General features: G+C 39.0%; 55 protein-coding genes and 1 pseudogene (1 of these 56 running past the window's edge). 36 read left to right on the top strand and 20 right to left on the bottom strand.

Annotation, left to right across the window (positions count from 1 at the left end; genetic code table 11):
- Window positions 1-1,039 precede the first annotated feature (1,039 nt).
- Window positions 1,040-1,348, top strand: a pseudogene (locus C9J38_RS22055) (reverse transcriptase N-terminal domain-containing protein); the annotation flags it as partial.
- A gap of 163 nt (window positions 1,349-1,511) precedes the next feature.
- Here C9J38_RS22055 and C9J38_RS15295 read toward each other — a convergent pair.
- Window positions 1,512-1,970 (bottom strand): Lrp/AsnC family transcriptional regulator, encoded by a 459-nt coding sequence (locus C9J38_RS15295; protein WP_107207834.1) that lies wholly within the window; start codon window positions 1,968-1,970, stop codon window positions 1,512-1,514.
- Between the two features lie 141 nt (window positions 1,971-2,111).
- On the opposite strand from C9J38_RS15295, the gene C9J38_RS15300 reads away from it, so the two are divergent.
- Window positions 2,112-3,923 carry a PLP-dependent transferase gene (locus tag C9J38_RS15300; protein WP_107207835.1) on the top strand — a complete coding sequence of 604 codons (1,812 nt, stop codon included), beginning with the start codon at window positions 2,112-2,114 and terminating at the stop codon, window positions 3,921-3,923.
- Window positions 3,924-4,093: 170 nt separating this feature from the next.
- Here the strand turns inward: C9J38_RS15300 and C9J38_RS15305 are convergent, their stop codons facing one another.
- Window positions 4,094-6,202 carry an FUSC family membrane protein gene (locus C9J38_RS15305; RefSeq protein ID WP_233218514.1) on the bottom strand — a complete coding sequence of 703 codons (2,109 nt, stop codon included), beginning with the start codon at window positions 6,200-6,202 and terminating at the stop codon, window positions 4,094-4,096.
- Between the two features lie 487 nt (window positions 6,203-6,689).
- Here C9J38_RS15305 and C9J38_RS15310 point away from each other — a divergent pair, with 487 nt between their 5' ends.
- The gene (locus tag C9J38_RS15310) at window positions 6,690-8,318 is read left to right on the top strand and encodes a methyl-accepting chemotaxis protein (protein ID WP_107207837.1); all 1,629 of its coding nucleotides are present in this window, start codon (window positions 6,690-6,692) and stop codon (window positions 8,316-8,318) included.
- A gap of 98 nt (window positions 8,319-8,416) precedes the next feature.
- Here C9J38_RS15310 and C9J38_RS15315 read toward each other — a convergent pair whose 3' ends face one another.
- Window positions 8,417-9,343 carry a LysR family transcriptional regulator gene (locus tag C9J38_RS15315; RefSeq protein ID WP_107207838.1) on the bottom strand — a complete coding sequence of 309 codons (927 nt, stop codon included), beginning with the start codon at window positions 9,341-9,343 and terminating at the stop codon, window positions 8,417-8,419.
- A 274-nt stretch (window positions 9,344-9,617) separates the two neighbouring features.
- Between C9J38_RS15315 and C9J38_RS15320 the strand changes: the two genes are divergently transcribed.
- Window positions 9,618-10,352, top strand: a complete 735-nt coding sequence (locus tag C9J38_RS15320; protein ID WP_107207839.1) for a beta-ketoacyl-ACP reductase — start codon at window positions 9,618-9,620, stop codon at window positions 10,350-10,352.
- 539 nt (window positions 10,353-10,891) lie between these two features.
- On the opposite strand, the gene C9J38_RS15330 is transcribed toward C9J38_RS15320, so the two are convergent.
- The 7 genes from C9J38_RS15330 to C9J38_RS15360 all read right to left on the bottom strand — a co-directional run bounded on the left by C9J38_RS15330 (window position 10,892) and on the right by C9J38_RS15360 (window position 18,327).
- Window positions 10,892-11,692, bottom strand: coding sequence for a TOBE domain-containing protein (locus C9J38_RS15330; protein WP_107207841.1), 801 nt, complete (start codon window positions 11,690-11,692; stop codon window positions 10,892-10,894).
- A 204-nt stretch (window positions 11,693-11,896) separates the two neighbouring features.
- Entirely contained in the window at window positions 11,897-13,066 is a 1,170-nt protein-coding gene (locus C9J38_RS15335) for an alpha-hydroxy acid oxidase (RefSeq protein WP_107207842.1), read from the bottom strand.
- Window positions 13,067-13,211: 145 nt separating this feature from the next.
- Window positions 13,212-13,598: a hypothetical protein gene (locus tag C9J38_RS15340; protein ID WP_107207843.1), complete on the bottom strand. Its 387-nt coding sequence runs from the start codon at window positions 13,596-13,598 to the stop codon at window positions 13,212-13,214.
- A 161-nt stretch (window positions 13,599-13,759) separates the two neighbouring features.
- Window positions 13,760-15,103, bottom strand: coding sequence for a TldD/PmbA family protein (locus C9J38_RS15345; RefSeq protein ID WP_107207844.1), 1,344 nt, complete (start codon window positions 15,101-15,103; stop codon window positions 13,760-13,762).
- Window positions 15,103-16,488 carry a TldD/PmbA family protein gene (locus C9J38_RS15350; RefSeq protein ID WP_107207845.1) on the bottom strand — a complete coding sequence of 462 codons (1,386 nt, stop codon included), beginning with the start codon at window positions 16,486-16,488 and terminating at the stop codon, window positions 15,103-15,105. Before C9J38_RS15350 ends, C9J38_RS15345 begins: the two co-directional genes overlap by 1 nt.
- Window positions 16,489-16,621: 133 nt before the next feature.
- The gene (locus C9J38_RS15355) at window positions 16,622-17,608 is read right to left on the bottom strand and encodes a GTP-binding protein (protein WP_107207846.1); all 987 of its coding nucleotides are present in this window, start codon (window positions 17,606-17,608) and stop codon (window positions 16,622-16,624) included.
- 182 nt (window positions 17,609-17,790) lie between these two features.
- On the bottom strand, window positions 17,791-18,327 hold the full coding sequence (locus tag C9J38_RS15360) for a DUF4157 domain-containing protein (protein WP_233217750.1): 537 nt from the start codon (window positions 18,325-18,327) through the stop codon (window positions 17,791-17,793).
- Between the two features lie 359 nt (window positions 18,328-18,686).
- On the opposite strand from C9J38_RS15360, the gene C9J38_RS15365 reads away from it, so the two are divergent.
- Window positions 18,687-19,154, top strand: coding sequence for a 2TM domain-containing protein (locus C9J38_RS15365; RefSeq protein ID WP_045148828.1), 468 nt, complete (start codon window positions 18,687-18,689; stop codon window positions 19,152-19,154).
- Window positions 19,155-19,372: 218 nt separating this feature from the next.
- Window positions 19,373-21,424: an FUSC family protein gene (locus C9J38_RS15370; RefSeq protein WP_370444646.1), complete on the top strand. Its 2,052-nt coding sequence runs from the start codon at window positions 19,373-19,375 to the stop codon at window positions 21,422-21,424.
- Window positions 21,425-21,497: 73 nt separating this feature from the next.
- Here C9J38_RS15370 and C9J38_RS15375 read toward each other — a convergent pair whose 3' ends face one another.
- Entirely contained in the window at window positions 21,498-22,046 is a 549-nt protein-coding gene (locus tag C9J38_RS15375; RefSeq protein ID WP_107207849.1) for a helix-turn-helix domain-containing protein, read from the bottom strand.
- A gap of 126 nt (window positions 22,047-22,172) precedes the next feature.
- Here C9J38_RS15375 and C9J38_RS15380 point away from each other — a divergent pair, with 126 nt between their 5' ends.
- The 6 genes from C9J38_RS15380 (at window position 22,173) to C9J38_RS15405 (ending at window position 27,963) form a co-directional block, all read left to right on the top strand.
- On the top strand, window positions 22,173-23,354 hold the full coding sequence (locus C9J38_RS15380; RefSeq protein ID WP_107207850.1) for a benzoate/H(+) symporter BenE family transporter: 1,182 nt from the start codon (window positions 22,173-22,175) through the stop codon (window positions 23,352-23,354).
- 295 nt (window positions 23,355-23,649) lie between these two features.
- Window positions 23,650-25,242 (top strand): BCCT family transporter, encoded by a 1,593-nt coding sequence (locus C9J38_RS15385; protein ID WP_107207851.1) that lies wholly within the window; start codon window positions 23,650-23,652, stop codon window positions 25,240-25,242.
- Window positions 25,243-25,449: 207 nt separating this feature from the next.
- Complete coding sequence (locus C9J38_RS15390; protein WP_107207852.1) at window positions 25,450-25,662, top strand: KTSC domain-containing protein; 213 nt, start codon at window positions 25,450-25,452, stop codon at window positions 25,660-25,662.
- A gap of 167 nt (window positions 25,663-25,829) precedes the next feature.
- Entirely contained in the window at window positions 25,830-26,822 is a 993-nt protein-coding gene (locus C9J38_RS15395; RefSeq protein ID WP_107207854.1) for a RelA/SpoT domain-containing protein, read from the top strand.
- A 122-nt stretch (window positions 26,823-26,944) separates the two neighbouring features.
- Window positions 26,945-27,364: a PACE efflux transporter gene (locus C9J38_RS15400; RefSeq protein ID WP_107207935.1), complete on the top strand. Its 420-nt coding sequence runs from the start codon at window positions 26,945-26,947 to the stop codon at window positions 27,362-27,364.
- 239 nt (window positions 27,365-27,603) lie between these two features.
- Complete coding sequence (locus tag C9J38_RS15405) at window positions 27,604-27,963, top strand: DUF6559 family protein (RefSeq protein ID WP_107207855.1); 360 nt, start codon at window positions 27,604-27,606, stop codon at window positions 27,961-27,963.
- Window positions 27,964-28,147: 184 nt separating this feature from the next.
- Here C9J38_RS15405 and C9J38_RS15410 read toward each other — a convergent pair whose 3' ends face one another.
- On the bottom strand, window positions 28,148-28,423 hold the full coding sequence (locus C9J38_RS15410; protein WP_107207857.1) for a hypothetical protein: 276 nt from the start codon (window positions 28,421-28,423) through the stop codon (window positions 28,148-28,150).
- Between the two features lie 413 nt (window positions 28,424-28,836).
- Here C9J38_RS15410 and C9J38_RS15415 point away from each other — a divergent pair, with 413 nt between their 5' ends.
- A complete protein-coding gene (locus C9J38_RS15415) occupies window positions 28,837-29,085 on the top strand; it encodes a DUF3297 family protein (RefSeq protein ID WP_045082022.1) in 249 nt (82 codons plus the stop codon).
- A gap of 96 nt (window positions 29,086-29,181) precedes the next feature.
- Here C9J38_RS15415 and C9J38_RS15420 read toward each other — a convergent pair whose 3' ends face one another.
- Together C9J38_RS15420 and C9J38_RS15425 are read right to left on the bottom strand one after the other, a co-directional pair.
- Window positions 29,182-29,793 carry a flavin reductase family protein gene (locus tag C9J38_RS15420; RefSeq protein ID WP_107207858.1) on the bottom strand — a complete coding sequence of 204 codons (612 nt, stop codon included), beginning with the start codon at window positions 29,791-29,793 and terminating at the stop codon, window positions 29,182-29,184.
- A 124-nt stretch (window positions 29,794-29,917) separates the two neighbouring features.
- A complete protein-coding gene (locus C9J38_RS15425) occupies window positions 29,918-30,349 on the bottom strand; it encodes a hypothetical protein (protein WP_105062138.1) in 432 nt (143 codons plus the stop codon).
- A 394-nt stretch (window positions 30,350-30,743) separates the two neighbouring features.
- On the opposite strand from C9J38_RS15425, the gene C9J38_RS15430 reads away from it, so the two are divergent.
- The 7 genes from C9J38_RS15430 (at window position 30,744) to C9J38_RS15460 (ending at window position 37,904) form a co-directional block, all read left to right on the top strand.
- Window positions 30,744-32,834 carry a TonB-dependent siderophore receptor gene (locus C9J38_RS15430; RefSeq protein WP_107207860.1) on the top strand — a complete coding sequence of 697 codons (2,091 nt, stop codon included), beginning with the start codon at window positions 30,744-30,746 and terminating at the stop codon, window positions 32,832-32,834.
- A 155-nt stretch (window positions 32,835-32,989) separates the two neighbouring features.
- Window positions 32,990-33,763, top strand: coding sequence for a DUF3450 domain-containing protein (locus C9J38_RS15435; RefSeq protein ID WP_199195424.1), 774 nt, complete (start codon window positions 32,990-32,992; stop codon window positions 33,761-33,763).
- Window positions 33,763-35,130, top strand: coding sequence for a MotA/TolQ/ExbB proton channel family protein (locus C9J38_RS15440; protein ID WP_107207862.1), 1,368 nt, complete (start codon window positions 33,763-33,765; stop codon window positions 35,128-35,130). Before C9J38_RS15435 ends, C9J38_RS15440 begins: the two co-directional genes overlap by 1 nt.
- Entirely contained in the window at window positions 35,130-35,663 is a 534-nt protein-coding gene (locus tag C9J38_RS15445; protein ID WP_045082027.1) for a MotA/TolQ/ExbB proton channel family protein, read from the top strand. Before C9J38_RS15440 ends, C9J38_RS15445 begins: the two co-directional genes overlap by 1 nt.
- Window positions 35,660-36,064: a biopolymer transporter ExbD gene (locus tag C9J38_RS15450; protein WP_005365390.1), complete on the top strand. Its 405-nt coding sequence runs from the start codon at window positions 35,660-35,662 to the stop codon at window positions 36,062-36,064. The genes C9J38_RS15445 and C9J38_RS15450 overlap by 4 nt, the downstream gene beginning before the upstream one ends.
- Window positions 36,064-36,720: an energy transducer TonB gene (locus C9J38_RS15455; protein WP_107207864.1), complete on the top strand. Its 657-nt coding sequence runs from the start codon at window positions 36,064-36,066 to the stop codon at window positions 36,718-36,720. The genes C9J38_RS15450 and C9J38_RS15455 overlap by 1 nt, the downstream gene beginning before the upstream one ends.
- Window positions 36,720-37,904 carry a CDC27 family protein gene (locus C9J38_RS15460; protein WP_107207937.1) on the top strand — a complete coding sequence of 395 codons (1,185 nt, stop codon included), beginning with the start codon at window positions 36,720-36,722 and terminating at the stop codon, window positions 37,902-37,904. The genes C9J38_RS15455 and C9J38_RS15460 overlap by 1 nt, the downstream gene beginning before the upstream one ends.
- Before the next feature lie 105 nt (window positions 37,905-38,009).
- On the opposite strand, the gene C9J38_RS15465 is transcribed toward C9J38_RS15460, so the two are convergent.
- The gene (locus C9J38_RS15465) at window positions 38,010-38,819 is read right to left on the bottom strand and encodes a sulfite exporter TauE/SafE family protein (protein WP_107207865.1); all 810 of its coding nucleotides are present in this window, start codon (window positions 38,817-38,819) and stop codon (window positions 38,010-38,012) included.
- A 235-nt stretch (window positions 38,820-39,054) separates the two neighbouring features.
- Between C9J38_RS15465 and C9J38_RS15470 the strand changes: the two genes are divergently transcribed.
- The 14 genes from C9J38_RS15470 (at window position 39,055) to C9J38_RS15535 (ending at window position 51,149) form a co-directional block, all read left to right on the top strand.
- Window positions 39,055-40,035, top strand: coding sequence for a DUF1852 domain-containing protein (locus C9J38_RS15470; RefSeq protein ID WP_107207867.1), 981 nt, complete (start codon window positions 39,055-39,057; stop codon window positions 40,033-40,035).
- 48 nt (window positions 40,036-40,083) lie between these two features.
- Window positions 40,084-41,112, top strand: a complete 1,029-nt coding sequence (locus C9J38_RS15475; RefSeq protein ID WP_107207869.1) for a methionine synthase — start codon at window positions 40,084-40,086, stop codon at window positions 41,110-41,112.
- 221 nt (window positions 41,113-41,333) lie between these two features.
- On the top strand, window positions 41,334-42,125 hold the full coding sequence (locus C9J38_RS15480) for a phytanoyl-CoA dioxygenase family protein (RefSeq protein WP_107207871.1): 792 nt from the start codon (window positions 41,334-41,336) through the stop codon (window positions 42,123-42,125).
- A gap of 331 nt (window positions 42,126-42,456) precedes the next feature.
- Window positions 42,457-43,635, top strand: coding sequence for a hypothetical protein (locus C9J38_RS15485; protein WP_107207872.1), 1,179 nt, complete (start codon window positions 42,457-42,459; stop codon window positions 43,633-43,635).
- A gap of 145 nt (window positions 43,636-43,780) precedes the next feature.
- Complete coding sequence (locus C9J38_RS15490; RefSeq protein WP_107207873.1) at window positions 43,781-44,356, top strand: RNA polymerase sigma factor; 576 nt, start codon at window positions 43,781-43,783, stop codon at window positions 44,354-44,356.
- A 262-nt stretch (window positions 44,357-44,618) separates the two neighbouring features.
- Complete coding sequence (locus C9J38_RS15495) at window positions 44,619-45,248, top strand: PepSY-associated TM helix domain-containing protein (protein ID WP_107207875.1); 630 nt, start codon at window positions 44,619-44,621, stop codon at window positions 45,246-45,248.
- Between the two features lie 17 nt (window positions 45,249-45,265).
- Entirely contained in the window at window positions 45,266-45,790 is a 525-nt protein-coding gene (locus tag C9J38_RS15500) for a DUF2271 domain-containing protein (protein WP_005365370.1), read from the top strand.
- A gap of 13 nt (window positions 45,791-45,803) precedes the next feature.
- Window positions 45,804-46,634, top strand: a complete 831-nt coding sequence (locus tag C9J38_RS15505) for a DUF4198 domain-containing protein (protein WP_107207876.1) — start codon at window positions 45,804-45,806, stop codon at window positions 46,632-46,634.
- A 90-nt stretch (window positions 46,635-46,724) separates the two neighbouring features.
- Complete coding sequence (locus C9J38_RS15510; protein ID WP_199195425.1) at window positions 46,725-47,042, top strand: hypothetical protein; 318 nt, start codon at window positions 46,725-46,727, stop codon at window positions 47,040-47,042.
- Window positions 47,039-47,626, top strand: coding sequence for a hypothetical protein (locus C9J38_RS15515; RefSeq protein ID WP_107207879.1), 588 nt, complete (start codon window positions 47,039-47,041; stop codon window positions 47,624-47,626). The genes C9J38_RS15510 and C9J38_RS15515 overlap by 4 nt, the downstream gene beginning before the upstream one ends.
- A 57-nt stretch (window positions 47,627-47,683) precedes the next feature.
- Window positions 47,684-48,592 (top strand): metal ABC transporter solute-binding protein, Zn/Mn family, encoded by a 909-nt coding sequence (locus C9J38_RS15520; protein WP_107207881.1) that lies wholly within the window; start codon window positions 47,684-47,686, stop codon window positions 48,590-48,592.
- The gene (locus C9J38_RS15525) at window positions 48,589-49,347 is read left to right on the top strand and encodes a metal ABC transporter ATP-binding protein (RefSeq protein WP_107207883.1); all 759 of its coding nucleotides are present in this window, start codon (window positions 48,589-48,591) and stop codon (window positions 49,345-49,347) included. Before C9J38_RS15520 ends, C9J38_RS15525 begins: the two co-directional genes overlap by 4 nt.
- A complete protein-coding gene (locus tag C9J38_RS15530; protein WP_045082039.1) occupies window positions 49,347-50,222 on the top strand; it encodes a metal ABC transporter permease in 876 nt (291 codons plus the stop codon). Before C9J38_RS15525 ends, C9J38_RS15530 begins: the two co-directional genes overlap by 1 nt.
- A gap of 12 nt (window positions 50,223-50,234) precedes the next feature.
- Window positions 50,235-51,149: a metal ABC transporter solute-binding protein, Zn/Mn family gene (locus tag C9J38_RS15535; protein ID WP_199195426.1), complete on the top strand. Its 915-nt coding sequence runs from the start codon at window positions 50,235-50,237 to the stop codon at window positions 51,147-51,149.
- 179 nt (window positions 51,150-51,328) lie between these two features.
- On the opposite strand, the gene C9J38_RS15540 is transcribed toward C9J38_RS15535, so the two are convergent.
- The 4 genes from C9J38_RS15540 to C9J38_RS15555 form a co-directional block, all read right to left on the bottom strand.
- Window positions 51,329-51,883, bottom strand: coding sequence for a manganese efflux pump (locus C9J38_RS15540; RefSeq protein ID WP_107207884.1), 555 nt, complete (start codon window positions 51,881-51,883; stop codon window positions 51,329-51,331).
- Window positions 51,884-52,003: 120 nt separating this feature from the next.
- Window positions 52,004-52,519: an NUDIX hydrolase gene (locus C9J38_RS15545; protein ID WP_107207885.1), complete on the bottom strand. Its 516-nt coding sequence runs from the start codon at window positions 52,517-52,519 to the stop codon at window positions 52,004-52,006.
- A gap of 12 nt (window positions 52,520-52,531) precedes the next feature.
- Window positions 52,532-53,584, bottom strand: a complete 1,053-nt coding sequence (locus tag C9J38_RS15550) for a GGDEF domain-containing protein (RefSeq protein ID WP_107207887.1) — start codon at window positions 53,582-53,584, stop codon at window positions 52,532-52,534.
- 235 nt (window positions 53,585-53,819) lie between these two features.
- Entirely contained in the window at window positions 53,820-54,743 is a 924-nt protein-coding gene (locus C9J38_RS15555; RefSeq protein WP_107207889.1) for an alpha/beta fold hydrolase, read from the bottom strand.
- A gap of 271 nt (window positions 54,744-55,014) precedes the next feature.
- Here C9J38_RS15555 and galE point away from each other — a divergent pair, with 271 nt between their 5' ends.
- A complete protein-coding gene (gene galE, locus C9J38_RS15560) occupies window positions 55,015-56,034 on the top strand; it encodes a UDP-glucose 4-epimerase GalE (protein ID WP_107207892.1) in 1,020 nt (339 codons plus the stop codon).
- Window positions 56,035-56,127: 93 nt separating this feature from the next.
- Here galE and C9J38_RS15565 read toward each other — a convergent pair whose 3' ends face one another.
- A complete protein-coding gene (locus tag C9J38_RS15565; protein WP_107207893.1) occupies window positions 56,128-56,727 on the bottom strand; it encodes a DUF2238 domain-containing protein in 600 nt (199 codons plus the stop codon).
- Window positions 56,728-56,950: 223 nt separating this feature from the next.
- On the opposite strand from C9J38_RS15565, the gene C9J38_RS15570 reads away from it, so the two are divergent.
- Window positions 56,951-57,671: the 5' portion of a DEAD/DEAH box helicase gene (locus C9J38_RS15570; protein ID WP_105062160.1), read on the top strand. 620 nt of this gene lie beyond the right edge of the window; only the first 721 of its 1,341 coding nucleotides appear in the window; it begins with the start codon at window positions 56,951-56,953; the stop codon falls past the right edge of the window.

Here is a 57,671-nt window from a genome sequence, read left to right on the forward strand (position 1 = left end):
ATTACCCTGAGTTTGGCCTTGGATCGCGATATAACAAGGAGTTGGCATCTTAGTATCCTATTTTATGATGGAGTAAATGACACAGCCTATGCTGTGATGACGTGCTGTTAGAGCAGGAAGTGTGCCAGTTTTTAAGTTACTGATAAGTATAGATTTTGCGTTTTTACGCTATTAAATATCGAGCAATAAGTTGCCCGGCTGGGCAACTTATTGCTCGATTTGGGCAAGTTCTTGCTCGGTAAGCTAAATGTAAAATGCTCGAAATATGAAGTTAGAGAGGGGGTGGTAGTTATTAATATGAGTTTGGCAGCGTGAGGTGTAGACCTTCTGGTCGAGTATGACTTATTGAAATCAGTGACGACGATTTTTTACGATAAACCAAGAGTTAAAATAGATTTTCCATATATTTTCTAATACGAATCTCCCCAAATAGAGCTAAGAATCTAACTCATTTATGTCCGTGCGACCTGAAGTCGTATGAAGCGTTGTTCATCGCTTTATGAATGAACTATCTGTATCACCAGATGAACCTACGAGCCTGAATAAAGCAGCGGCTCGGACAATGTAACGAAGAGAAATTTCAAATTGCTCGGGATCGAAATCGTGAGAGGCAGATCCTCCTGATAACCACATGAATCGGGTAAGTGCTAGGTAGTCAGTATGATGAACGTAAGTGAATCCATGAAAGGTGCGTTATGTGATGAAACAGCGGAAGTGGTTAATACGCTGTGGCCAAAATGGCAATGAGAGTTGGAAAGAGGTTGGACAATACTCTTTCGTGATCACAGTACTCTCCGCACTATAGTGGGCATCTAAGCTGACATTTTACGTGACATACGGAACACGGTAAGCCTGTATCACTCCCTCTGGGAAAGCCTTTGTGGCCGATAGTGATGCAAGTATAGGAGGTCGGAAAAAGCGAAAGCTACATTGTAATGATGTAGATACAGACTCATGTCTGATCACGAAAGTGAGCCCACTTCCAACTGGTCTCCCATTGCGAGAGAATTTGAAGAACTTTATTCAAGGAGAAAAGTAAATGATGGTCTCGAAAGAGATTAGTGCATCTTCTGACGGTGCTCAGTGGCAGTCTATCGACTGGAAATCCGCTGAAGCGCACGTATTAAAGCTTCAAATGCGTATCGCAAAAGCAACGAGAGAAAAGAAATACGGTAAGGTGAACTCCTTACAGTGGCTCTTAACTCATTCTCGCTCAGCTAAGCTTCTTGCGGTTAAGCGTGTATCTCAAAACAAAGGCAGTAAAACGCCTGGAATAGATGGTGTCATCTGGAACACAGATGCACGCCGTATGAAAGCAGTCAATCAGCTTAGTCGCAAGACTTATAAAGATCTCATGCTTATAACAACGCCATAATTCAGTACTCGAAGCGATTAACGTGATTAACAAAATCACAATGTATATTTTGTTGTTTTTGCTATGCCTTTATTTCTTATTATTTTAATCTCTTAATGAGTATGAAAATCAACATGTTTAGGTTTGTTTGCTTTATTCATTTCCTTACAGGCAACTTTGTCTTTGTTTTGACTTGCCCAAATGCAAAGCTAGATTCAATCGAAGCAATATTGGGTAGGCGAGTCAACTGCTTGCGGATAAACTGCTCGTAGCTTTTTAGGGACTCACTTACCACATGCAGAAGGTAGTCGTGATTACCCGTCATCAGAAAGCACTCTAACACTTCATCAATCGCTTCAATGTGCTGCTCAAAGTCTTTCATGTTCTCTTCTGTCGGCTTTTCAAGCTTTACCAACACGAATACATTTATGGGAAAGCCACATGCCTCTTGATTGACACTGGCGTGATAACCCCGAATGATACCTTGTTTTTCCAGTGTTCGAACTCGTCGTAGACAAGGGGAAGGGGAAAGTGATACGCGATCGGCTAATTCTTGGTTTGTGAGACGCGCGTTGCCTTGCAGCTCATCAAGTATTTTTTTATCGATCTCATCCATTGGTATATTCCATCAATATTGGGTTTTATTTAGCAACATTATTGCTAAAAGTGTATGCCTTACTACGCAAATAGCAATCTTTAGCATCTGTCCGACACTAGAATTAAAGAAATACAACAAGGATGGAATGATTTAGCAACTATGAATACTTCAACTCAACTTAGCCCATTGCGTAAAACAACCAAACACGAACAAGCAGAAGCCCTTGCTATTGAGCAAGCAAAACATTTTGGTATCGACCCAAATAGCGATTATGGATCTACGTTGGTGGAACTGGCGACGACGTTGTACCAAGCCAATACCAAGACTCATGATCTCTGGGCGATAACGGTTGATGGCCTTTCGGAGCTGGATAAGAGTGACCGTATCGCTTGGTTTAACGCAAAACGTTTCCTATCATTCCAGATCGCGAAGATTCTCGATAACCTTCAAAATCCAATGCGCGCAACATACCAATCTATTGCGACTAACAATGGTAACTTTGCCTCAAAAGGCGCGTATCCTATCTTCGATAATGTGGCGGCTATTTTTTCTGCAAGCCCGGTAATCACGCGGACTGCAACCTATTTATTTGCGTGTACCGAGTGGATTGAAGACGCGTTCAACGGTAAAGAGCCATTGCACGATATTTATTCTCGATTGCTTAACCCAACCTCAATCTCTCTGGCGAATCACATGGTTGATCTGGAGGCAGGAACGAGAGCCAACGAATACTTGGCATGGAACTTTAACTCGGGTATGGCGGCTATCGATGGCTTACTTAGTCATTTGCTTGGGCATGAAGACATTGTGTTGGCTTCACGTAATATCTACGGCGGTTCGTACCAACTTTTGGAAGACTGGTTTGGTAAGCCCTCGAACTTGAATGTCGCGGTAGAGTGGGTGGATGGTTTCTCTGGTGATGAATTTGCAGCTCGCCTTGATGAGGTTGAACTCAAGTATGCAGATCGCCTCGCTGGTGGTAAAAAGATATACGTTTACCTTGAGTCACCGTGTAATCCACATGGCTATGTATTAGATGTCGCCAACATCAGTAAAGCTGCTCACTCTCGCGGGTGGGATATCATCGTCGACTCAACAGTCGGCACGCCATTACTACATCCTGTACTAAAACGCGATGATGTGATGGAAAGACCGGATTACGTGATTCACTCTTATACCAAGGAACTCGCAGGCTCAGGTACCACAACCGCCGGTGTCGTGATTGGCCGCAACGAGACCATGTTTGTACCTAAAGGAGAAGAGGTGATATTCACCAAACCTAATGGCGATGAGACGACAATTCCATGGTGTGAAACCCTATTTTGGAATGTGTATTACATCAAAGGTGCCTTCTTAGATGCAGACAAAGCGTTTGAAGTGCTCAATGGCATGAAAACTTATGAGATGCGAGTGGTACAGAAAACCATTAATACACTGACTCTGGCGAAGATCTTTGATGCTCATCCAGACATCAATGTTTCATGTCCTGCCTTAACTAATAGTGATAACTATGAGCATTGCCAGAACAATATGTATCTGGGACTGCCGGCAGCGCTGTTTACTATTGATATGGAGGGTTGCGGCGATCGTGCGCCAATTAATCGTGACGGGTTTAAGCAGTTCTTCGACATGCTTGAACCCGCCATTGGTATGCAAGTGAGCTTGGGGCAAACCAACACAGTTGCCTTATGTCCGGCATTGACCACCCACTCAGAGTTGAGTGACGACGCGCTCAATGAAGCAGGTATTAAGCCAACAACTATGCGTATATCTATTGGATTGGAAGATCCTCGCATGTTTATTGCACATATTATCGAAGCCGCTAAGTTGTCGATTGACTGCAAACATGTTGATTTCTCATCGAGTTTTCCAAGTAATGAGCGTATTGATGAGATCTATATGCACACCTACATGGACGTACACCAAAGGTTTGTGAAGAGTTTGCCCAAGTTTGGACAACTTAGTCAGTAAAGAAGCTAAAAAATTAAGGTAGTAAGCAAGATTACCCTCAAAGAGTATTATTCGGTAGAGGGTTTCAAAGAAATCTTTATTATCCGGTTAGCTCCCCTTTAATGGAAAGGCAAACCTGGGACTACTTGACATGATTAAAAGCCCGATAATATTTATCGGGCTCTCTAGAGTTAAATATTATTAACTTTGATTGCGGATGTAAATAAGTCCACTTCTTTTGCTAATAACTGCAGTAAAGTATGGTTATCAAGTTTATATATTTCATTTTCAATATAGATGAAAGATTGATAAATCAATTTCTCTTGTTTTGATATGTGCTTAAATAGTTCTGTGTGGTTTTGCGATTTCTTAAGTGTTTTATCTAGCTCTGTTAGAGATGCAATTACACTATCTAGATCACTATCAATGGTAGAATCCAGTGACAAAGACTGCTTGTTTTCATTCAGTTGGGTCAATATACGCAAGATAATATTAGAGCTGCGACTGCATAATAAAATATGCTCGCCTGTTTGTGACTTTCTATGCGGTTCACCTAAATAGCCCATCCAATGATCAAACAGATTGGTATCGTTAACCACGCAATCTTGGTAGTGACGTTGTAACTGAGTGGCCGTACTATCTGATTTATCTGCTACGTACATTTTTAAAGAGACCAGATAATCAATATAGCCTGTTGTTGTTGCCGTTAATTGAGTTGGGAATAATTTCTTATTCCAACCAGGTGATAAGATAAATACAAATAATAAAGGTAAGAAAACACCCAGAACAGTGCTGTCTAGGCGAGGTAAAAGAATATTATCGCCTTGTCCGTTAAGAGAGAAGCCTGCGAATACAAACAAAGTCACGCAGAATACCGCAAAGCCGTAATGACGTGCTGAGGTGTGGAAAAAAAGTATTACAGCGATACAAAAGATGAACGGTAGGATGCTTGTGGATACTTGGAAGTGCAGTAAGGCAACAACAACTAATAAACCACAAATTGTACCGGTTAATCGTTGAAGTAGTCGTGTCCATGTCATTGATAAATTCGGACGTAATACCAACAAACTAGTCATAAGAGTCCAAAAACCAAAGTCTAAGTTTAATGTTCGAACAATAATTAACCCTGTCGCTAAACTTAATGTACCACGAAGTGCATGTCGAAAATAACTCGATTTTAACGTCATTTGACTGGTTAACTTAGAGGCTAACTCGCGCCATTTCCACGACACAACAATTGGCTTACTAATATTAGAACTTAATGTCTGGCTTGTTTGTTGGCTCAACTGCTGAAGTGTTAAGTAGATAATATCGAGTTTATTTATATATGAAAGCGCAGCCAGGGCTTCCTCTTTTATATTTTCTTGTATTGTATATCGACGTAACTCTTCAAAGTCGATATTTGGAACGTTTATACGATGTACATTATCGACAGTCACTTGCTCTAAATATTGACTTATTTTTAACGTTGCTTGGTGAATCTTATCTAACCACTCAGGACATGTTTGTTGGAGATTTGAAGTTGGAATGAAATAAAGTAGACGTGTTTGTTCGTTAATACGCTCAGCAACTTTTAAGAAACGATAAATATCTTGCAGTTTTGCGCTATCTTCACCAGCAGTAAATTGCTGGTGAATTCGACCTTCTAAGGTGTGAGATAAGCCCGCAATTTGGGATCGTAATTGCGCCGATTTAATAAACAACTCATTTTTGTCGGAAGAAAAAATAAAGCCGTGATCGTGAGTGATAAGCTTTTTAGCAATCGCTTGATACAAATCAGACAGGATATCTTTGGATTCTTGGTTCGGAAGAAAGTAGATGGCTAACGCTTGCCAAAAAATGTACCACAAAGCGCCACAGGTTAACCACAAAGGAACAAGCCAAATAGGTCGACCATCTAAATGCAGTAACATAGCGTATATAGCGAGTAATATGGAGGCAAAACCGATAGCCCCTAGCCTTGGGCTTAAAACAGCCAACATAAATAAGCTAAAACTGACAACCGTTAAGCTAATAACAAATAAGACTGAATGTGGGAAAACGGCTTCAGTTCCTAGGCTGATAAGAAAGAAAACAGGAATAGCGATACAAAAATCAAGAATGCGATATTTTGTCACACTAGACGTATCAGCAAAGCCACAGCTAATACTACCCAGAGAAAATGCAATCCCCATGGTTACATGACCCATAAGGAACAAAGGTACTGAGCAAGTAATGAAGCTAAATGCAGCGATGTTGGTTCTAAAGTTGAGCAAAGTCCGTAAAGTAGGGTAACGGAGAAGTACGTTGTATAAATTCATAGTGTATTAAATATCGTCGTTTGTGCGATTTGCTTTGTTAATCATAATCTCTTTTTAAAAAGAGTGAAGGCTTTATTGGTATACACTGGTGTTTTTTAGGTATTTAGTTTGGTTGGTTATTCCCTAAATGTGAGTAAATATTTCTACATCAAGTAAAAAATTCTGGATGAAATGTAGTAAATTAAGATTAATATACTGTGTGTAATGTGAATGAAGATTTAATATCTGATATTGCTCAAATATCACATCAATTAATAAAATAAATAATTATTTAAAGCATGATTGTTTATTTTTTTAAATAATGAATAAATAACATGCATAAGATTGAATAAATAAATAATGAAAATTAACCGTATGATTTACCTTGATTTTTAGTAATTCATTATTTTTTATAAATATATCAATAAAATTATTGATATATTTATTTAATACTGTTTATGATGCGAGAAATAAAAAACGAATACAAACAACATGGAGATAGTTGTTAATGTTTTTACTTAAGGATATATCAATAAAGCTGCAGTTAGTTATTCCTGTTATATTTATGGCTGTTTTATTATTTATTGGACTAATGCTAGGGCGAAATAACCTTATAGAAAGTGTTGATAAAATGAACGCAACAACACAATTAGTTGTTGAAGCTAAAGATAGTACCGCGAGTTTAATTAGCAATAGTTACGCAATGAGAGTAAGTGCAATTTATGCGCTTTATGATAAAGATTTATTATCACGTTTATCCAAGTCTCTTGATAGTAGCGAGTTAAGTAACAAAAATGCGATTGCAAAATTGCAAAAGATACCTGAAATAAACCAAGAATTAGAAGCATTTCGAACATTAATGATCAGCTATATTAGCTTTAGCCGAGACACAATGTTAGAAGTGCTTGATCTTAGGCATTCCGGTCAAATAACCGACTCTGAATATCAAAAATATATTGTTAAATATCGCCAATTAGGTGATGACATGATTTCAGCAATTGATGCGTTGGATAAGCGTGTAAATTTAACCGCAGATGCTTATATCACCCAGCAAAAGAAAGAGCACGGACAAACAATAAATGCGATTGGTTATGAATTTATCATTACATTGATAATCGCTATTATTATTTGTTTAGTCATTGGTTCAATGATTGTTAAGCCAATTACTGATTTGCAACGTGCAATGCAGAAAATAGCTGATGGTAACTTGAAAGATGAAATCACCGTTGACGGCTCTAATGAAGTGGGTGAATTGGCACGTAATTTAAATCGCATGATTGTTAAATTGCGTTCAACTGTGGCGGTATTAAATGAAGTTGGTCGTAATGTCGCATCCTCATCGACTGAATTATCAATTGTGATGAAAGATTCTGAGACTCACGCAAATAACCAAGTGATTGAGATTGAGCAAGTGGTAACAGCAATCGATCAATTAACAACAACGGCACAAGAAGTTACTCAAGCTGCACAAAAATCTGATGAAAATTCAAAAAGTGCCAGTGAGTTGGCTAATAAGAGCCTTGATTTGTTCTCTAACAACCAACAAGCAAATGAAGAAATGGCTGAATCATTAGTGGAGGCCGCTGATGTTGTTGCGCAACTAAAAGTACAATCGGCGCAAATTAGCCAAGTTATTGACTCGATACAAGGCATCTCAGAACAGACTAATCTATTGGCACTTAATGCTGCGATAGAAGCCGCACGCGCAGGAGAAAGTGGTCGCGGTTTTGCCGTGGTGGCTGATGAAGTTCGTCAGTTAGCAGCAAGAACACAAGCATCAACAAAAGAAACACAGCAGATTATAGAGCGTCTGCAAGAGCAATCGACCTCAGCAAATGAGCGTATGCAATCTGCAATTGATACATTAGAAAGCAATAAATTAGTTGCTTTTAAAGCAAATGAAGCGCTAGAGGGCATCACTGCGGCTATTTCAATGAATAGTGATATGAATACCCATGTTTCAACAGCTTCTGAAGAGCAGTTACAAGTCACAATGGATATCAGTAATAGTATTGAGAATATTCATCATATCATTCGACAAAATGCATCAGGTTTAAGCCAGTGTACGGTTGCAAGTGAAGAGTTATCTGATCTTGCTGAAAAGCAAAGCGAACAGTTGAAATACTTTAGGTGTTAATTAAGTGATAATCAGTTATAAATAACCGTTTTTCTTGAAGCCTTACTGTGTGTATACATTTGATGATAAATCAATATGTAGCATACGCTGTAAGGCTTCTAGTTTTGTTTAGGGCTTTGACGCTCGAGGTTAAGTTCTTTTACACGTTGTAATAGATAATCTTTGAAATTAGCGCATCGCACTGGCATATATTTTCTTGGTTTATAATACAAACTCAGTTCAAATTCGCTACTAACATAATTGTTTAATACCGTGACTAACCGATCTTCTTGAAGATCGTGTTTAATCAAACTGTAAGGCAGGTAAGCAATCCCTCCACCGGCTAGGGCGATATTTTTTAAAATTTCACTGTCGTCTACTTCTACCGATCTAGGTATTTGAACAGAGTTATATTCACCATGTTGTTCAAAGATCCACTTGTTTCCACCGACTAATGTTGTTGCAAATAGGCACAAATGCTTTTTTAGATCATGGGGTATTATTGGCTCTCCATAGCGTTGAATATAACTTGGCGAACAACAGGCTTTTAACGGTTCACTGAAAAGAGAACGTTTAACCAGTAAACTGTCTTTGTTTTGAAAACCGCGGTAAGTTGCATTTGCTCGAATGGCAAAATCGACATCGTGGACATTATCCACTTCAAACGCTGTTTCGATCACAACAAAATTGATAGTAGGGTTATTACTGATATATTCACCAATAATTTTACTCAAAAAATGCTTAGCAAACAAAGGGGTACTAGCAATTTTTATTGTACCAATATCATCATTGCCTAAATTTTGTATTTCATTAATGGCATCGGTTATTTGATTATTGATGTGGCTAAATTGTTTAAATAGTAATTTGCCAGCTTGTGTTGGTGTGATTTTTCGCGTGGTACGTTTAACAAGGCTAACTCCCATGTTTTCTTCAAGCTCTGTGAGCCAGCGACTACCAGCAGACGGCGATATACCATATTGTTTTGCAGCATCCGTCACTGAATTGCAGCGTACGACATGAAGAAAAAAAACAATTTTGTCTAACATTCGCATTCCTTGCATTGTTAATAACGTTCAGGAGTATCAAATGTAAATAGTAACGTTATAGTTTATGATTTAAAGCAATCTTCACGGTAATTTTGTCTTTTTCTTATTTGTGGAACGTTATTTGATTATATGCAAGAGTGAATTGCTTTAATGCAACTGCACGCTGAGGACAGGTTACCTATTATTATATTAAGCCGTAAAGATTAGAGCTTATGTATTGGACGTAATAATAAGTATATAGAGTAAAAATGTCTTTTTAAGAGGGGTAGTAAAAATGCTAACGGATAAGGTTTGCCTTGTAACTGGTGGTGCTCAAGGTATTGGTCGCTGTATTGTCGAAACCTTTGCTAACCAAGGCGCAAAGCATATATTTGTATGTGATATGAATTTTGGCGCCATGGCCGATTTAGAGCAACAATTTCCTAATGTAACTGCACTCGAATTAAATGTATGCGATAGAGCTAATGTATCGGAGGCGATCACAAAAATCGCACAACAGTATGGAACCATTGACGTATTAGTGAACAACGCAGGTATTACACGGGATAACTTAATTGAAAATATGTCGGAGAATGATTGGGATCTTGTCATTGATGTCAATTTGAAAGGCGTGTTTAACATGACACAAGCCATTGCTCCGTTAATGATGGCTTCAGGTTCGGGCTCTATTATCACAATGTCATCAGTGGTTGGCACCGACGGTAATATTGGTCAAACCAACTATGCAGCGACAAAAGCTGGCGTGATTGCAATGACAAAATCATGGTCAAAAGAGTTTGCACGTAAAGGTGCAAAAGTGCGTGCTAACTGTGTTGCACCTGGTTTTATTGAAACGCCAATGACAGTCGATTTACCTGAAAAAGTTATCGATTATATGGTTTCTAAAACGCCGCTAAAACGTATGGGGCTGGCGCAAGATATTGCAAATGGTGTGCTATTTTTAGCGAGTGATAATTCAAGCTTCATTACTGGTCAAACATTGAAAGTCGATGGCGGGCTAGTTATATAGAGTCAAACATAATTCGCCTCCCTATCTCATTTAGAGGAGGGAGGCTTTTGTATTGTTGCAAAATGTTTTTGGAACGAGTTACGTTCAGAATGTTATTTGCTAAATAGACTTTAAACAAAGTTGATTCAATTTTGAACAATTGTCACGATTAAATAAACATCAGTATTGTTGAGGTAGTTATGTTTTCACACTGAATTGTCAGGGTTGTGCAAAATATTAGAGTTTTGCTAATATTTTAAATGCTTTCCACTTGAAAAGCATTAAACTGCGTCCACTTATGCCTTTAGGATTGATTTAGTGGTCACCTTCTTTATACACAATATAGGTGTTGAGAGTGTAGTTCTATTGCTTCTCGCTGTTATTTTATTGTTTTATTCAATACAAAAAGAAAACATTTGGTTAAGCCGTTTAGCGCTTATATTAATGGTTTGCAGTGGGGCGGCCTTGATCAATAAACAATACCAAGAGTATCAGTCTTTTTCTGAACAATTAAATATAAAGCATGATCACAGTGGTTTTGTTGATATTCCATAAGTGTGTTAGCACATTGTGGCGATCGTGACTTGGTTTGACTTAAAGAGGGCATAGATAGACATACCGACACGGAGGTTTTCTTCTATCAGATCTTGATTGTCCACTAAGGCACAGACTGTAATATCATTATTTAATGCGATGGTAACCTCGGTTGATTTCATATCTTGCTGAATCGACGTTATCGTGCCTAATAATTGGTTATCAAAGCGATCACGCTTTCCGTGGATCATATTTTCTTCACTACAAACTGTAATCGCTGGGCCTTTAATCAGAGCGACGACATCTTTGTTTTTTTCCAATTGAAGTTTTACCGTACTGCCATGGGTGATCGTGGCAGAGATATTATGCGTATCGGTAAGCGTAATTGTAACGCGATCATGCAGGCTATGATGTTCGATAGAACTAATGTGTCCAAAGAATTGATTTCTCGCACTTGTCTGTAATGAAAAACGAGACATGACACCCAACAGGCTATCTAATGGCGCGCTTTCATCATTTAAGGCTTTTAAGCCCATATCTTGAATTTGATTTAGCAGTTCATACATTTGCACTAAACGTAAACCAAATCGCGTGAGCTCCGCGCCACCGCCACCTTTACCGCCTTTTTCACTTGTTACAAGTGCAGAGCCAGCAAGAATATTCATATCCTTAACGGCATCAAAAGCGGCTTTATAACTAATACCTGCAAGTTTTGCTCCTTTGCTTATCGAACCTGTTTGGTGGATGGCATTGAGTAGAGCAATACGACGAGGATTGGCGAAAATCTTATTTTCAATAAGAAGAGTAGAGATGGCAGTAAGGTTCATAACAGTAATTTGATCTTATATTTTTTTCTATCTTAGCGCAGTTTACTCTGTAGGTATAATTTAAATATATAAGTAACCTTTTGTATTTATTATGATATTACTGTTTTATCTAAAGTAAAGTTATTGAATAATCAAAAGATTAGCTATAACGCTGTTGGTTTTTTAAACTGCCTGCACCCACAATCAATGAGTACAGACAGTGCCTTAATCCAACGTAAAAGGGTTACGTTTGGCAATATGATCAGTAAGGCTACTGACTGATTCACAACAACATTGTTCCATCACTTGTTGTAGTTGTCTTTTCAACATATTAATAGTGTGATGACCACCGTTAATACCCAACGCACCAACACCATACATAAAACTGCGACCAAGAAAGGCAAACTCAATTCCTGTTGAGAGTGTACGAGCAATATCAGCTCCGTCACGAATACCACTGTCCATCATAATCGTAATTTGACCTTTGCATTTATCCATTATTTCAATGGATTTACTAATAGTAGAAGGCCCTGCATCTAATTGTCGACCACCATGGTTTGAGATAATGATGCCGTCTAAGCCAAGCGCAATGGCTTTTTGACTGTCTTCAACCGTTGATAAGCCTTTTAATACTAGGTTGCCTATCCACTTGTCACGTAAACGTGCGACTTTATCTTCACTTAAGCGACCATTAAAGGTTTTATCCATGAATAATGCGAGATGGTGCATGTTCATTGAGCCTGACATATATTTAGATAAAGTTTCGAACTGAGGCTGTCCTTTTTTCAACGTGGCTAATGCCCATTTGGGTGACAACATTATTTCGACAATGTTTTGCCATGTCATTTTGGGCGGCATAGCTAAACCATTACGGATTTCTTTAGGGCGATAAGCAAAAGTAGGGACATCAGAAAGCAATACTAATGTTTTGATCCCACTGTCTTCACAGCGTTTAAGTAAGTCATCTGTAATCTTGTCATCAACAGGGTGATAGAGCTGGAACCATGCTTTACCTTCTGTGATATCGGCAATCTTCTCAATCGGAGAGGTTGAAACAGTACTAAGAATAAAAGGTACATTTTGCTCAAAAGCGGCTTGCGCCAATATTTCTGGTGCATTTGGCCAAATCAAACCTTGTAAACCCACAGGGCTGATACCAAATGGCGCATCATACGTTTCGCCAAACAGGGTGGTTTTTAAAGAAATCGAATTGTAATCACGAAGATAATAGGGGATTAGCTCAATTTGGCGAATATCATGAGTATTGCGTTTGAGTCCCATTTCAATGTTGCAGCCGCCATCGACATATTCAAATGCAAACTTAGGTAAGTTGAATTTTGCCTTACGGCGAAGGTACTCAACATCAGGGTAATGGGTATTAAAATAATCCTTCATTTTTTATTATCTCATTTTGATTAGCTGCAAATAACATAGAACAATTGAATTGATTATGAACGTGATATTTACAATATCTAAAAAACAAAAAATGGAATAAATAAAACCCGTTAATCGATGTTGTTAAAAGCGATGCGCTATGTGATTAATTAATGGTTTCAAAGTAGAATTTGTAGTCGCGAACTCCATCTATTTGAACGCCTTTTTCTCTTAATTCCAGAAACTGTTTGAGTTTAATTGTTCTAAAATCCATTGCTTTAAGCGCAAGAATGATGCGTAGCTCATCCATTGATCTTGATTTAGCTTCAGAGCTACACGTACCGCAAACAACATGCGTTTTTTGTTTAAAGCCTACTTTATTCAGCCAGTTTAGCTCTTTGGGATCTTTTTGAGTGCCACAAAAGTAGCAGCAATTGTCTTGTTTTAGTGCGGCTTCTTCCCTTAATGCTTTAGGGCTAGGTGATGTGGAGGGTGAAGCCGCGCTATTTTTCTTATTACCACTGAATGCAGAGAATTGAACGACATTAGACATTTTGATTGCTCTTACTCATTAAGGAAAATTTATTAAAATTGAACATGATTTTAATCTACCTGTATATCCTATTTCTTGTGCATTCAGTTAGATAAAATAAAACCTTACGTCTGAATAACTTATTTGAACAAGTAAACAGTCGCAAGGTTTTATCGGTTTATTTACTTACCAGCAATATTTAGGCGAGCAAAACGGATTTTTGGCGCATAGAAGCTTCGATTGTAATCGTGTTCTAATACATTACTTACCGCGTCTATTTCTTTGAGCATTTGGTAGAAGTTACCTGCTACCGTAATACCACGTACTGCTTGAATACGTTGACCATCACGGCATAAGAAACCACTCGCACCAAATGAGAAATCACCACTGATAGCATCAGCGCCAGAGTGAACACCTTGCAATTCAACAAGCTCTACATATTCACCTGCAGTGGTTTCAGCAATGCTGTTCACACCTTCAGAAATAACCGTGTGACGAGAGCCAACACCTAATCCACCTTTTGCCGAACGTGATGCATTCGCGGTGTTGTCGATCCCGAAGTAACTCGCGGTATGGCTATTGTGCAGCAAGCTATTTAGTTGACCTTCACCGACTAGAACAGTATCGCGAGTGGCATAACCTTCGCTATCAAAGGCTTTAATAGAAAAACCGCCTTCAATATAAGCTTTGTCAGTGATGGTAATAAGTGGACTCGCCACTTGGCTACCAATCGCATCACGCCAAGGGTTAATGCCTTTCATTGCAGCTTGACCAGAAGTACACATTCCAAATGCACCGAATAAGCTACTAAGTGAGCTTAGGGTGAAAATGACAGGGTATTGTTTGGTAGCGATAGGTGAACCATCGAGTAGGGCTTTTGCCATGTCATAGCCATAGTTAATACAGAAGTTAGCATCTAACTCACTGAACTTACGACCTGATGACATACCGCCATGCATCGCTTGCTTGCCGTCTTTTTCAATTAAGCTGTAAGCATAACAGTAGGTCGAACGCTCACTGTGATGGCAAAGCGTACCTTGAGTATTGGCTAAAATCACATGGGCGTCTGATTCAGCAAAGCCATTATATGGCGCGCTTTTAGCGTCTGGTTTGTTTACTACGCCTTGCTCTAGTGATAGAGCTAGAGCGATCTTTTGATCTACATCGCCATCATCATCTTGATAAATCTCACTTAAATCTGTGCTGATTTTACTATCAATACAGCTAATGGTTTGATGTGGATCTTGCTGTGAATATTCGGCGTTCAATAGCGCGTTATCAACCATTAGATCAAGGCTCGTTGGATCTAATGACTCAGAATAGCTGGTGGCAATACGCTGATCTTTTACCACGCGGACGCCAATCACTTGTCCTGACGTTACCTTGTATTCATCGAGCTCGCCATTATTGGCTTTAAGCGAGAAGTTATTGCTACGATTAGCAATCACATCGGCACTCGCGCCTTTTTGAGTTACACGCTCAAGCACATGGTCGATGGCCTGCTGTAATTTATTTTGATCAGCCATTAGTTACCACCTCCCACAAGAATATTATCAACTTTCAATGCAGCTTGACCCACAGTTGTTGGTACTGAACCACTGACAGAACCACACATACCTGCCGCAAGGGCAAAATCATTACCAACCATGCTGATTTCTTTTAATACTTTAGGACCAGTACTAATTAGAGTTGCAGATTTTAAAGGTTTAGTGATTTTACCGTTTTCAACAAGGTAGGCTTCCTGCACTGCAAAGTTAAACTCACCTGTACCGGGTTGAACTGAACCACCCCCCATTTTCTTAGCGTAAATACCGCGCTCAACACCCGCTAGCATATCGTCAAGACTGCTATCGCCGGGTTCGATAAAGGTATTACGCATACGTGAAGTTGGCGCAAATTTATAGGATTGACGACGACCAGAGCCTGTACGAGCAAAGCCTGTTTTCATACCACCCATACGATCAACCATAAAGCTAGTCAGTTTACCGTCTTTAATGAGCTGAGTGCGTTGGGTTTCCATGCCTTCATCATCAATATTGATAGAGCCCCATTCGTTTACCATCGTGCCATCATCCACTGCGTTCACGACTGAATTAGCAATGGTTTCGCCCATTTTATCGTAGAAAACAGAGGCTTTTTTCGCAACGGAGGTGGTTTCAAGCAAGTGGCCACACGCTTCGTGGAAGATCACCCCGCCAAAACCATTACCGATGATCACTGGCATTTCACCAGACGGACAAGCATCAGCAAACAGTTTAACCATCGCTTGTTTAGCCACTCCTTGACCTAACTGCTCTGGATTGACCTTGCTATTAAATTCCCAACCTGTGAATGCGCCAGGCGCTTCATAGCCAGTGGATTGTTCGCTACCATTTTGCGCGACGGCATTAGCAGAAATACGGGTATAATGACGAGTATCCCCAATGTGCAAACCTTCAGAGTTGAAGATTTCAATCTGTTGTTCACGTTGAGCAATGTTACCGATGAACTGACTAATTTTTTCATTTTCAGCGCGAGCCGCTTCATCTGCTTGGCGAAGAAACGCAATTTTTGCTGCCATATTAGCGTCTTGGCTTAATGGTAACTGGCAACTGTGTTTATTGGAAAATCGGTTTAAATTCAAACTTCCAGCAGATAAAATTTGTTCACGTTTATCTTTTGCTGCCAGTAGGCTAGTAACGCGTTTCAACTCTTCTTCGTCTGTGCTGTTGGTATAGCCGTACAGAACTTTAAATCCGAAAAATAGACGAATACCAATACCAAAGTCGATCCCTGAGTTGATTTTATCGATTTCACCTGAAATTAACTGCACAGAGTTAGATTGGTGATGTTCAACAAAGAGTTCGGCAAAATCGGCACCTAAAAATAGCGCATGATCGATGACTGCTTTTGCAGTGCTAGGGTTTAGCATGTGTGCTCCCTTGTGTTTTTATAAGTTCCATTTAATAAATTAGCATTTTTTTATCGTTTATTCCTGCTATTACTCTAGTAGGTCAAACCAATTAAACCTTGCTTGTTTGATGAGTGATCCTGATGGTGTTTGCTTAAGGCAAAATAATAGAGCAAAGAATGTGTTCAAGCTCATCCCAAGGTAAAACTTCATTATCAATCACTTCAATGCGGGATTCAAAACCTTCGAGTGATAGTTCGTTAACCGATACCACTTGGTTGACAACATTAAAGGCAAAACAACCATTTTCAGTATTTACGACAGCCTTTACACGGTTCGCATTTAAGCTTGAGAATAGACTGAAAAGCTTTGAAAATTCAAAATGTTGATCAGCGGCAAAGAACCAACCACAACTGTGGAATCCTTGACCGTGGTTTTCTTTACGTATGAATTGCTGCCCTGGTAATAGCTCAATTTCTGGCTCTGGAGCAATATCGTGGTGGTGATCGTCGTGATGATGGTGATGGCTATGTTGTGCAGCACGATCAATACGTGGAATATCAAGCCACTCTAGTTCTAGTTTACCGAGTTCTACCTCACCGATTAAGGCTTTCTTTGGCTCTGCTTGTTCAATCGCTGATTGGAAAGTGAAAAGATCGTAGTCATCACATTGGTCGATCTTGTTAGCAACGACAACGTCGGCAAGAGCAAGCTGATCTTGGAAGTTTTCATTATTAGTATAGAAACTATCAGCAAAGTGACGAGGGTCAACAAGGGTGATGGTGGCACGTAAATCGACGTAATCTGCATACATGCCAGAAGTTAGCTTGTTGATCACTTCCTTTGGATGACCTAATCCTGTTGGCTCTAACAGTAAGCGATCAGGTTTTTGCGCCAGTAGGGCATTAATACCAACAGACATGGGTAATCCAGCAACACAGCACATGCAGCCACCAGGAACTTCTTTGATAATGGCGCCTTGTTGTTCGAGAATTGCGCCATCGACGCCAACATTGCCAAACTCATTGATAAGAATTGCCCATTTTTCATTTTCAGGTTTACGAGCAAGAAGAGAAAGAATCGCAGTTGTTTTACCAGCACCTAAAAAGCCAGTAATAATGTTGGTTGGAATACGTTTCATGTTGTGCTGATCTCTATACGTCTACATTCTGTAATTTGTTTATTCTACCGTATGTTACAGAGTAACGGTATCTCGCTGAATAAAGCAAAAATGTGGATGTGTTGAGTCATTAATTTGATAAAGATGAATAGGAAGCCTAATGGTTGGCTTCCTGATATTGTCTTTGATCGCGGGAGCTGAAACTAAATATAATTTTTCGCTTCACTGTATGCTTCGATCTCTAAAGGTGTGCTGTTGTAACCGTAGATATAAATTTGCATCAAGTACTGACGAATTTGCTCTTGTACACCGCGTTGCTCAAATTGACGAACATGAATCAGTTCATGGGCTAATAGCTCGCGATTATCTCGTTCTTTATTTTTTATCCAAATACCATATCCATAGGTGTATCCCGCCATGTTAGGGCCCGCATAACCGGATTTTTTGGCTAATTGTGCTAATGTTGGATCTGTAGGGAATGGAAGTGTGTTGCTGTAGTAAACATGCACTTTTTCTGGGTGTTTAATACCGATACGTTTGGCAATAGCTAATGCTTGCTCATTCAGTGGTTGACCTTTTTCTTGCGCGATTTTCTCTTGTTGTTTTACATATTCTGTCGCTGCGGGAAGAATAGCATTAATGCTCTCTGTTAATTTAGCAGGTGGGTTAGCGTAAATTTCATCTCTGTTAATACACCCTGAAATTAATAGTGTGAACATGAGGATACATGCCAATCTCATAACGATTCCTTGTTAAGTTTTCGACTTTCTTGTGTTAGTAGGCATCGTATATGAGTGCATACTTGAGTGTTCCACTTTTACATAATAATACGAGCTATTTCACGAAAGTTGGAAAGAGTGATGTAAGCAGAGTCTTTGGGAGTGAACTTGTTATTGAAGACTTTAAAATAGGTATTATTGATAACGGTTAGTTGCGTGTCAAAAACGTCAAATTAGCTGTGAAGAAAAATTATTTTATTTCATTGGTAATTTTAACTTGCTGATAAATAAAGGTTGTCGTGTTTATGTCAGGCTTGTGACGTGATGTTTTTGATAAGATATCGTTAGGCTTTGGCGGAAAGTAGCAAAAAGGATTTGTAATGATTATTCGAAAATTACGACTACAACGTGGTTGGTCTCAGGAGCAACTTTCTCAATTAAGTGGATTAAGTATTCGTACTATTCAACGTATTGAGCAAGGACAAAAAGCGGGGCTAGAATCACTCAAATCTTTAGCTGCTGTGTTTGAAATACAAGTATCAGACCTTCAAATGGAGCCGCCAATGAATAAAGAAATCAGTGTCACAGAAGACGAAAAAAAAGCGCTTGAATATGTAAAAAGTATTAAAGAGTTTTATTCACACTTAGTCACGTACCTTTTTGTGATAAGTGGATTGTTCGTGATTAACTATTTTACGAGTCCTGGTTATTGGTGGGCGGTATGGCCTGCATTGGGGTGGGGGATTGGTATTGTGAGCCATGCGCTTAGTGCGTTTGAAGTCCTTAATATCTTCGGTCCTGAGTGGGAAAAAAAGCAAGTCGAAAAACGCTTGGGTCGAAAGCTATAACCTTAACTGTAAGTTATTATCCCCGATAAAAATAACTACATAGAGTGGTTAAACCTAGAGCCCTATACTTTATAAAAACATAATAAAGGTAGGGCTATTTTTATATATAGCTATTGTTTTTTATGGTTGTAAATAGGTAAACAAGTCTACATATGCGATATCGTTTTAACGACATAATCATGATAGATTAATCAATCATGTAAGTGATATGTTCTGGTGTGTTAATGCTCTCTTCCGTCGTCCGTAATATCTGGTATACCCCCTCAGTTAACTTTGGTTTTCGTGCATTCAGTGCAATGTTATTGATTATTTTAGTTGGTCTAATTTCTGGACAAGTCAATTATGCAATGACGGCATTAATGACATTACCTGCCGCTTTAATTAGTGGGTTAGATATTGCAGGACCGAGACGTTGGGCGCGTTTTTTGATCTCATCAGTGGTGTGGATTAGTGCGTTGTTATTGTCTTATTTTATGCTTACTTGTGCTATTCCATTGTGGGTTATTTATGGGGTGTTATCGATATTAGCGGCAGGCTGTGCCCTTAATGGTCCGTTTTGGGGGCGGTTGGGTATCTCTAGTTTATTGATTACTGTTATGGCCTTGTCACTGCATAACTCAAAAGCTGACATGTATTCCTATTTGATGCTGGTTTTAGGTCCATTAGGTTTTGCTTTATTCAGTTGGGCTTGGTTTGCATTATGGAAACACTATGCGCTAAAAGTCGGTTTAATTGCTATTTACGATCAGCTTAATGCGTTTTTTAAACACCGAACCCAGTTTTTATTGGGTGAAGATATCGAGAAAAAAGCAATAGAAACCAAATATCAATTGATTGAATTGTTTGAGCAAGCCGTTCAATCAGAGTCATTTCTATTATCAAAAAACGATGTAAATTCTTTAAAACAAGAGTTATTTATTGCCGCTGACATTTTTGAAGGTTTGATAAGTTGCCATACCAGAAATAAAGATCTGATCAGTCAGTTTCAACATGATAAAGAGAAACGTAATCTGTTGTTGAAATGGAGTGAAAATTGTCAGCAGAGGTTATTGTGTAAAGCGAAAGCGCTTCAACATACACAAGTTATACTCCCTGCAGAATCGTGTATTGCCATTGCAGATCAATTAATAGAGGCAGTTCAAGCAGAGTTAAATCATCAAACACGGTTTCGTTACTGGGCGGCAAGTATTAAATACCTCTCTCGTCGTATTGAACTTGAACAACCAACGTTCGAAAGACAAATTGAAATTCAACCTTTTGAATTAGCTTGGCATTGGCCAAAGAAAAATAATCCAATATGGCGACATGTAGCGCGTTTCTCGATGATTTTCACCTTGGGTGCTTTTATTGCTGACTCATTTCATTTAGCGCATCCAGAGTGGGTATTTATTTCAATTATAATGGTTATCCAACCGAGTTTTTCATCGATCAGAAGTAAAATATGGCAAAGATGGCTTGGTACAGGCTCAGGTTTATTATTTGCGACTGGGTTGATTTTCCTTGGTATCTCTGATCTCCAAGTTTATATACTGTTAACCATACTACTGACAGTTGCGATGTTTAATATTCTTAAAAATTATGCACTTGCGGTTGGTTGTATTACAGCGATGTTGGTGTTGGTGTTCCAAGTTATCGCTAACAGTGGCATTGATATTGTTGTTCCTCGAATGATAGATAACCTTATTGGGTGCTCTTTAGTATTAGTGGGCTACAGCTTACTTTGGCCACAATGGAGAGGAAAAGAGATCCACGCTCAATCGATTAAAGCACTTCAAGCATCTAAAACCTTATTCTTAATGTGTTATGAGGAACTTCAATCTGAAAGTAATAAGATTGAGCCCACTCAATTTGGTAAACAACGTTTGGAGATGATGTCCAAAGAGCGGGGACTGGAGCTGATTTATAATGAGATGCAGAATGAGCCTCGTTTCACACGCCGTGATCCTCAATACTATGAAGAGATGCTCAGTCATTATCGTTTGCTGTCTCACTATCTATGCTTACTTATTCCTCTTGCGAGAAATGGAACCACAATACATAGTCTAACGGATTGGGAAGGGACGATTAATCGTGCAATGGACGCTTTGATTTCAAGCATTCAAGGTGAAAAAGTCATTGAGCTTCCCTATTTTGATGAAACAAATATACCAATGACTTCAGATAAACCGACTAATGAGCAAGCAGCCTATGAGTTGGTTTGGTTATCTTTAATGGCTGTAAAACAAATGCATGATCTCGTGCGTGATAAATACTTACAAGCTGCTAGTTAAGCTAATAATTGGGCAATGAAGTGTTTAGGAGAGAGTGAACAACTGTTTACTCTCTTTTTATATGAATATAAATCTAGTCTTCATGCATGACTGTTGAGTAAGAAACGATGTTATGAAATATAACGGTTTCTGTCACTGCGCGATAGTCATGAGGTTTATCTGCCTCAAATCGAATACTTTCACCTTTGGATAAATAGTGCCATTTATCATCAACATACACACCTAACTCTCCCTCAGTAACAACAGAATGCTCAATGGTTCCAACCTTGTGTGGTGACGAATGTTGGGTATGAAAGTGGGTTAGTGTGATTTCGAACATCTCAAATTTAACCGTAGGATCATAAGCGATTAACGTCTTCACATGCATATCGATATCGGCTGGAAAGATCCGTCCATCAGTATCATTTTGATCACTAAAAAAAGCAGTGAATGATGAATTCAAACCACTCGATATCTTCCACAAGGTTGCCACGGTTGGGCTAGATTCTTTACGCTCTATTTGTCCAAGCATGGCTTTGGATACACCCGTTAACTTTGATGTTGCATCTAGGCTAAGTTTTTGTTTCTCACGCAATGCTTTTAAATGTTTCGATATTCTGGCTTTAAAAATGTCTTCGTTCATCAATTTTCCTGTTGTGCGCTATAACGCACAATGATAAGGTTCCGTCTGTGCGCTATAACGTACAAATAAACCTATCTGTATCGTGCGCTATAACGCACATGATAGCATTGTTCTAAGGAGTAGAAAATGAACGATCTGAGATTTAATTTAAGTCATATTTCAGCTGGAACAATTGCTGTTTTAGTCGGTTACACCTCGTCTGTTATTTTAGTTATTCATGCCTTAACAGAAATGGGGTTAGCCCAGTGGCAGATTAATAGCTGGTTGTTTGCTTTGGGGTTAATTATGGGTATAACCACTATCGGCTATTCTTTTTATTTCAAAGTACCAGTATTAACAGCATGGTCTACTCCCGGTGCTGCTTTTTTGATCACAGCTGTGCAGGGGTACAGCGCGGCAGATGTCATTGGCGCATTTATTGTATGTGGTTTATTGACCTTTATTTCTGGGTTAATTCGTCCACTTGCTTTGGCGTTGCAACGTATCCCATCGCCAATAACTTCAGCGTTATTGTGTGGCGTCATATTGCCTATTTGTTTAAGTGGATTCACGCAAATAGACACTCATCCAATCATGTTTTTGGTGTTGTTTAGTGTGTATATAATCACGAAACGATTTATGGCTCGATATTCGATGTTGCTGACGTTACTTGCTTCTGTAGGCATTGCGCTGTATTCCAATACCTTAAATACCGCTGCAATCCATATGGCAATGCCAACATTTTATTGGTTAACGCCGAGTTTTCATTTTCAACCGATCATTAATATCGCTATTCCTTTATATCTAATAACTATGCTGTCACAAAATATTGCAGGTTTTGCTGTACTTCAAAATTTTCAATTTAAAGTACCCGTTCGCCCAGTATTTTTAGGAACAGGTTTAGTGAATATGATTGCTGCACCTTGTGGGATCTTCACGTTGAACCTTGCGGCAATAAGTGCCGCTATTTGTATGAATGACGATATTGATGGTAAACATAGTGATCGCTACAAAGCTGCTATCTGTGCTGGTGGATTTTATATGTTAGTGGGTATTTGGGCATCAATTGTGGTCGCTATTTTCGTATCTTTACCTGAGGGATTAGCCGATATTCTTGCTGGCTTTGCTTTATTAACTACCTTAATTAGCTGCTTGTTTAATGCATTTTCTGCCGATGAATACCGAGAGTCAGCGATACTTACTTTATTGATAGCTTTATCAGGTGTTCATTTGTTAGGGATCAGTGCGGCTATATGGGGAGTAGGTGTTGGCTTGTGCCATTTCAAGTTAATGCAGAGTAGAACCCCCGTATTCATTGCTGGGCGTTAAAGGGTGTATATCCACTTAACCTTAAATACAGCACAGTAAATCATTGCCTATTCAATAATTAATGGGCTGTAAACCACAGTGTTCTTGTTAACCGTCATCGTTATGATTTATTTGCACAATAAATACTTCGTGTAAAAAATAATAAGACACTGCTATTTGTCAGTTTTATGTAATTTATAACCCGTTTTTGCTGTTATTGTTTGTTGTTTATCCTCTCTGTTGTTATGGTTGCGGCGAAATATTGTTTAGTGCTCTAAATAAATATTATTAGGTTTACATAACAAGGTAGGATTTTTTGAATACTTCGACGGATAAAGTAAGTAGTAAATACAGTATAGAAACGACGGATTATCAAGTTGGACAAGATAATATTCAGCGCTGGGGTTTTGATATTCACAAACCGGTGTTTGGTATTAGTGCGATATTAATTTTGCTATTTATTGCTGTGATGTTAGTTGTCGATCCTGCGACAGCAAAAACTGCATTAAATAATACGCGAAACGGTATTATGGAGCAGTTTGATAGCTACTTTATGTGGGCTGTTAATACGTTCGCAGTTTTTTGTATATTCTTAATGCTTTCACCACTAGGTAAAATTCGTATCGGTGGTAAAGAGGCAAAGCCTGAGCATTCAACATTGTCATGGAGTTCAATGTTATTTGCAGCAGGTATTGCTAGCGGTATCATGTTTTTTGGCGTTGCAGAGCCAACGGCTTATTTCACTAACTGGTTTGGGACGCCTTTTAATGTAGAGGCTCTGACGCCGGAAGCTAAGCAACTAGCGATGGCGGGTAGTGTGTTCCACTGGGGGATCAGCGCTTGGTCTATTTACGCAGTAGCAGCATTAGCGTTAGCCTTTTTTACTTATAACAAGAACTTGCCGTTATCAATTCGATCTTTGTTGTTCCCTATTTTTGGTGATCGCGCATGGGGTTGGTTAGGCCATGCTGTTGATATTCTTGCTGTTGTTTCTACTTTATTTGGTTTAGTGACCTCTTTAGGATTAGGCGCGCAACAAGCGGCGAGTGGTATTAATTATGTTTTTGGTACTCACGGCGGCTTAGGGTTGCAGTTCGGTATTATTGCCTTTGTTACATCAATCGCGATTTTCTCTGTAATACGAGGCATTGATGGCGGGGTTAAACTTTTAAGTAATATCAATATTGTTATTGCGTTTGGGTTATTAGTTTTAGTAGCAATTTTGGGTTTTGATGTCGTTAAACATTCATTACCAGATACCTTTATGGCTTATGCGAAGAACTTTTTTGCACTAAGCAATCCTATTGGTCGTACTGATGATACATGGCGTCATGGTTGGACTATCTTCTATTGGGCATGGTGGATTTCATATGCGCCATTTGTGGGTATCTTTATCGCTCGAGTATCTAAAGGACGAACAGTAAGACAGTTTATTTTTGCCGTTCTCTGTATTCCAACATTAGTAACGATGACTTGGTTCTCTGTCTTCGGTGGTATTGCGGTAGAGCAAGTAGCGTCAAAAGTAGGAGAGTTGGGATTACATGGCCTACAAGATCTATCTCTTACTTTATTTTATGTATTTGATGCGATGTCAATGAGCCTGTTGTTATCTGTGATTTCGATTGTACTTATTTTAGTATTCTTTGTGACATCATCGGATTCCGCATCGCTAGTTATTGATAGTATAACCGCTGGTGGTAAATTAGATGCGCCAGTACCACAACGTATTTTCTGGGCAACGATTGAAGGTGTTATTGCTGCTATTTTATTATGGGTTGGTGGTGCTCAAGCATTAGAAGCATTGCAGTCTGGAGTGGTGATTACCGCGTTACCGTTTAGCTTTATTCTGGTAATAACGTGCGTGAGCTTATGGAAAGGATTGATGAGTGAGCGACACTTATATACTTAAGCTAGAAGTAAATTAAGCAATTATCCAAAAGTCGGCATTTGTCGGCTTTTTATTTTTCTAATCATAAAATTCATCAATAGTGCAGGGTGATCCATCACTGAATTTTAAAATAATTACTTTATTTAGCTTGTCGAGTACTGGCGAAAAGCCGAGCCTTTCTTCAAACTAAAGCCAGTAATAAAGTCGTGAATGAATGGAGTCACTATAATGATTAACTGGATTACTGTTGAGTCTAACGCAATTCGTAAAGTGGGTTATAGCGAAGCAAAAAATGAGCTTTATGTTGATATGGGACAGCGTCAACCTTATTGCGTCTTTTCTGAGGTTTCCAAATATGCTTTTTTTCATTTTGCAGCTGCAGAATCGGTAGAAGATCACTTCGAGAGCCATATTAAATCTGTTTATAGTCAAGTGTCATAGTTTAGTTGCTGTATATAGATGTTCAGTTATTTGCTTGTTTCTTAAGATTTCATTTTTCGAATAAAATACAGTTTGCTTAATAAGCTTGTCAGGCATATTTTAGGATAATAGAGCGTAATTATAATTAATAGAATTACGCTTATTCATCGTAAAGAGAGTAGGCAGTAATGAGCATTGCAGATTTAACCGAAGCATCTTTTTTAAGTGCAAACCGTATAAGCCAACAAGAATGGCAAGCCAGTTCGGTTGATTGGCCGACATTGCATCAAATTGGTCTTAATCATGAAGCCAATATTGAACAATTAAAAGAAACGGCTGAAATGTACGCGCGTATTATTCAGCGTTGTCAGTATGTACATTCCGTTCGCTGGCGGGTAAAAGATCCGCAGCATTTAATGGAAAAGATTGTTCGTAAAACCCAAGCAAATACTCCCACATTTAAACAAAAATATGTCGGTATTAACCCAACCAATTACGACCGTATTGTGACTGATTTAATAGGTGTACGTGCGCTGCATTTATTTAAAGAAGATTGTTTACCGGTTCATGATTATCTCTGCCAAGAATGGAAAAATGCTGAGCCACCAATTTATTACGTCCGTAATGGTGACGATAAGGTCTTTACTGAATTACCGAGTGATGTTGAAGTTAAGATTCATCCTGCGGGATATCGGTCATTACATTATGTCTTTGGTTCACAGCCGTTAAACCATACTGTTTTTACTGAAGTCCAGGTTAGAACAATTTTTGAGGAAGGTTGGACGGAAATAGATCATAAAATCCGTTACCCTAATTTTTCTCATAATGAACAAGTATGTGAATTTTTATTGATGTTTAATCGCTTAGCTGGATCGGCTGATGAGATGGGATCTTTTGTCAAACAACTGGTCAGTGAGCTAGAACAACACCAAAAATCAATTGATGAAATTACGCACAAAAGTGATGTAAACGCCCAAGAAGTAGCAGAGCTGTTTAAATTATTAGAGCAAAATGAATCAAAACAACAAGGCTCTCAAGAACTTATTGATAAGCTACGAGAACAAGTTGAACAGTTACAAACAGAGAAAAATACCTTACAGAAAGCGACAAAGCACCATGTCGTTAATAGGATAGATTTAATGGGTAAAGCGCAATGTAGGGCTGCTGATCTTATGAAATAATCGCATAACTATCCGTTTTTCGGATAGTATCTAGTTTGTTAGCCTTAGAATAATGCTTATAATTCATATATTCCTTTTAGGTATCTGTAAAATATAAAAAAGTTGTACTGAGGTTGTATATGATGAGAACACGTTTTGATCGTATTCGTCATGCTGTTTGTTTTGAAATTATTGGATTAGTGCTTTTAGTTGGTGTGTTGAGTCAATTTGGCTATGATTCTGATCATGTTGGAGCAGTTGGCATTGCGTTTTCATTTTTAGCTACAGGTTGGAACTACATTTATAATAACTGGTTTGATAAGTTAATGGTACGACGCTATAAAACTCTTAAGAAAACATCGTTGCAGCGTGTAGTACATAGTGTAGGTTTTGAAGCTGGATTATTAATTGTCACTATTCCTATTTTATCTTGGGTATTAAAGGTGTCGATTTGGGAAGCATTTATACTGGATATCGGTATGGTTCTTTTCTACTTAATCTATGCTTATGTTTATAACCTGATTTACGATAAGATTTTCCCTGTTCCTGAAGTGGTACATTAATTGGTGTTGCTACAAAAAAGCCCTCAAGTTTACTTGGGGGCTTTTTTATATTACTAACATCGATATTCTTACTGTTTAGCATCTAGCATTGTCCTTACGACAGGGTGCAGTGTTACGAATTGTAAGTTTTAGTTATTAATGACTAACTAGCCAACACAGGGTTTGACTTGATTTATTATGCTTGTAATGTATCTGGATATAGCGAATTATCCATATATAAGATTGCAAGTTGAGGGATCATGTTTCGATATATCCAACGCCGTAGAATAAAAAAAGTTATTAAGATCCTTTCGCCTATCTTATTAAAAGGTTACGGAAGCCGTGATTATTTCACGATTGGACAAGTAGAAGCCAATATAAAGTCACTTTGCAAACGTCAACAACAGATAGCATTCGCTTTGTTTGCTGATCCTAATGCGCTGGATTTAACAAATAATACTGAACTACACCAAATTCGTATCGATATATCTTACGATTTCTTTTTAGCCGATGAATATAACGCTCGTGATGTTCTCAACTTACTTGGTAAAGGTGGATGGAAAGGTGGTCGTATGGATGACGACATGTCGAACCGAATGGGAATGACTAGTCGTTACTAATAATGGTTCTGGTTTAAAAAGTGAGTAATAATTTGATCATAGTTGCTTATTTTACGGCGTATTTTCTTACCATAAATAAAGGGATGTTTGCGAGTTTTGTATCTAGTGGTTTTACATTCTCGCAGTCAGTTCAGAGCGGTGCTAAATTATCCCCGAGATTTAAGCTCTTCAACTAGCGTGTATTTTACTTATGCGGGACAGTGGTTTGCCAAAAGGTTATGCTCACTGGATTGGGGATTAACGTAAATGCGTAATAATAGTATGTTTTTGGATGCTCAAAATCTCTTATCGCATTTTGGATACTTGGATCAAACGCCAACGTTGCAAGTAATGTTGCCGTGGTATCGAAATGATTTTTAATTTCAGATTTCTTGATTTCTCGGATAGAAATTAATTGCTCGATAGCGCGATAATAAATAGCATCTTCGCTGATCTCTGGACTTTTCCATGCAATATACATACCAGAGATAATGACGGAGCATGCGCATAAGGTCGATAAGTATAGCGTGATCTTTTTAGCTATTTTTATATAGAAATCATTCCTTTGTAATATAAATCTTCCATTTATAAATATATTCTATATGCCGATAAGCATTTTTTATTATTATATGTAAGGCATTGCATTTGATGGAATGTTGTTGCGATAAAATTCAGATTAAATGAATGAGTATGCTTTTATTGCATCGGGATAGTGTGAATATTCACTTATATAAGAGTGTAATAAATAGTTAATATTTCTAAGATGTTAATAAAATTTAGGCGTTCTGGGTTGTGGGTAAGGCTTCAAAAAGAAATAGGTTCTTTATCTATTGAGCGTAAACGTTATATTCTCTACAATACCGACGTTTTTTATTAACGATAGAATTTTTGATCATGACAGATACTACATCACAACCAGCATTACCAGATCGTCTTTCAGGTAACCCTCGTAGCCCTCACCACGTGGCAGAGTGTTTCAACTATGACATCGGCATTCGTCTTAACGGCAAAGAGCGTTTTGATGTTGATGAGTACTGCATCAGCGAAGGTTGGGTGAAAATTCCTTCACCGAAGGCACTAGATCGCCGTGGTCAGCCAATCTTGATCACACTAAAAGGCACGGTAGAAGCATTCTACAAGTAATAAGTGCTGATTAATGAATCAATGAAAGCCTAGTTTTCGAACTAGGCTTTTTTTTGCGTATAATCTGAGAAAATAAATTCACAGTTGGAAGTCATGTTATTTCGGTCTTGCGACTGAAAAGGTCTTTTCCAATACTGCGTATTCACTGCCGCCTAAGCGTGATAACGGATTTACCTTTAATGCTTCAATTACTAAGCGCTTTTGCTCACAATCGATAACTTCGTCATCAATGTAGATCTGCTTAATTTCAGCGAAGATCAAGCTTTGTGGTGTTTCCCCAACCTCTTTCACTTCATATAGGTGACAACCAAAGGCAATAGGGCAATCTTTTAGCCTTGGTAGTTCAAAGCCATCAAAAGAAGTGAGCTCTAATTGGGTGTGTTCAACCTCAGATTCGCCATACTCTAAGGTAGCAGCGGTTTGAGTGACTTGTTCTGCTAAAGCAATAGTAGCGATATGTACCACCATCTTTTTATTGGCAATAACGTTACGCGTAGTGTCTTTGATTTCTCCGCTCGGTTTTTTACCCACAGAAAACATCAATAATGGTGGGTTACTAGCAACTGGGGTGAAATAAGAAAAAGGGGCAAGATTGTAGTTGTGCTCACCAGAATCTGTCAGAACCCATGCGATAGGACGAGGGATAATGGTTTGTGTCATTAAATGGTAGATATCAGTTGGAGATTGTGTGGATAGATCAAGGTACATGTGCAAATCCTTCGCGCTGAAAAGTTCTTATCTATTGTACTGCGAATGAAGGTTAACTCAATGTGATCAAGTTAGAATGAATAGACAATAAAAAGCCGACGGAGAAGTCGGCTTTTTACGAAAATTACGCTTTAATTACGTTTTTAAAATGCTTTTTCTTTGTAAATAAGAAATCAACATCAGGCGGGAAATCTTTGTTCGTTTTAGCGTGCTTCATCATATCAAATACTTTGAATTCAGCTAACACGGCAAATTGGTAAGGTTCGAAGCTTTCGCTGTTTGCCTGAAGTGTTGGATCGTAGTATTTACCATCTTTGAAAATAATCGCTTGGTCAACGATGGTGTCTTCATTACAACGATAGCCAAGTACGTAACGCTCACCTTTGCAATAAATCACATTCATATAGCTGTTGTAGAAGGTTTCATTTTCAGTTGCAGTGCAGGTTGCCAGCATTTCTGGATCCATTGCTTCTACTGTCACAAGACGGACTTTTTCAGCAATAAAATTGCGTTCATTGAGTTGTTGGTGAATAGCTTCAAGACTTAGTTGAGTCACATTAAATACCGCGAAATGAATAATGAATAAAAACGGGCAGATTATACGACTGTTAATGATAAATGTCTTCGTTAAAAACAGTATTGGGTACGGATTAATAACGACAACAGAAAAAGAGACGACGGCAAAGCGAACAAAATGCGGCTTTCAGCCCGAATAAATTTTCAAGAAATCTTTACGAATGCAAAGAATGTAAATTTAATGCAAATGGTAATGGTTATCACTTATATTCCTTTTCATCGTTTGGTAGGCACTTTATTACTTACCACATAGTAGCCATGATTTGCTCTTTATATTATTACAAACAATACCTATTCAGCAGTGATAGGTGCTGAGAGTAACTCTGATGTGGCTTCACTTTCAGGTTATATCTTTATTTTGGAGTTAAAGGAATATGTTTTCTAAAAGCCAGCTGACGTTGTTAATTGGTGCGGTACTTTCTGCCCCTGTTGCTTATGCAGAATCAACAGAAGTTGATGAGCACATGGTCGTAACAGGTCGTGATTACGGTTATAAAGCCGATACCAACTCTACAGCGATGCGTATGGAGATGACTCAGCTAGAGACGCCAGGACAAGTTGCAGTAATTGATGAACAACTTATCGATGAACAGCGTGCGAGCACGCTAGGTGAGGTGTTACAGAACGATGCAAGTATTTCAGCTGGTGGAACAGGCCGTAACCGTGAACGTTTCTCTCTACGTGGTTTTGAACTTGGTAGCAGTAGCGGTTTCTTGCGTGATGGTCACCAACATTGGTCTCACTACCGTCAACCTGTTGAGCTTTTAGAGCGTGTTGAAGTAATGAAAGGGCCTGCAGGTCTTCTTTACGGTAAATCTGCACCTGGTGGTTTAGTCAACATGGTTGCTAAGAAACCAACTCACGAAACACAAGTTAACTTTAGCCAAGATGTTGGTTCAAATAATCATACACGTAGTGTGTTAGATGTGAGTGGGTCACTCAATCAAGACGAATCACTTCGTGCTCGCGCTGTTGTTGCAAAAGAAGATTATGATTCAAGGCGTAAGTATGGTGATGGTTCAACACCTTCAACCGATCGCTTTGTTGGTGGTCTATTTGTTGATTACGACATAAATGAAGATGTGACATTGTCACTACACTACGATCGCACTAACGATAAAGGAAGTGTAGATTCTGGAGCTTACATTGTTGATGGTAAGCCAGTATTGGGGCGTGACCATGTGTGGGATGCACAGTGGTCAAAAATTAATAATGAAGTAGAAAACTATGGTTTTGATGTTAAAGCGCAACTAACAGATGTTTGGGCATTAAATACAGGTTTTAATTACCAAGACTTTACACGTCACGATGTGGAAAGTTACCCGAACTTTGCAAACTTTGAAGAGTCAGGTTTAGTAAAGCAAGGTGGCAATGATCGCCACGATCATTGGGTATTTAAAACCGCTTACGCTGATTTCGTCGGTGAATTTGATGCACTTGGCATGCAACACCAGTTACTCGTTGGTTCTAACTGGTTAGGCTACAGCTACGATCGTTTCCAACGTTCATTTAATTCTGTAGAAGTAGCACCAAACCAATCTACACCAGTACCTAGTTACAAATCGGGTAAGCCAAAAGAATCTCACTCTTCTTATAATGCTTGGGGTTTCTACGCACAAGATATGGTAACGATTAACGATTACTGGCAAGTACTTGCTGGTGTTCGTTTTGATCGTCAAACACAAGAAGGTAAAGCGGCGGAAGAAGCAGTATCACCTAAAGTGGCTGCGATTTTCCATCCAGCAGAAAACGGTTCAATTTACTTAGCTTACTCTGAAAGCTTTGAACCGCAAGGTACGGTAACATCAGGCTCTACGAACTATGTGAATGATGGTGAACAACTTGATCCGCTTCGTGGTAAGCAATATGAGCTAGGTACTAAGTGGGAACTACTAGATAATCGTCTGTTTGTATCGGGTGCAGTATTTAACATTACGCAAGAGAACTCGACGATTGATGTTCAAGTAGGTAAAGACCTGTACGAGAAAACTCAAGCGGGTGAGCGTGTTCACAACGGTGCAGAACTTGCGCTGCAGGGTAACGTGACAGATAAGTTAAGCATGAGCGCGTCAGCAATGTACCTTGATGCGGAATACACCAAAGATCAGAAGTACCAAGGTAATCGTCCTGTTGACGTACCAGAATTCGCTGCAAGTGTTTGGTCTACGTACAAGGTAACACCGGCAACCGATGTTAACCTTGGTGTTATTTACGAAGGTTCACGTTTTGGTGATGCTGCGAATACCTTTAAGAAAGACGGCTATACACGTGTTGATTTAGGTATGGCTCACACGTACAAGTACGATGATAATTTAGATATCATTGGTCGTATTAATGTAGAAAACGTATTTGATACTGATTACATGGCTGGTGGCGGTTCAACAAGCAAAGATTATGTTGGCGCAACGGGTGTAACACTTGGTGAAGGTCGTAACTTTATGGCTACGCTTGAGTTTAAATACTAATTTGTAAATATTGTAACTAAGGGGGAGCCATTGCTTCCCCTTGTTGCGATTAAATGCTATTTCACTATTTTTGGTCGTTGTACGATTTAACTTTTTATTATTACTTCACTTTTTTATTTTTTGCGATTCAAGATTACTCATTATTAAGTTTGATTATGAATTTTATTAAAACCAGTTTAGCGGTTGTGATTTTAAGCATCACAACTGGGGTACAGGCATCGAGCCTTGATACAGCACGTTCTATTGAAAACAAAACCAATACGGCTTCAGCATTAAGCCAAGATAAGATTGATCGTAATGCTGATTCGGCTATCGCGATGAAAGCACAAATCGAGCAATTACAAGAAGAGCTTAAAAACCTGACGGTCTATCACGATCACCTTGCGCGTATGGTTGATAATCAAACCCAAGAAATGGCCTCTATTCATGAACAAATAGAGAACATTAAAGAGACGCGCCAAGGTGTTGTACCTTTGATGTACCAAATGATTGATGGTTTATCGACTGTTGTTGAGCAAGATAAGCCTATCAAACATGAACAGCGTTTAGCGCGTATTGAAAAGTTGCAAACGATGATGTCGCAAGCCGATATTAGCGATGCAGAAAAATTCCGTCGTATTCTAGAAGCCTATCAGATTGAAATGGATTACGGCACGAAATTGGGTACGTACCAAGATAAAATTACGTTAGAAGACGGTAAAACAATCGAGGCTGATTTACTGTATCTCGGTCGTATTGCATTTGTCGCTCGTAGCTTAAACGGTAGTCATTACTGGAGTTGGAACAGTAACAAACAGCAGTGGCAGGCACTTGATACAAGTGAAGCTGCAAATATTGATAAAGCGTTTGCAATGGCGAATAAGCAAATTGCACCAAGCCTATTACGTTTACCTATCTCAGCGCCCCTTGCTAACGTGGAGAGCAAATAATGAAATTAAAAGCGTTAGCTATTGCACTCTGTATGGCATCGGTTCCGTTCACAGTATCTGCTGAATCGGTTGTACAGCAAGCGAAACAAGAAAATGTCTCTCAACAGCAACATAATGTGCAACGTGAAGCTGAATTTAGTCAAGAAGCACAGAAAATTCGTCAACAACGTGATGCATTATTAGCGCAACGTAATGCGTTAAAAAAACAAACAGAATTACTGAGCCAAAGTTTTAGTACCAATGAAGCAGAACTTGCGAAATTAGAACAGCAACTTCAATTAGATTCTGGCAGCCTTGGTGAGTTATTTGGTGTCGTTCGCCAAACAGCAAAAGAACTAAAAGCCGAGCAAAGTTACGCTGTCACTGGTGTTGATGTGACGAAATATATCCCAGTTGTTGACCAAATCGTTGATGCGAAAGCACTGCCGTCTATGCCACAATTAAAAGGTTTGTGGCAAGCAATGGAATCACAAATCGTTGCAAGCGGTGAGTTGGCAAAGGTGAACGTACCATTTATTAATGGTGATGGTGAGCAAACCACAGAAAAAGCATTGCGTTTAGGTGCATTAGGCCTAGTAGCTGAACAGGGTTATTTAAAGTGGGATGGCCCTCGCCATCTTGCAACGGCTTATCAACAACAACCTGAAAATGGCCCACAACTTTCAGATTTAGCTGCAATAGCGGCGGCAGGTAGTGAAAGTATTGCTCTTGATCCTTCTCGTGGTGTGATATTAGAGCAATTAGCCAATGCACCTACGCTGGAAGATCGTTTAACAGCAGGTGGTGTGGTCGGTAAAATTATTCTACTTCTATTAGCTATTGGTGCGGGTATTGCCATTTTCCGTGGCGTTAAATTAGCGATTATTAATCGTCAAATTAAGCAACAATTAAAAAATCCAACTCAAGCTGGAAATAACCCACTGGGTCGTATTCTTGCTGTGTATAACAAAGAGCAAAATCGTAGCGTAGAAGCGTTAGAATTACGTTTACTTGAAGCGATTGTTGATGAGCAGCAAGGATTAGAAAAAGGCTTATCGATGCTTAAACTGTTTGCGGCTTTAGCGCCAATGTTAGGCTTACTGGGTACGGTGACGGGGATGATTGAAACCTTCCAAGTTATCACGCAGTTTGGTAATGGTGATCCTAAAGTGATGGCGGGTGGTATTTCAATGGCATTGGTAACGACCGTTCTAGGTTTGATTGCCGCGATGCCTTTATTGCTGGCTCATAATGTACTAAGTACACAAGCTGAAAATATTCGATTGATCCTTGAAAAACAAGGGATCAGCTTAGTTGCTCAGCAAGCTGAAAAAAACGAATCTTCTCAGACATCTAACCGTAACGTATTAGCAGAACAGGCAGCATAATGGACTTCAGCGTATTACATGGCTGGTGGTTTTCGCTTTCTCATTTTATGGCGCAAGGTGGCGCCATATTATGGTGGCTTGCTGCGGTTGTTGCGCTATGTTGGCTTTTGGTTATTGAACGCGTGATTTATTTATTCTTCTATTTTCCAAAGCAAAAAGAGCAGTGGTTAACTAGCTGGATGGCTCGTAAAGATCATTCCTCTTGGCATGCATGTGCAATTCGTGATGGCTGGCTTAATGAAGCAAAAATTGCCCTTAATCAGAATTTAAATTTTATCAAAGTATTAGTCGCAATCTGCCCCATGCTAGGTTTACTTGGCACAGTGACGGGGATGATTTCTGTCTTTGATGTAATGGCGACGCAAGGTAGTAGTCAACCTCGTTTAATGGCATCCGGCATTTCTTTAGCAACCTTGCCAACAATGGCAGGGATGGTTGCGGCTTTAGCGGGTATGTTTGTTCACGCACGTTTATCTAAAGCTTGTCAGATGCGTGAGTTTAAATTAGAAAAATTATTAAGGAGTCAGCAATGAGACTCAGCCGCCGTTCTTCAAATCGAGAAGATGCACAAATTGATTTAACATCAATGCTCGATATCGTATTTATTATGCTGATTTTCTTTATTGTAACGAGTTCGTTTGTACGGGAATCAGGCGTAGAAGTTAACCGCCCTCAAGCAAGCCACGTGGTAAGCCAAAAAGACGCAGGGATCTTTGTTGCAATTACTTCAGCAAATGACGTTTATATTGATAAACGTGTTGTTGATGTAGAACGTGTTCAAGCAACATTAGAACATATGCTTACAGAGCAACCTGATGCTTCTTTAGTGATCCAAGCGGATGAGCATGCCTATAACGGCACTGTGGTTAAAGTGATGGATGCAGCAAAAGGAGCTGGGATCAAAAATATCGCATTGGCGGCGGAGAAAAATTAATGATCCGTCTTTTAATGGCTTTTCCATTAGCTATTGCTGTAGCGTTAGGACTTTTTACTTTTATGGCATGGATGGTAGATAACGGTAATCATCAAAAGCCTGATAATAAAGAAGTGCTAGCGTTCAACATGGTAATGATGGAACCAGAGCAAGCACCTCAACGGCGACAGCGTGCGGTACCACCACCACCTGAAACACCAGAGCCACCGCCAGAAGCAAAGCCGGTATCATCAAGAACAGCCACCGCAAGTGTTCAACCTGTTGCGTCTACGACAAGCTTAGGGTTGGATACAGCGGTTACAGGCTTATCGATCAAGATGCCGAAATTTAGTGATTTTAGCAGTGCATCGAATGCGGTAGGTGCGCCGACTATCGGTCAGAGTCAGCAAGCTATGCCATTGTATCGTGTTGAGCCAAGGTATCCGCCCCGCGCGCTAAAACAAGGTAAAGAAGGTTACGTTATACTGAAATTCACGATTGATCCTCAAGGCAGACCAATCGATATTGCAGTGCTTGAAGCAAAACCTAATCGTTTATTTAATAAAGAAGCGATACGTGCATTGCGTAAATGGAAGTACCAACCACAAGTGCAAAATGGCAGTGCTGTATCACAGCCAGGTCAGACGGTACGTTTAGAATTTAAGTTGAATAAATGATGAAAAGATTAGCATTTATTATCGCTTTAACCGCCGCAGCGAGTTTGCCTTTATCATCCGCTTACGCGGGAGGTAAATTGTCGCAGTCGATTGCCGTTAAGGTTCAAAAAGCGAATAACTTACAGCTTGATGATAAGGTTAATCAGGCGATTGATTTACTTGTCTCTTTAAAGCCGATAGAGCCTTATGACAAAGCATTTGTTCAGCGTATGTTGGGCGTGTTTTATTGGCAGCAGGGCAATCCATCAAAAGCGATAAGCAATTTATCTAAAGCAGTTAAGAGTGGCTTATTACAAGATGATCAAGCATGGGTTACTCAGCGTATGCTGGCTGATATTTTACTTTCTGAGCAAAAATACAGCCAAGCACTACCACATTACTATCAGCTAACAAAGCATATTCCAAAATCACAAAAGGGCGATGAACTATGGCTGCGTATTGCCCAATCACATTATCAATTGAGCCAGTGGTCAAAAGTCCTTTCTGCGATGAAATACTACGATGGCTATAATCGTAAAGATGAAATATCGCCGTTGTCGATTAAGTTGGGTGCTCAGTTGCAACTAAAGCATTGGAATGGTGCAACTTCGACATTAAATCGTTTGATTGCGATAGAGCCAAATAAGCTCAATTGGTGGCAGCAATTAGCCAATATACAATTGCGAGCAGGGAAACCTGCAGATGCATTGAGCACATTAAAATTAGCAAAATATCAAGGTGTTAAGTTAACGCAGCAAGATTTACATCGCTTAGCGCAACTGTATGCTCAGCGTGGTATTCCTGAACGTGCTGCTAAACAAATAGCAGAGCTTGAAGGCGCAACAACTAATACAAGGTTGCTCGTTGAACAAGCTAACTATTGGCAGATGGCAAGAGAGTGGCAAAGTGCTATCAATATTTGGGAAAAAGCAGCCCAGCGTAATAACCGTTATCGTTGGCAACTTGCACAATTGTTGTTGCAGGAAGGGCAATATCAAAAAGCGTTAACTGAGCTTAATAAGGTTAAGCGTAAAGATAAACAGTCTGATGTTGAGTTGGCGAAAGTCCGTGCGTATTACAAGCTAAATAACTTTGATAAAGCGATTATTCATGCCAAACAGGCAAATAATATAAAGCCTTCATCGGCAGCATCGAGCTGGATAAAATATTTATCACAAATGCGTGAAATGGAACAAGCTAGCTAAATATTGTCTTAGCATTTCACCCTGAGCGAATAAAAAAATGAGTGTGTTAACTTAATAATCACTAAGTTAACCACTCATTTTTTTATTCTAGTGCACATGCTTGGTTTAACTAATCACCATATTTGTCGCCATTGCTAGTAATAATGCTGAGAAGATTTTTTTAATGATTGGCACAGGTAAATAGTTTGTTGCCTTAGCGCCTAGCGGAGCGGTAAACCAAGAAGTACAAACAATACCAAATAATGCGGGTAGATAAACAAAACCGGCAAAGCCATCAGTAAGAGAAAGATAGCTAATGCCTGAGCTGACATAGCCGATAGAGCCAAAGAGTGCGATAACAATGCCACAAGCAGAAGCACAACCGATAGCTTTCTTCATATCGAGAGAGAAGAAGGTTAACAAAGGCACTAACAGTGCGCCGCCACCAATACCAATCATGGCCGACAATCCGCCGGTAATTATTGTTAAAAAGGTAAGAACAAAATTATTGGGCATGTTACGTGTTGTTGCTGTCTCTTTTTTTGTACTGCTATAAAACATCTTCAGTGCAATGAGTGCCACACTTACCGCAAATACAATACGAACAACATTACTCGGTAATAGAGCCGCTAAAAACCCACTGATAAGTGCACCTAAGGCAACACCTGTCATTATCCATGGTGCTAGGTTCCATGGCACATTGCCATTTTTGTGGTGAGCGATGGCAGAAGACGTTGAAGTGAATAATATGGATGCTAAGGAAGTAGCAATAGCGACGATAACCACTTGTTCAGGCGGTAAAATGGCGAAATGAAGCAAGATAATACTTAGAATGGGTACTATAACAAGTCCTCCTCCTATACCTAATAATCCTGCCAAAAATCCAACACCACTGCCAAGTAAAGCGCAGTATATTATTAACAATAATTCATTCATTTCTTTGTCTTCTTATATGTGGTTAGCGGTTAACGCATTGAATAAGCATAGATATCCTTTCTATGTGATGAGAACTATAACTTACAAATTTGTAACAACTCAAACGTAACCACTTGAGTTTTTTTCATATTGATAGTGAAAGAAATACGCTTTTATTGATCAAGCACCCTACGTATAACTGAATACAGAAAGCGCATCAGCATTCACTCATTTCAGCTAAAAGGTAGAGGCCGCTATGACAAAGAATTTCACATTTACTATTAATAAGACGGGCCTTGATGAAAATTATCATCCCGCTAGCAACACACGTATTACTACCAATTTCGCTAACTTAGCGCGAGGGGAAAGCCGCCAACAGAACTTACGTAACGCATTAAACATGATCAATAACAGCTTTAATGCCTTGGCGAACTGGGATAACCCCGAAGGTGATCGTTATTCTGTTGAGCTTGAAATTGTCTCGGTTGATATCGACATTGAAGGACAGGGGCAAACATTCCCATCGATTGAAGTATTAAAAACCCACATTATTGATAATAAAACTAACCAGCGTATTGAAGGGATTGTCGGTAACAACTTTTCTTCTTATGTGCGTGATTACGATTTCAGCGTACTACTGCAAAACCATAATAAAGGTAAGCCACAGTTTAGTATTCCAGATAACTTTGGCGAGCTGCATGGCAAAATCTTCCAGAGCTTTGTTAACTCTGATGTATATAAAGACAATTTTAAAAAGACACCGGTGATTTGTTTATCTGTATCTGATAACAAAACCTATTTCCGCACCGAAAATCAGCACCCAGTATTGGGCGTGGAATATAAATCCAATGAGTCGTCATTGACCGAGCAGTATTTCCAAAAAATGGGCTTACAGGTACGTTACTTCATGCCTGCAAACAGTGTTGCTCCTTTGGCGTTCTACTTCTTTGGTGATTTATTAAATGATTACACCAACCTTGAGCTGATCAGCACCATTAGCACCATGGAAACCTTCCAAAAGATCTATCGACCAGAAATCTATAATGCAAACGCAGTGGCTGGAAAGTCCTATAAACCCAACTTAAAGTGCCCCGATCATTCACTGACCAAAATCGTGTATGACCGAGAAGAGCGCAGCAGGTTGGCAGGTGAACAAGGCAAATTTGCCGAGCAGCACTTCATTAAACCGTACCAAACCGTGCTTGAGCAATGGTCAGCGAATTTCGTGACTAGCTAACATCAACATTGCTTTCATCATTTATTACAACATAGGACGTTAACTATCATGAAAACATTATTACCGACATCAACAGCAGGAAGCTTACCGAAACCCGATTGGTTGGCAGAGCCTGAAAAACTTTGGTCAGAGTGGAAATTGGAAGGGGATGCATTAGCGGCAGGAAAACAAGATGCGCTACGTTTATCACTGCAAAATCAACAACAAGCAGGAATTGATATTGTCAGTGACGGTGAACAAACTCGCCAACATTTTGTAACTACCTTTATAGAGCACCTCAACGGCGTTGACTTTGAAACCCGTAAAACGGTTAAAATCCGAGACCGTTATGATGCCAGCGTACCTACTGTTGTTGGTCCTGTTTCTCGTCAAAAATCGGTGTTTGTTGATGATGCTAAATACCTTCGTCAGCAAACTAAACAACCGATCAAATGGGCACTGCCTGGTCCTATGACTATGGTTGATACTCTATATGATGCGCACTACAAAAGTCGTGAAAAACTGGCATGGGAATTTGCTAAAATCCTTAATCAAGAAGCCAAAGAATTAGAAGCAGCAGGGGTTGATATTATTCAATTTGATGAGCCAGCCTTTAATGTATTCTTTGATGAGGTTAATGAATGGGGAATTGCCTGTTTAGAAAGAGCCATTGAAGGGCTGAAGTGTGAAACTGCTGTTCATATTTGTTATGGCTATGGCATTAAAGCCAATACTGATTGGAAGAAAACACTCGGTTCAGAGTGGCGTCAATACGAAGAGGCGTTTCCTAAACTGCAGCAATCTAATATCGATATTATCTCGTTAGAATGCCATAACTCTCATGTACCCATGGATTTGCTAGAGCTTATTCGTGGAAAAAAAGTGATGGTAGGGGCGATTGATGTTGCCAGTGATAAAATTGAAACGGCGGAAGAAGTCGCGGATACATTGCGTAAAGCACTTAAATTTGTTGATGCTGATAAACTCTACCCATGCACCAATTGCGGCATGGCACCGCTAGCCCAGCATATCGCACAAGGCAAACTTGAAGCCTTAAATGCAGGGGCTGAAATCATTCGAAAAGCGCTTTTAGCTTAGACGATTTGGGGTGTCACCGTGTGTAAATGTACTTTATTGATAGAGTGATATAGTGCATTTACATAATCAAATTATCTCTTTTTCAGAAGCTCTAAATTCTTTAAATAAACAACACGCGTTTAGAATACTCTGACATACTTGCTTATCACTATTATCGTCTGGCACTATTCGCCAAAGAATACCGTAATCAGTCAACGGTATAGAGAATGTGAAGGTCGTCAGTGTTATTCAATAGCCAACAATTAAGTCAGCAATACGAAGAATTCGGTTACTTCGTTATTCGCAATTATTTCAGTGAAGATCAGATAACTTCACTCAGAAAAGTCGTTTTAACTTTTCATGAATTATGGAAAGCTGACAACAAAGAGTTCTATCAAGAAGAAGCATTTAACTCATCTTTGATTACTGGAAGCCAGTATTTATCTATCGCAGAGAGAACGGAACTATTTGACTTTATTAGTTCAAAAAAAATCATGGATGTGGTTGATACCGTAATACCTAAAAATCCTGCTTTCATGAATACTCAACTGTTCTTTAATCCGGTGAACCCGCAACAAAAAGACTTTTGGCACCGTGACTGTCAATATGATTATGATATTGAAGACCAAATGAGAGTCATATTAGAAACGCAAGTATTGCACCTTCGTGTCCCTTTATTTGATGAACCCGGTATGGAAATAATACCCGGCACGCACAAGCGATGGGATAATGAAGAAGAATACAATGTTCGCCAAGAAGTGAATGGCAAAGTCAGCCATGATAGCCTTTCTGGTGGGAAGAAGATTGCATTATCGGCAGGTGATTTATTGGTATTTTCAGCAGATATGATTCATCGTGGTTTATACGGATTAGATCGCTTAGCATTGGATATTTTAATTTTTGATTCGGCATCTGATTATGTTGATTACGTTGATGATGATTGTTTACCTACTCAATTAATATTGCAAAAGATTGCTGACCCACGATTGTTTATTAATACGCTACAGCTTAAGTCAATGGCGTGTGCTTCATAACACATATTAAAATTGATGCTTGAAAGGGAATTCAACATCAAGTTCACATCAAAGTTTATATAATAACTTCCTTTTTCTCGAATTAACAATTCTAACTGTGTAGTGAATAGTTATCATTAATAGCGATACTTAAATGTTATTAATTGCGTCATGTTTAAATTCTAATTCATATTATCTATCCCAATGCGTATTTCTTATATTTGAGAAAGTAAAAAATTAATAAAATTTATTGTGACTTTTTTAGTTGTTGCTGAGTTTGTGTAAATACAGCCGGGCATTGCCATGGACTGAATATAAATAAAAACAAAGTAACAATTAAAGGAGTAGTATCATGAAATCAACAATTACTGCGGTGTCTGCTGCGGTTGGTATGCTGTTATCTTCAGTCACCTTGGCTGAACAAATTAGCATGTTTGATTATGATGAAGCGACATCAGCGTATGAGGATGCATATTTAGATGCGCAATTTGATTTACGAGATGGAAATCAAGATCAAGCCAGTTATAACGCTGTTGTAAGTGCAAATTATGATCGTGTATTTTCCTCGGCAAATCGTAATACGCGAATTGAGTTCGTCGGTGATACAAACATCAGTCAAGGCCCGAATAGTAATGATGAACGTAAAGAAAATTACCAAGCTTTATCTGCGCTAACCAATGATATGTACTTTAGCCCTAAGAAAAGTGATTTCTTTTGGTATGGGAAAGCAGAAGTTGGTGCCCAGACTGATATGAAAGATCCCTTTACTAAGTTAACGGCAGGTTTAGGTTATGGGCGAGTGGTAAATGCAACTCCAATGGCAAAAGCGATCCGTGTCGTTCAATCTCTTCAAGAACATGGTTTATTAAGAGGAAATGTTAGCCGAGAAACCTATCAAAATGTGGCACAAGTTATAGCAAGAGAAGCAGCTTATCGCAGCCGTTATGGCTCTGCTGATTATGCCGAATATTGGGTTGAAGATATTGGTAAAGCATTAGGTGATAAACTGAGCGCACGCGGTGCAATAAACTCTTACGATGTATTGATGAATGAGCGCATTTCAACCCGTAAATATGGCTGGCTAGTCAGAGCTGGTGCTGGTGCGGTATTGACTAACTATGATGGTTCAGTTAGCAAACCAGCGCTTGAAGTGGGAGCGGAATACCATTATCCAATTAATAACCAAACCCAATTTTCAAACGAAGCAATTTTAACCGCCATTTTGGATGATGGTAATAATGGCTTTAACGCAACCAATACAATGTTTTTAACGTATGAGCTGCGTGACAATATTGATTGGGAGAACGCATGGTTACTCACTTATGCTTCAAGTGATAAATCAGAAGATTTGATGACCAATAGTTTACGTTCAACATTCCGTTACTATGTATCTAATTTTATTAGTTTATCTGTAACTGGCGGCTTGTCTAAAACTGAAGATAATATTGACTATGATGGAACAACAAACACTAATCGAAATGATGATATCGATACAACGTTCCACTTTGGCTTAACGTACCGTCTGAAGTAATAAATTAAGTTCTAAACGCTAAAACACAGACTTTCTTTTTTATAAGACAAGTCTGTGTTTTTTTTTGCATATAGTAAATATGTATTGCGATTAACATGATTTTTTTGTCATTGAAATAATATAAAATTACTATACGGATATGCTAATGAATATATTAAATAATGGTTTGTCAAATGAAAGCGATTTACTTTATGTTTTTCAAAAAAATAGAGTAAAAAGGAATGAAATATTTTCATTGTTAATGAAATTTTATTGGCAATCTTTATATTCAAGATGTATGTATAGAATAAATGATAGTGGCAGTATTGATGATGTTGTTCAGGATGTTTTATTAAGGATTTACCAAGCACTACCAAAATATTGTCATCAAGGTGTTTTTAGAACATGGATTTATACAATTGCAGATAATGTTTGTTATTCTCACTTAGCAAAAAAGATGAGATATAATAAAAAAAACATTTCGATAAATAATATTGAGCCAGTAAGTCATTATAGTCAGGTCAATATAGATGATAAAATTGATATGGATATATTGCTCGATGAATTATCTTACAGTGAAAAAGAAATTATTGATTTACGATTTTATCAGGATCTAACATTATTAGAAATTAGTGATATTTTATGTATAACAATTAGTGCTTGTAAAATGCGCCTATATCGTGCGCTAAAGTTACTTCATGGCATTCTGTTTAGAAAAAATATCAGAACAATATCTATTTAGTTTTATTAAAACGCCTAATGGATTTAGCAGCAGTAAGATGTTGAGTTCGTAAACCGTAAAGACGTTGCAGTAAAAGCCAGTTGAACCTTTGTTTGATTGGCTTTTTTGTTTTTATTCAACTGGTTATGTGTTTTGATTGGCGTTTTATTACTCCCTTCATAATGTCCTCCACTGACTAACGTAAACAATGTAAATTGAATGCCAATAAGAACGATTATCAATTAAATTACTGCCATTCTAGGTAGGTAGCTAGTTTTTTACTATGGTGTTAAAGCAAAAAAATGTCCAATTGTGGGCACGTCGTCTTCATATTTACATTTCAATGGCGTTGTTATTGATTGTTTTATTTTTTGCCATTACTGGCATTACTTTAAATCGTCCTGAGTTGTTTGTATCTGATACACCCAGTGTGACAGAGCAAAAAATTACCATACCTACTTCATTGCTTTCGTCTGAACAAGGTCCGTTTGTACCTAACAAATCGGCTTTGATCAGTTATCTCTCTAAACATACCGATGTGCGTGGTACGGCTTCTGGTATTGAGATCTTTACCGATCTAGAGGGTGACGAATTAGTCGAAGGCGAGATCTCATTAGATTACAAAGGCCCTGGTTATAACGCTGTGGTCTTTATTGATATGACAACCGCACAAGCGAATATCGAAATCACCAATTATGGTGTTATTGCGCTACTTAACGATCTTCATAAAGGTCGTAATAGTGGCGAGGTTTGGAAGTGGTTTATTGATATTACTGCGGCTTTGATGATCTGTTTTGTGTTAACGGGTGTGTGTTTGCTACTACCGAAAAAGAAAACACTTAATACATCAATGAAGTGGATGAGTTTCGGCTCAGTTGTTACCGCCATTATCTACATTGTATTTGTTCCATAATATCTAGCAGGTTAACGATGACCATTAAAAATAAATTAAAAAAGACCGTACTGGCAACGTTACTGCTGGCACCTTTATCAACGGCATGGGCGGCACCTTTGCCAGAAACCGCTCAGTTAGATGTTGAGTTAAGTTTACCTAAAATTGAAACCTCAATGTATGCCCGTCCTTATGTCGCAGTGTGGATTGAAAACAGTGAACGTAAACCCGTAAGAACGATGCAGCTTTGGGTCGGTAAAGACGAATGGTTGAAAGATTTACGTAGCTGGTGGCGCAAAGTGGGGCGTTATGACCGAGAACTTGTTGATGCTGTTACATCTGCTACACGTCCGGTGGGTGAATACCGTTTTTCATGGGATGGCTTAGACGATAAAGGCAACCGTGTAGAGCAAGGAGATTATACCTTTTACGTTGAAGTGGTACGTGAACACGGCGGACGTAACTATTTACGCCAGAAATTAACGCTCGGTGAAAGTGCTGTTAGCCATGTTTTAGCACCAACACAAGAAACTGGCACTATCAAGATTAACTACAAACTCTAAGTGAATTGTCATCATGAATAATAAATTAAAAGCAGTATCTTTAGCATGCCTAGTGACAGCGGGTTTAGGGGGGGCATCTGTCGCTCAAGCACACCCTCGTTGGGTATTACCTTCACATTTCACTGTTTCCAAAGAGGGCGGTGATTGGCTGTCATTTGATGTGACAGCGTCACACGGAACATTTGTTTTTGATAAGCCAGCAAGCATTGAAACGACACAAGTTGTTATGCCTGATGGTCGTATTGCTTACCCAAATTTCACCATTCGTGGTAAACGTCGTGCGATTTTTGATTTCTTCTTTGAAGAAGAAGGTACTCATAAAGTACAAATTAATCAGACACCTAGATACTACACTTTCTACAAAGCGGGACGTCGTGATACTGAAAAACGTATGGAAGCGAATAAAGCGGATCGTATGACAATACTCCCGGAAAAGTCGCGTGACGTTGTCACTCAGGTGAGTTATACCCGTGCAGAAAGTTATGTGACTGTTGGGAAACCATCAACAAAAGCGATGGAACTGACAGGTAAATATCTTGAAATGGTACCTGTTACACACCCATCTGACATTGTTGAAGGCGAGCCAGTAACCTTCCAATTTTTCTTTAATGGCAAACCGCAAGCAGGAGTAACGGCGGACATTACACGTGAAGGAACGCTGTACCGTAACCACCAAGAGCAAATTGATGTGGTAAGTGATAAAGACGGCAAGATCACCTTCACTCCAGAAGTGGCGGGGCGTTACCTAATGAAGTCAAATTATAAAGGTATGGTTGAAAACGATCCTATGTACGACCGTGCAAACGTCAATGTTCACTTAACTTTTGAAACCTTACTTCAGTAATACAACTTCTGGTTAAGGCGTGAATCCATCACGCCTTGATCTCTGCATTCTTTAAGCCTGTCTTTGGGCTTGTTTGAGGTTTTTATGACAATGAAATCATCCATTATTGCGGCATCTTTACTTTGTTTAGGGACTTTTTCAACGCCAGCATTTGCTCATTTTCCACTAATGAGTTGTTGGTTTGAAGCCGATAAAGTGTTGTGTGAAGCCGGTTATAGTGATGGCAGTACCGCAGTGGAATACAACGTTGATATGTTTGATTACGACGATAACTTAATCGCGAAAGGCATGACAGATAAGCGCTCAATCGCTGAGTTCACCAAGCCTGATACTGACTTTTATTTGGTTTTTGATGCTGGACATGAGAATCCTGTTGAAGTCGATGTTGTTGAGATAAAAGAAAAATGATCCGTCAAACTGTTCGCTCTGATAATGGAGATCGAGAAGGCAAGTGGGTCGCCTTATGTATTGGATTAATCTTGTTGGTGTCTTTTGTTTTACTTCCTTATCACCAAACCAAGCAACCCAAATCGGCACTGCTTTCGCATCAAATTTCAATTACTGATTTAGCCGCTGAAGAAATCGCTATGATTGCGGAATTACGGCTTGCTCATGAAGAAATCCGTAACTTATATCAAGATAGCCAGTTAAGTGTTGCTGTTGGTCAATGGCCACAAATCTCTGAGCTTCAAGAGTTTTGGATTGCTCCTTTTGTGACAGATAAAAGTTGGGAGCGAAAAGGTCGTCATCAGTGGGCACTGATAACTGATGCTATCTATCAAGGTGTGAGGTCGGATGATAAAGGCGCGATGTCGATAGTGCTTAATAGTCATTCAGCGTCTCCCGATATTTGGCTCGCGATGAACGATAATGTGAGCTTACTTGATGCCAATACATTACGCGATTTTGATGGCAAACATTTAATCAATAATGGTTGGACGCAAATTGTGTTTAACGATTCTCCTAATAACAACGGATCACACAATCACTAATAACGGCGCTTTGGTTTTATTGCCGTTAATCTTTACTGTACCGAGATTTAGATAACAATGAATAAATTAATTAAATCTAGCCTTACTGCCATAGCATTGCTTGTGAGTATGAATAGCTTTGCTGCTGATAAAAAGACCATTGGTATTACTTTGCAGCCTTATTACAGTTATGTAAAAGCGGTTGTTGGTGATAAAGCAGAAATTTTGCCATTGGTTGATGCAGGTTTTAATCCCCATAACTATTTACCTCAACCTAATGATCTTAAACGTCTAAAAGAGATGGATATCATTGTGGTTAATGGTATTGGTCACGATGATTTTGCGTTGAAAGTTATTCAAGCAGCAGATCGTGATGATTTGATTGTCATTGAAGCTAATAATGATGTGCCACTGTTGCCTGCGATGGGGCAGTCGGTTGGTAATGGCGCTGTGAATCCCCATACGTTTGTTGGATTATCTACCACGATTCAGAAGGTTTATACCATTGCTAATGCATTAGCGAAAATTGATCCTGACAACGCCGCTGAATATCGAAAAAATGCCCGTGATTATGCTAAACAGTTTCGTTTAATGAAGCGTGATGCAATGTTAACGCTGGGGGATTTAGATACAGCGGGAATGAAAGTTGCGACTACGCACAATGCGTATGGCTACTTATTGCAAGAGTTTGGTGTTGATGTTGCTGCGGTGATTGAACCTGCGCATGGTGTAGAACCAAGTGCAAGCCAACTACAAGAAACCATTGAGAAAATTAAACAATCAGGCATTGACGTTTTGTTTTATGAATTAAACATGCCTAATCGTTATGTCGATACCATTGAAAAGGCAACAGGTGTTCAGTTATACCGTTTTTCTCACATGACACATGGAGACTATGACGGTAAGAAAGTTGAACTTGAGATGAAAGAAAACCTTGCCACATTAGTTGAAGCAATCAAGTTTGCTGCAAATAAGGATCAAGCATGATCATCGGTCCTAGCATTCAGTTAACTAACGTTAACCTTCAATACGGTCCTAATCAGATTTTATCTGAAATCACTCATCAATTTGACGGTGGACAATGCCATGTGGTGATGGGACCTAATGGTGGCGGTAAAACATCATTGCTACGTTCTATTTTAGGCTTAACACCGTTTCGTGGGCAAATTGATATTTTATGGGATGAATCTGTTAATAACGGTAAAGCCGGTACGATTGGTTATGTGCCACAAAAAGCAATGTTTGAACAAAGTCTACCGTTAACCGTGATGGATTTTATCTTATTAAATCAAACCCGTTCACCTTTGTTTTGGCGCCAACGTCAGAAAGATAAACAAATTGCATTAACGCAACTTGATCGTGTCGGTATGGCGAATCGTGCAGATCGTCGTATGGGGCAATTATCTGGCGGTGAACAGCAGCGTGTGTTGTTTGCTCAAGCACTATTAGATAATCCTGATTTACTGGTACTTGATGAGCCAACGACGGGTATGGATGAGCAGGGTGTGCGTTATTTAGAATCGCTTATCCATGAATTTGTTAACCAAGGTAAAACTGTATTAGCGGTTCATCATGATGTGACAGCGGTTCGACGTTTAGAAGCGCAAGTTCATGTGGTCAATCGTGTGTTAGTTGATAGCGGTGATCATAGTCAAGTATTGGTACCAGAGAAGATTGAACGTTTGTTTAATCATTATTCACAGCCAGCAGTCTCTGCGTCTAATCAATCAGAGGTGGCGTAATGGAACTATTAAGACATTGGGCACAACTCGGTGTTGATGCTGGTTGGTTAAGTGACAGTTTCTCTTATGCCTTTATGGTTAATGCAATCGTAGCTGCACTGTTGCTTGGGCCTCTTTTAGGTGGTTTAGGTACCTTAGTGATAGCTAAACGTTTAGCTTTTTTTTCTGAAGCTGTCGGTCACGCCGCTCTAACGGGTATTGCCTTAGGTGTATTGTTAGGCGAGCCGCCAGAAAATCCATTCATTGGTTTATTTAGCTTCTGCATGATTTTTGCTTTATTGCTGCATTTCGTGCGAAATCGAACCAATGTACCTTACGACACATTAGTCGGTGTTTTCCTCGCGTTAGCATTAGCGGTTGGTGCTGCATTGTTGATGTATGTAGCACGTAAGATCAATATTCACATGTTAGAAAACGTCTTGTTTGGTTCAATCCTAACGGTAACAGATCAAGATTTGATTGTTCTTGCGATCAGTTGTGCCTTAATTGTACTGCTCTTAATACCGACGTTTAATCGGATTTTATTAACCTGTATTAGTCCTGATATTGCCCGAGTTCGTGGCTACAAAACCAATTTTTATGATTACTTATTTGTGATGATGATAACGCTGGTCACGATTGCATCTGTGAAAATTGTTGGAGCAGTGTTGGTTGGGGCGTTGCTATTGATCCCGGGCGCAACGGCGCGGTTATTAACCAAGAATATGGGCAGTTTTGTTTTATTGTCGGCTCTACTAGCCACAATAAGTTGTGTTATTGGTACGGTATTGCCAATGGAATTAAAACTTCCAGTTCCATCAGGCGCTGCGATTATTATTGTTTCTGCTATCTTTTTCATGTCAGCAACGATGTACCGCATTATTCGTAAAAGTTAATCAGGAAACCACATGTTTTTGTTGAATAAATTTTCTATCTCCATGCGCAAAACGCAAACTGTGTTATTCGGTGCCTGTTTAAGTGCTGCCGTTTTATTGCCAACAAGTGTTGTTTACGCCAAAGACATTTTAACAGCAACGCCTGTGACTTATATGTTAGCGACAGAGCTGACTAAAGAGACAGGGATCACGACCGAATATTTGCCTCCTAAACGCTACGGTGTAACGCGTTTACCTAACTGGTTTTCAACAAAGGGGGGGGATGTTGCTTCAAACGCAAGTAAAACTGCAAAAGCTGTGATTACGTTAGGCGCCATTTGGCCGAATGATCCGCTCTTTATTCATGCTCGTGAGGGCAATATTAATATTGTTGAAATTGATGCCTCTCAAGCAATTTCGCCACGCGCACAAGGTGTTGCTGCATTACGTTTACCTGATGGCACTACATCGTTATATGCATGGTTAAACCCAACTAACTTAACGCGTATGGCAGCAATTGTAAGCGATGACCTCCAGCGTTTATGGCCTGAAAAAGCCCAGCAAATTGAAAAAAATCAACAAGCTTTAATGATAGATGTTCGTAAGTTGATTAATCGTCAACAAGACACTCTTATGCAAGCCGATGTTAATGCTGTTGTCTTACTCTCTGCAGAGCTAGAAGATTTTGCATCAGGTAATCAGCTATTTGTTGTTGAGCGTATGACGAAGCCTGAATTGGAATGGACAGATGCCGATAAAACGCAATTAAGCCGATTGTTAAAAGAAGATCCTTCATTAACTATTCTGACAACGAAAACGTTAAGCCAAAATATGAAAGCATTCGTTTCTGCTGATACTAAAGTTATCGTGATTGATAGCCTTGATCGTTGGGGACGTGGCGGTATTGATACCAAACAGCCACTACAACGCTGGGAAGTAAAACTATAAACTAGGATATTATCGCTATTTATTCATTTATTTGTAAATAAAATGTAGTGATTAATTGCAATACTCAACTAGTCTAAGCGTCCACAGCTTATGACGTAGTCGCTACTTATTCAATCTGTATTATACAAGAATATAATTAGCACTGCTTTGCCCAGTTTAGTACTGGGCTTTTTTATTGGTTAGAACGTGAAAAGCAAAGATAGTACACCTAACCCAATAAGTAATGTGCCAGAAATGATGTCGTTATATTTACCAATCACTTTACCAATAACATAATTGCCTAAATTATTACCAGCATAGGTTAATCCAACACCAGTAATAAAGGTTAATGCTACAACTAACATGATATTTAGATGAGTAATACTACCGAGAATACCCACTCCAATATTATTAATTGAAAGTAAAAAACCTAATATAACCGCACCTTTGATGCTTAGGTCACGGGGTTTCTCTTGTTCTATTTGTTGTTTTTTAACAAAATTTGAACCAATAAACCAAGCGCCCATTAGAATAAAAATGATTGAACCTAATTCATTCGAAAATTTGTGAGGAACAAGGTGAGTGATCAGTTGACCAAACAGCATGGATAAATAGGTAATGAAAGTGGTAATAAATGAAATGATCATATTCGATGAAAGAGGAATATCTACACTTTTAACTCCGTATGTTAAACCTATGACAAAATTATCGAGGTTAGAGGATAGGGTAAATAATAATGCGAGAAGAAAAGACATGAACTACCGCTCCATAAAGTGTTCTTTATAGTCTTTTACTGTGAGAACGACGAACAATATGTATGGGTAGTTATTTTCCAGATATGGTTTTTACGCTGAAATCGGTTTCAGCGCAAAAAATTATAGGAGTCCAGCTAAACGTGCTTTAAGAAAAGCAGACAGGGTTTTGTTATCTTTAACTTCATTTTTTACAATTTTTTGCTCGAGTTCAGTGACCGAAAGGGTAACTACTTCGATAATCTCATCATCATCAAGCTGACCAATGGTTGGGGCGAGATCTGTTGCAACGAAAAGGTGTTGGATCTCATCGCAAAAGCTAGGTACTGGTAGTAATTCTCCTAATGACTGCCAGCTTTCTGCTTTTAAATTGGTTTCTTCAGCGAGCTCTCTTTTCGCACAAAGAAAAATATCTTCATTAGGCTCTATTGTTCCAGCTGGAAATTCCAAAATCCATTGGTTAATCGCAGGACGATATTGGTTAACTAAAACAAGATGTCCTTGGCTATTAATAGGAATAATGACCACAGCCCCAGGATGCTTAATTGATGTAAATGTTACTTGTTTATTATTCGGCAGTACGTGCGCTTGTTCTTCAACTGAAAAACATTTCCATTGGCACAGTATTTTAGAAGACATGCTTTAGCACCTTTATTCATTGGTTGCTATTTGATTATATCCCCAACGTTTCGCACGCATCAATGCACTCTCTGCTTTAATGTAGTCATATCTAAAATCTTGATGTTCAACGGTGGTTATACCAACACTGATCGTCATATTAATTTTATGACCAGATTCTAACTCTAAAGTCCATTTAGCGACCTCATTGCGTAATGCAATGGCTATAAACTCTGCTTTTTGGAGATCTGCATTAGGTATAAGAATACAAAATTCTTGGCAACTTAATCGTGCAATTTGAACATCGGCATTACAAGTCTCTTTCATGCATTTTGCCAGCATCATAATAGCTTTATCACCCACATCGAGTCCGTATCGATCGTTAATGTCGCGAAGATTATCGATATCAATGAGTAGCATCGATATATCACGACGATAGCGTTTGCAACGAGATGACTCATTAAGATAAAGAGGGATGAAGCCTTCACGGCTTAGAAGCCCAGTTAAGTAGTCATGCGTTGTGGTACGTTTAACTTGCATAATGGCATCATAGCGATGGCGAGAAAGTAAAAATGCCATCACAAAAATTATTGAATAAGCACTGATGTTTTGTAATGCCGATGATATTTGTAAGTGTTTATTGGAAATTTCAGAAATACTCAGAACGATATAGATAAAACCAAATAGAGTGCTATACCATGCTGCTGTTTTTATCCTTAAAGCGAAAAAACACAACAGAGGAATGGTTAATCCAATTGTGTTACTGATGTGGCGTGCACCTTCAAAATAAAACCCACTAGCACAGACTAAGGTTGTCGCAATCAAGAATATCCAGAATAAGACTTTCGCTGAAAAAATAGAGCGGTTGAGGAGAGCAAGGCTATAACAAAGGAACATGCCAACGATACCGACAAGCGTGAAATAAAACTCAGCATCAGAAACAAAATAAGTAAATGCGATGACAGCACAAATAGCGCCAGAAAAAGGGAAAAGTAATGCGAGCTGTTTTTTAAGTGTTTTTTCGCTAAGTTCGATATAAGCAAAATTGGTGGGGTGGAGTTGATTGCTTTTGATTAATGTCGTCATAAGTTGGAAACGCCTTCGCACAGAATGAAAGAATACAGCATGTTGTGCACTGTGCGAGAATAGCAGCGTTTTACTCTATGTCTAATTTTTTTTGAAATTTAATGTAACGAGTTTTATCAAGAACAATAAAGAATAGAAACGATGATTTATTTTGTCTAACGTGTTAATAACGTTAGAAGCCAGTGATAATGAGGGAAGAATGTATCTTCCCTCTTATTTACTACTGCTCACTGATTTATTGTTGTAAAAAGTTATTAATCAGTTCAGATGTGAGGTGGGGTTGCTCATTAGTCACACCGTGTGCAGTATTTGGGATAACCACGATGGGTGCTTGAGTATATTTGCTGAGTTTGATGCCATTAGATAATGGAAATATCTTATCTTTTTCACCCCAAATGAGCATGAGTTTCGGCAAATGAGTAGGATCGAATTGCTGAATACGATCACGATCTAATGGCAGTGTTTGGATCAAACTGGTACGTTCTGGCTTCCATTGTGAAAAATAGCCTTGATAGATTTGCTCTGCAACAAAATCCGGCATTGGCTTTTTTTTCACAAAAACATTGTCGTATAAACGGCGAATACCGTCAGCACCATTCGGCACAAATAACGCTTCTGGTGTATTCACATTGGCACGTTTAACCAAATCAGCTAAGTCATTATCGCTAAAAAGCGGGCCTGGGCTAGCAATGATAATGGCTTTATTGATCCTCTCTGGTGTCGTCATCATATCGTAAGTAATAAAACCGCCGTAAGAGATACCAGCAACATTGATTTTTTGTAGTTTTAAGTGATCAACAAGTTGCCATATTGCTTGAGTTTGGGTCGCTAAACGTGCTTCTGCTTTACTTTTTGATTCACCAAACCACAATAAATCAGGCGCGATAACACGATAATGTTTGCTTAACTCAAGCATTTCAGCTTTCCATGTTGCCGCAGCTGTTCCGCCAAAACCGTGCAATAATAATAAAGGTTCACCTTGTCCACCTTCCCAGTAAGTCAGCGTTCCGCCTTCTTTTAATGCAAGGGAATGTTTAGTAAAACCATCATCATGTAGTACGGTTTGATCATGATCGGTTTTCCATTGAACCACTTCACAGCCATTGAGAAGAGGTAGCAAGCTGCATACCATCATAGTTATAGGAAATAAACGTTTCATAGTGACTCGATAGTTAAAAAAGCACTGCATAATAATACGGTGTTTTATAACAGCGGTGCAAGTCATTAAAACTGAAGATATTGTTTGTAATTGTAAACATAGATAATAAAGATTAAGTGCGTTCGATGGTAATATTAAGCATAACTGACTTGAAACTATGGTGATGAATCACGATAATTATTGTCAACTGATTGATTATCCATTTAATATGACGGCTTAATATAGCTTTGTATGAATGTGATAGCCTCTATTTTAAGGATTAGGAGACACTATGCGTGTTTTAGTTACTGGTGGCATGGGATATATCGGCAGTCATACTTGTGTACAAATGATTGAAGCAGGTATGACACCAATTATTGTCGATAATTTGTATAACAGTAAAGAAACAGTATTGGGTCGTATTGAAAACCTAACTGGCGTTAAACCTACTTTTTATCAAGGGGATATTCGCGATCGTGCTTTTTTAGATAAAGTTTTCGCTGAAAATGAAATTGATGCTGTTATCCATTTTGCGGGTTTAAAAGCAGTGGGTGAGTCAGTAGAGAAGCCTCTTGAATACTACGATAATAATGTTCATGGCACATTAGTGCTTGTTGAAGCTATGCGTGCGGCTGGTGTGAATGCATTGATCTTTAGTTCATCAGCAACGGTTTATGGCGATCCCGCTTCTGTACCAATTACAGAAGACTTTCCAACCAGTGCGACCAACCCTTATGGCCGTAGTAAGTTAATGGTTGAAGAGTGTTTGGCCGATATTCAACACGCTCATCCAGAAATGAGCATTACGTTACTGCGTTACTTTAATCCTGTTGGTTCGCACAAATCAGGCACTATGGGTGAAGATCCACAAGGTATCCCGAATAACTTGATGCCATTTATTTCTCAAGTTGCAGTTGGCCGCCGTGAATTCCTATCTGTGTTTGGCAATGACTATCCAACGATTGATGGCACTGGCGTTCGTGATTACATTCATGTCGTTGATCTTGCTGATGGTCACTTAGCAGCACTGAACCATAAAGGCTCTGAAGCAGGTTTACACATTTATAACCTAGGTACAGGTAAAGGTAACAGCGTACTGCAAATGGTTGATGCATTCTCTAATGCTTCAGGTGTGGAAGTGGCTTACCGCATTGCACCGCGTCGTCCTGGTGATATTGCTGAATGTTGGGCCGATCCTGCAAAAGCAAAAGCAGAGTTACATTGGGAAGCGAAATTAACCTTAGATGATATGACACAAGATACTTGGCGCTGGCAGTCGACTAACCCAAATGGTTATCCAGACTCTGAATAATTAGCGTTAGCACTGAATTACGAATAATCAAAAGGCGCTCACTTTATATTGAAGTGAGCGCCTTTTTGATATGAGCATTTAACAGCAGATGTTTTAACCTTCGGTTTGCTTATAGGTTTTAAAAATAAAGAATAAGATCAAACTAAACACGGCACCTAAGGTGTCAGCTAACATATCTTTCTGAGCATCCCAAATATCTCCTTGAGAGCCTAAGAATTCAATGCCTGCTTCACCACCAGCACTTGCAGCGTACCACCATTCAATGATCTCATAACCAGCAGCAATCGCCATGACAGCAAATAAACCAAATAAACCGGCAATAAGCGGCTTACAATGGTCTTTTCTCACTAAATATTCAGCAATAGGGAAAGCATAAAAGCCAATTGAAAAGTGGGCAAGACGATCAAAATTATTACGTCGGGAACCAATTAAATCATTAAACCAATCAAATGGGACATTCGCAAAGGTATAGTGAGCGCCGATATTGTGTAGTACTAACCATACTGCCATTAAAGCGTAAGCAAGGTTACTAAAACGATAGTAACGGAAAGTGAAAATGAGTATTCCAAAAATAATAATCAGCGGAATGGCTTCTGCTATCCATACTTCTCTAAAAGCAGGGTTTATTCCTAAAATGATGAAAAAGAGGGTATAGGAAACGGCTAACCATAATGGGAATTTATTTTCTGACATCATACATCCTTATTGAATAAATCTTCGCTAGATTAGACTAAATGCTCATTGCTTTCCAATTCGCTTTTATCTGCCGCTTTATGAGAAAATGAAAAAGGTAAATATGCTTTCTTAATCAGAACTTGTGTTATAATCAACGGCTAATGTTTTTCACGTTATTGTGATATTCATCATAGTTAACTGTAAACTCTATCCAAAGAGTTGTTTTTACCGGAGCGTCATTTTGCATTTTAAAGATCTTGGATTAGACCCACGCCTACTGAAAAAAATCAATCATTTGGCGTTTGATCGAGCAACCGAAATTCAGCAAACAGCTATTCCTGTTGCTATCGCAGGCAAAGATATCTTAGCCTCATCGAAAACGGGTTCCGGTAAAACATTGGCGTTTTTGCTTCCTGCAATGCAACGTATGTATCGTAGTAAGCCGTTTACACGCCGTGATCCTCGAGTATTGATCCTGACACCAACGCGTGAATTGGCTAAACAGGTTTTTGCGCAATTACGTACATTAAATGCAGGTACACCTTATGACGGTACCTTGATTGTTGGTGGTGAAAACTTTAATGATCAAGTTAAAGCACTTCGTAATGACCCTATGTTTGTTGTTGCAACACCGGGTCGTTTAGCTGATCACCTAGAGCACCGTAGTACGCACCTTGACGGTTTAGAAATGCTAATCCTTGATGAAGCAGACCGTATGCTTGATTTAGGTTTTGAAGCACAACTTCGTCGTATTAACGAAGCGGCTAACCACCGTCGTCGTCAAACCTTAATGTTCTCTGCAACGTTAGACCATTCAGATGTCGTAGAAATTGCATCTGAAATGCTTGATAACCCCAAGCGTATTTCGATTGGCCACTCAGCAGAAGAGCATAAAGATATTACACAACGCTTTATTCTTTGTGATCACTTAGATCATAAACAAGCGTTACTGGATAAAATCT

This window comes from Photobacterium sp. GB-210 (assembly GCF_003026075.1).
Lineage (GTDB): Bacteria > Pseudomonadota > Gammaproteobacteria > Enterobacterales > Vibrionaceae > Photobacterium.

Coding starts and splice junctions, on each gene's coding strand:
- C9J38_RS15395 (WP_107207854.1), top strand. CDS start 25,830: ATGAGCATTGCAGATTTAACCGAAGCATCTTTTTTAAGTGCAAACCGT.
- C9J38_RS15505 (WP_107207876.1), top strand. CDS start 45,804: ATGAATAATAAATTAAAAGCAGTATCTTTAGCATGCCTAGTGACAGCG.
- C9J38_RS15345 (WP_107207844.1), bottom strand. CDS start 15,103: ATGGCTGATCAAAATAAATTACAGCAGGCCATCGACCATGTGCTTGAG.
- C9J38_RS15360 (WP_233217750.1), bottom strand. CDS start 18,327: ATGAGATTGGCATGTATCCTCATGTTCACACTATTAATTTCAGGGTGT.
- C9J38_RS15415 (WP_045082022.1), top strand. CDS start 28,837: ATGACAGATACTACATCACAACCAGCATTACCAGATCGTCTTTCAGGT.
- C9J38_RS15565 (WP_107207893.1), bottom strand. CDS start 56,727: ATGTCAGAAAATAAATTCCCATTATGGTTAGCCGTTTCCTATACCCTC.
- C9J38_RS15330 (WP_107207841.1), bottom strand. CDS start 11,692: ATGAACCTTACTGCCATCTCTACTCTTCTTATTGAAAATAAGATTTTC.
- C9J38_RS15410 (WP_107207857.1), bottom strand. CDS start 28,423: ATGTATATTGCATGGAAAAGTCCAGAGATCAGCGAAGATGCTATTTAT.
- C9J38_RS15400 (WP_107207935.1), top strand. CDS start 26,945: ATGAGAACACGTTTTGATCGTATTCGTCATGCTGTTTGTTTTGAAATT.
- C9J38_RS15555 (WP_107207889.1), bottom strand. CDS start 54,743: ATGAAACGTTTATTTCCTATAACTATGATGGTATGCAGCTTGCTACCT.
- C9J38_RS15440 (WP_107207862.1), top strand. CDS start 33,763: ATGAAATTAAAAGCGTTAGCTATTGCACTCTGTATGGCATCGGTTCCG.
- C9J38_RS15450 (WP_005365390.1), top strand. CDS start 35,660: ATGAGACTCAGCCGCCGTTCTTCAAATCGAGAAGATGCACAAATTGAT.
- C9J38_RS15520 (WP_107207881.1), top strand. CDS start 47,684: ATGAATAAATTAATTAAATCTAGCCTTACTGCCATAGCATTGCTTGTG.
- C9J38_RS15350 (WP_107207845.1), bottom strand. CDS start 16,488: ATGCTAAACCCTAGCACTGCAAAAGCAGTCATCGATCATGCGCTATTT.
- C9J38_RS15315 (WP_107207838.1), bottom strand. CDS start 9,343: ATGTTAGACAAAATTGTTTTTTTTCTTCATGTCGTACGCTGCAATTCA.
- C9J38_RS15515 (WP_107207879.1), top strand. CDS start 47,039: ATGATCCGTCAAACTGTTCGCTCTGATAATGGAGATCGAGAAGGCAAG.
- C9J38_RS15375 (WP_107207849.1), bottom strand. CDS start 22,046: ATGAACGAAGACATTTTTAAAGCCAGAATATCGAAACATTTAAAAGCA.
- C9J38_RS15535 (WP_199195426.1), top strand. CDS start 50,235: ATGTTTTTGTTGAATAAATTTTCTATCTCCATGCGCAAAACGCAAACT.
- C9J38_RS15460 (WP_107207937.1), top strand. CDS start 36,720: ATGAAAAGATTAGCATTTATTATCGCTTTAACCGCCGCAGCGAGTTTG.
- C9J38_RS15420 (WP_107207858.1), bottom strand. CDS start 29,793: ATGTACCTTGATCTATCCACACAATCTCCAACTGATATCTACCATTTA.
- C9J38_RS15310 (WP_107207837.1), top strand. CDS start 6,690: ATGTTTTTACTTAAGGATATATCAATAAAGCTGCAGTTAGTTATTCCT.
- C9J38_RS15435 (WP_199195424.1), top strand. CDS start 32,990: ATGAATTTTATTAAAACCAGTTTAGCGGTTGTGATTTTAAGCATCACA.
- C9J38_RS15540 (WP_107207884.1), bottom strand. CDS start 51,883: ATGTCTTTTCTTCTCGCATTATTATTTACCCTATCCTCTAACCTCGAT.
- C9J38_RS15430 (WP_107207860.1), top strand. CDS start 30,744: ATGTTTTCTAAAAGCCAGCTGACGTTGTTAATTGGTGCGGTACTTTCT.
- C9J38_RS15475 (WP_107207869.1), top strand. CDS start 40,084: ATGAAAACATTATTACCGACATCAACAGCAGGAAGCTTACCGAAACCC.
- C9J38_RS15305 (WP_233218514.1), bottom strand. CDS start 6,202: ATGAATTTATACAACGTACTTCTCCGTTACCCTACTTTACGGACTTTG.
- C9J38_RS15405 (WP_107207855.1), top strand. CDS start 27,604: ATGTTTCGATATATCCAACGCCGTAGAATAAAAAAAGTTATTAAGATC.
- C9J38_RS15495 (WP_107207875.1), top strand. CDS start 44,619: ATGGTGTTAAAGCAAAAAAATGTCCAATTGTGGGCACGTCGTCTTCAT.
- C9J38_RS15470 (WP_107207867.1), top strand. CDS start 39,055: ATGACAAAGAATTTCACATTTACTATTAATAAGACGGGCCTTGATGAA.
- C9J38_RS15380 (WP_107207850.1), top strand. CDS start 22,173: ATGAACGATCTGAGATTTAATTTAAGTCATATTTCAGCTGGAACAATT.
- C9J38_RS15390 (WP_107207852.1), top strand. CDS start 25,450: ATGATTAACTGGATTACTGTTGAGTCTAACGCAATTCGTAAAGTGGGT.
- C9J38_RS15530 (WP_045082039.1), top strand. CDS start 49,347: ATGGAACTATTAAGACATTGGGCACAACTCGGTGTTGATGCTGGTTGG.
- C9J38_RS15445 (WP_045082027.1), top strand. CDS start 35,130: ATGGACTTCAGCGTATTACATGGCTGGTGGTTTTCGCTTTCTCATTTT.
- C9J38_RS15300 (WP_107207835.1), top strand. CDS start 2,112: ATGAATACTTCAACTCAACTTAGCCCATTGCGTAAAACAACCAAACAC.
- C9J38_RS15365 (WP_045148828.1), top strand. CDS start 18,687: ATGATTATTCGAAAATTACGACTACAACGTGGTTGGTCTCAGGAGCAA.
- C9J38_RS15550 (WP_107207887.1), bottom strand. CDS start 53,584: ATGACGACATTAATCAAAAGCAATCAACTCCACCCCACCAATTTTGCT.
- C9J38_RS15320 (WP_107207839.1), top strand. CDS start 9,618: ATGCTAACGGATAAGGTTTGCCTTGTAACTGGTGGTGCTCAAGGTATT.
- C9J38_RS15355 (WP_107207846.1), bottom strand. CDS start 17,608: ATGAAACGTATTCCAACCAACATTATTACTGGCTTTTTAGGTGCTGGT.
- C9J38_RS15335 (WP_107207842.1), bottom strand. CDS start 13,066: ATGAAGGATTATTTTAATACCCATTACCCTGATGTTGAGTACCTTCGC.
- C9J38_RS15465 (WP_107207865.1), bottom strand. CDS start 38,819: ATGAATGAATTATTGTTAATAATATACTGCGCTTTACTTGGCAGTGGT.
- C9J38_RS15545 (WP_107207885.1), bottom strand. CDS start 52,519: ATGTCTTCTAAAATACTGTGCCAATGGAAATGTTTTTCAGTTGAAGAA.
- C9J38_RS15510 (WP_199195425.1), top strand. CDS start 46,725: ATGAAATCATCCATTATTGCGGCATCTTTACTTTGTTTAGGGACTTTT.
- C9J38_RS15485 (WP_107207872.1), top strand. CDS start 42,457: ATGAAATCAACAATTACTGCGGTGTCTGCTGCGGTTGGTATGCTGTTA.
- galE (WP_107207892.1), top strand. CDS start 55,015: ATGCGTGTTTTAGTTACTGGTGGCATGGGATATATCGGCAGTCATACT.
- C9J38_RS15490 (WP_107207873.1), top strand. CDS start 43,781: ATGAATATATTAAATAATGGTTTGTCAAATGAAAGCGATTTACTTTAT.
- C9J38_RS15500 (WP_005365370.1), top strand. CDS start 45,266: ATGACCATTAAAAATAAATTAAAAAAGACCGTACTGGCAACGTTACTG.
- C9J38_RS15295 (WP_107207834.1), bottom strand. CDS start 1,970: ATGGATGAGATCGATAAAAAAATACTTGATGAGCTGCAAGGCAACGCG.
- C9J38_RS15455 (WP_107207864.1), top strand. CDS start 36,064: ATGATCCGTCTTTTAATGGCTTTTCCATTAGCTATTGCTGTAGCGTTA.
- C9J38_RS15340 (WP_107207843.1), bottom strand. CDS start 13,598: ATGTCTAATGTCGTTCAATTCTCTGCATTCAGTGGTAATAAGAAAAAT.
- C9J38_RS15525 (WP_107207883.1), top strand. CDS start 48,589: ATGATCATCGGTCCTAGCATTCAGTTAACTAACGTTAACCTTCAATAC.